This window comes from Streptomyces gobitricini, from assembly GCF_039532985.1.
Classification (GTDB): Bacteria; Actinomycetota; Actinomycetes; order Streptomycetales; family Streptomycetaceae; genus Streptomyces; species Streptomyces gobitricini.
Map to the genome: position 1 here is coordinate 1 of NZ_BAAASR010000041.1, position 57,671 is coordinate 57,671.

Below are 57,671 nucleotides of genomic sequence, written 5' to 3' on the forward strand. Positions count from 1 at the left end.
GCTTCGGCGGTGGGCTCGGTGGCCTTGCGGGTGCGGCGGCGGGGCTTGGTCTCCGCGACCGGCTCGGTCGTCTCGGCGACAGGGGCCGCGGCGGTGGCCGTCGCGGCCGCCGGGGCGCCCGCGCGGGTGCGGGTCCGGCGGCGACGCGGGGTGCGGGGCTCCGGGGCCTCGTCCGTCGCGGGGGTCACCGTCTCGACGGTCGCCGTCGCGTCCTCCGCCGCCAGCGGGGCGCCGCCCCGCGTACGACGGCGCTGACGCGGCGTACGCGTACGCGCCGGGCGCTCCTCCGAACGCTCCGAACGCTCCGAACGCTCAGGACGGTCCGAACGCCGGCCGCCGCGCGAACCCCGACCGCCGGTCTCGCCGAGGTCCTCGACATCTTCCGCGTCCAGGCCGGCACGGGTCCGCTCGGCACGCGGCAGGACGCCCTTCGTGCCCTCAGGGATGTCCATCTCCGCGTAGAGGTGCGGGGACGTCGAGTACGTCTCGACGGGGTCGTTGAAGTTCAGGCCCAGCGCCTTGTTGATCATCTGCCAGCGCGGGATGTCGTCCCAGTCGACCAGCGTGACGGCGATGCCCTTCTTGCCCGCGCGGCCCGTACGGCCCACGCGGTGGAGGAACGTCTTCTCGTCCTCGGGCGACTGGTAGTTGATCACGTGCGTCACGCCCTCGACGTCGATGCCGCGTGCCGCGACGTCGGTGCAGACGAGGACGTCCACCTTGCCGTTGCGGAAGGCGCGCAGCGCCTGCTCGCGGGCGCCCTGGCCGAGGTCGCCGTGGACCGCGCCGGAGGCGAAGCCGCGCCGCTCGAGCTGCTCGGCGATGTCGGCCGCCGTCCGCTTCGTACGGCAGAAGATCATCGCGAGCCCGCGGCCGTTGGCCTGCAGGATGCGCGAGACCATCTCGGGCTTGTCCATGGAGTGCGCGCGGTACACGTACTGCGCGATGTTCGCGACGGTCGCGCCCTCGTCGTCCGGCGCGGTGGCGCGGATGTGCGTGGGCTGCGACATGTAGCGGCGGGCCAGGCCGATGACCGCGCCCGGCATGGTCGCCGAGAACAGCATGGTCTGGCGCTTCGCCGGAAGCATGTTGATGATCTTCTCGACGTCGGGCAGGAAGCCCAGGTCGAGCATCTCGTCGGCCTCGTCCAGGACGAGGGACTTGACCTTGGACAGGTCCAGCTTGCGCTGGCCGGCCAGGTCGAGCAGTCGGCCCGGGGTGCCGACGATCACGTCGACGCCCTTCTTCAGGGCCTCGACCTGCGGCTCGTACGCCCGGCCGCCGTAGATCGCGAGGACGCGGACGTTACGGACCTTGCCCGCGGTGAGCAGGTCGTTGGTGACCTGGGTGCACAGCTCCCGGGTCGGGACGACCACCAGCGCCTGCGGCGCCTCGGTCAGCTGCTCGGGCGTCGCCCGGCCCGCCTCGACGTCCGCGGGGACGGTGACGCGCTCCAGCAGCGGCAGGCCGAAACCGAGGGTCTTGCCCGTGCCGGTCTTGGCCTGGCCGATGACGTCGGTGCCGGAGAGGGCGACCGGGAGGGTCATCTCCTGGATGGGGAAGGGGGACGTGATGCCGACGGCTTCGAGGGCCTCGGCCGTCTCGGGAAGGATCCCGAGCTCTCGGAAAGTCGTAGTCAGGGTGCTGCCTCTTCTGTGAGACGCGGCATGAGGCGAACGCTGGGGGTCTTACCGTGCCGGTGACTCCGGCCGCAGTCCGACAAGAACAAAGCCGGGTGGCACGGGACCACTGCCGTCGCTCGAGCGTCATACCGCTGAGGGGCCCCTCATGTGCGGCTCATGCGCACGGAGGGCTGTCGGGTCGGAGCCGATCGGGCCACCGACCGGGCATCCTCATTCATGAGATGGCCCACCGAGTACATACGGACATGACTCAATACTCAGCAGGCGCAATACCACTGTACCCCGGATCCGCGCAGGTGTGTTGGGCCAATTCATAAGGAGGGGGAGGTCACAGTGGATGACCAGGGCCTTCGGGCGCGCGGCGGGCGGGCTATTGTGCGCTCCATGGAGACGCCTGACACCGCCGCTGCTTCCACCGCCGCCGACGAACCGACCGGAATCGCCGCCCTGGACTGGGCCGGTGCCTCCGCCGAGCCCCAGTACCGCGCCGCCGTCGTGGACCTGCTGGGCGCGCTCGCGTACGGGGAGCTGGCGGCCTTCGAGCGGCTGGCGGAGGACGCGAAGCTGGCGCCGACGCTCGCCGACAAGGCGGAGCTGGCGAAGATGGCGTCGGCCGAGTTCCACCATTTCGAGCGGCTGCGGGACCGGCTGGCGGCGATCGACACCGAGCCGACGGCCGCCATGGAGCCGTTCGCCAAGGCGCTGGACGACTTCCACCGCCAGACCGCACCGTCCGACTGGCTGGAAGGCCTGGTCAAGGCCTATGTGGGCGACTCGATCGCCAGTGACTTCTACCGCGAGGTAGCCGTCCGGCTGGATTCCGACACCCGCGCGCTGGTGCTGGCGGTGCTGGACGACACGGGCCACGGGAACTTCGCCGTCGAGAAGGTGCGCGCCGCGATCGAGGCGGACCCCAGGGTGGGCGGCCGACTCGCGCTGTGGGCGCGCCGGCTGATGGGTGAGGCTCTGTCGCAGGCCCAGCGCGTGGTCGCCGAGCGGGACGCGCTGTCGACGATGCTCGTGGGCGGCGTCGCGGACGGGTTCGACCTCGCGGCGGTGGGGGAGATGTTCTCCCGCATCACGAAGGCGCACACCAAGCGCATGGCCGCCCTGGGGCTGGCCGCCTGACGGGCCGCTGCCCGTCACCCGGCCCGTCACGTGCCCGCCCGGGCGGGCGTCCGGGGCGGGTCGCCGGCCCGCGGTGCGCCGGATGAAGCCGGGCATCCGTGGGCGGGGCGCGGTGTCCCCGGTGTGGCGTCAGGTGGCCGCGGAGCGGCGCAGACGGCTGGCCGGGCGCAGGAGCAGCGAGAGGACGACCGCTGCGACCGCGACCGCGCCCAGCAGGGTGCCCAGCGCGTGGCCCGGGCCGAGCGCCGCGTGGGTGATCAGCGCGCCGAAGAGCGCGCCGAGCGCTCCCGTGCCGAGGACCACACGTCGCGACGGGAGCCGGTCGGCGAGTCGGTGGGCGGCCGCCCAGGACAGTGCGAATCCGAGCACGACAGCGCCGACAGCTTCCCAGAACACACGGATCACCTCGCGGACGGCGGGGCGGGCAAAACGGTCACATGCCGTACTACCCGATGCGCGAGCAACGCAATCCTGCCCGTGGGGCACGGGAAAGCGCGCGTGAGCCACGGGAAAGCGCGAGTGAAGCAGGGGAAAGCGTGCCCGGGCAGGGTGCAGCGCTCGTGGGGCACGGGAAAGGCCCGGCGGGGCAACCCGCCGGGCCTTCACACGCACGTCCCGTACTGCTCAGATCGCGCCGAAGCCCACGCGGGGCTTCGCCGGCTCGCCGATCTCCACGTAGGCGATGCGGTCGGTCGGCACCAGGACCTTGCGGCCCTTGTCGTCCGTCAGGCTGAGCAGCTGCGTCTTGCCGGACAGCGCGTCGTTGACGGCGCGCTCCACCTCCTCGGCGGACTGCCCGCTCTCCAGAGCGATCTCCCGGGGCGCGTGCTGCACGCCGATCTTGACCTCCACGGCTATGTCCCTCCGAACGGTCAGCGTTGCGCGGTCAGCCGCGCCGTACGCTGCACACATTAGCCCGGAGAGCCGACACCGATCATCAGTGGGATTCGGAGCCGTGCAGCGGGAAGCCGGCGATGCCCCGCCACGCCAGCGACGTCAGCAGCTGGACGGCCTTGTCGCGCGGGATCGCCGACTCGCTGGAAAGCCAGTACCGCGCCACCACCTGGGAGACTCCTCCGAGACCCACGGCCAGCAGCATCGACTCGTCCTTGGACAGTCCCGTGTCCTCGGCGATGACGTCCGAGATCGCCTCGGCGCACTGGAGCGAGACCCGCTCGACGCGCTCGCGCACCGCCGGCTCGTTGGTCAGGTCCGACTCGAACACGAGCCGGAAGGCACCGCCCTCGTCCTCCACGTACGCGAAGTAGGCGTCCATGGTGGCCGCCACCCGCAGCTTGTTCTCCGTGGTGGAGGCGAGCGCGGTCCGCACCGCCTGGAGCAGCGACTCGCAGTGCTGGTCCAGCAGGGCCAGGTACAGCTCCAGCTTCCCGGGGAAGTGCTGGTAGAGCACGGGCTTGCTGACACCCGCGCGCTCCGCGATGTCGTCCATCGCGGCCGCGTGGTACCCCTGTGCGACAAACACTTCCTGGGCGGCGCCCAGGAGCTGGTTGCGTCGGGCTCGGCGCGGCAGGCGCGTGCCTCGCGGGCGCGCCGCCTCTGTCTGCTCGATGGCTGTCACGCCGCCTCCCAAAATCGATCCTTGCGCGCTCTGCGCCGCGCCCGCCATCGTACTTTTGGGTAACCCGGCTGTGCGCGGTGCGAGCGCAGAATTTCACGTACCGGACGGCCGGGGTAGCTGGATATTCAACGTTAAACAGCCCAAATCAGCGGTAGTCGTCCTCGTCCAGCGTCACGACACGGGTCTGTTCGGCCGCGTCGGCCTCGTTCGCGACGGCCGGATCGACGCGGGTGAGCGGTTCGTCGGTGCGCTCCTGCAGGTCCCTGTTCTGCTCGGCGGCGTCGGCCTCGGGTGTCTCCGCGTCCAGCGGGGCGGTCCCCTCGCCGTTCTCGTGGGCGTCGAAGGTGTCCGGGTCGGTCGGGTCGACGGTCATGGGCTCCCTTTCACTGGGCGGTTCCACATCGGCGCGCGGGGGCCTGGGCGAAATGCCCTCACGTACGAGCCTAGGAGGTACCCCCTTCCGGCGCTATGCGACCTGTGACGGCGAACACACCGGAGCCCGCGTGATCATCTCGTAACATTGCCGCATGTCTTCGACCGAGCTGCCGGAATCCGTCGCCGCCACCGCGGCGGGGCCACGGGTGAGCACCGTGCGGGTCGCGGAGGGGGAGCGGCTGCGCCCCGTGACGCTGCCCGGACTGACGCTGAACGTGCGCTACCGGCCGTCGGGCCGCACCGGACTGCCGCCCGCTCTGTACGTGCACGGCCTGGGGGGCTCCTCCCAGAACTGGTCCGCCCTGATGCCGCTGCTCGAGGACATCGTGGACGGCGAGGCGGTCGACCTCCCCGGCTTCGGCGACTCCCCGCCGCCCGAGGACGGCAACTACTCCCTGACCGCGCACGCCCGCGCGGTCATCCGCCTGCTCGACGCCGGTGAGCGCGGGCCCGTCCACCTGATCGGGAACTCGCTGGGCGGGGCGGTCGCCACCCGTGTCGCGGCGGTCCGGCCCGACCTGGTCCGGACGCTGACGCTGGTCTCGCCCGCGCTGCCGGAGCTGCGGGCCCAGCGGGGCGCCTGGCCGACGGCTCTGCTCGCGCTGCCCGGTGTCGCCTCCCTCTTCACCCGCCTCACCCGGGACTGGACGGCGGAGCAGCGGGTGCGCGGCGTGCTCGGGCTCTGTTACGGCGATCCCGGCCGGGTCACCGACGAGGGCTTCCGCAACGCGGTGGAGGAGATGGAGCGGCGCCTGAGGCTGCCGTACTTCTGGGACGCCACGGCCCGCTCGGCGCGCGGCATCGTCGACGCCTACACCCTGGGCGGCCAGCACGGGCTGTGGCGGCAGGCCGAGCGGGTGCTCGCGCCTACGCTGCTGGTGTACGGGGGGCGGGACCAGCTCGTCTCGTTCCGTATGGCGCGCAGGGCGGCGGCGGCCTTCCGCGACTCGCGGCTGCTGGCGCTTCCGGACGCGGGGCACGTCGCGATGATGGAGTACCCGGAGACGGTCGCCCAGGCCGTGCGGGAGCTGATCGGCGGCGGTGGCGGCCGAGGCGCCGTCGACGTGGCCGGCGGCGAGGGCGTCGACGGCATGGTCGGCGTGGACGGCATCGACGACAACGACGGGAGCTGATCCGGGGCGTGGGACGACACAGCCGCAAAGGCCCCGCACCTCAGGGCTCCGAACAGGCCGCCCAGGCCGCCGGCGCGGTGCGCGAAGGGGAGCGTCCCGGTACCGGGCGCCGGCGCAGGACCGCCGCGGCGCCTCCCGAGCCGCAACCCGCCCACCACCGTCACCCGGGCCCGCCGCCGCCCGCGGCGGCTCAGCAGCAGCATGTGCGCGGTGGCCACCCCGAGCAGCCCGAACCGGGCGACGGCCGGGGCGGGACCGGCCGCCACGGCGTACCGACCGCACCGTACCGGCCCGCGGGTCCACCGGGTCCTGGCCTCGCGGGTCCACCGGGTCCGGGCCCCGGGGCCCTCTCGGGTTCGTGGCGTCCCCCGGGCCCGGCGGGGTCCTCGGGTCCGCCGACCGGGGTGGGCGCGGGCGCCCGCATACCCGGCCCGCGGCGCGAGTTCGTGGAGGCGTTCGACGGCGCCTCGCGGGGGAAGCCGCCCGAGGAGCCCGAGCGGCTTCCGTTCGACGAGGGCGCTCCGAAGGACCCGCCGGGCGGCGGGGGCAGGGGGCGTACGTTCACCGGCATCGCCGCCGCCGCCGTCACCACCGTCCTCGCCGTCGTCGTGGCCGGTCAGGTCAGCGGCGCGGCGCCGGGCGGCTCCGCCTCCCGCCCGCCGGGCGAAACCGTCGGCCACGGCCAGGCCGGCGCCGACTCCCGCTTCGACCGGTCGGGCCGTTCCGACGAGCGTGCCGCCCCGCCGCCGCCTCCCCGGCGGGCCGCCCCGTTGACGGACGCGCAGCTGCTGGCGAAGCCGTTCCCGCTCGACCCGGAGCTCAAGGGGTCCGGCGAGTTCGAGGCCGTACCGGGCACCGACCGGGCGCCCGGGAAGGGGCGCAAGGTGCGCTACCGGATCGACGTCGAGAAGGGGCTCGGGCTGGACTCCGGGCTGTTCGCTCGGGCGGTCCAGCAGACCTTGAACGACGACCGCAGCTGGGCGCACGGAGGTGCCATGACCTTCGAGCGGGTCTCCAGCGGCGAGGCCGAGTTCGTGGTCACGCTGGCGAGCCCGGTGACCACCGGGGTCTGGTGCGCGAAGTCCGGCCTGGACACCACCGTCGACAACGTCTCGTGCGACTCCGCCGCCACCGAGCGCGTGATGATCAACGCCTACCGCTGGGCACAGGGCGCCGAGACGTACGGGCCCGGGGCGATGCACATGTACCGGCAGATGCTGATCAACCACGAGGTGGGGCACCGGCTCGGACACAACCATGTGAACTGCCGGACCCCGGGCGCCCTCGCGCCGGTGATGCAGCAGCAGACCAAGTCGCTGGAGGTCGAGGGCATCAAGTGCCGCCCCAACCCCTGGGTCTTCCCGAGCGGCTGACCGGCGGAACCCGCCAATAGCGCGTTGAAACGCGACGAGTGCGGGAAAGTTACGAGCATTCACCCCTTCCGGTGGCGCGACGGACAACCGTCCATCGCGCCACCGGCATATCCGCTTACGTTTCCCGCTGTGAGCCGCCGGACCAACGGTGGCCACGCACAAGGGAGATCGGGGGTGTACTCGTGCGGATCGGACTGCTCACCGAGGGTGGATACCCGTATACGTCGGGTGAGTCCAGGGTCTGGTGCGACCGGTTGGTGCGCGGGCTCGCGCGGCACGACTTCGACGTCTACGCCCTGAGCCGCAGTGCCCGGCAGGAGGACGCCGGCTGGATTCCGCTCCCGCCCCAGGTGCGGCGCGTGCGCACGGCCCCGCTCTGGGGGCCGCAGGACCTCAGCGGGTGCGGCCGGCGTGGTGGGCGTGGTGGGCGTGCTTACGGCCGGCGTGAGCGCCGGCGCTTCATCACCTGCTTCGCGGAGCTCGCCGCCGCGGTCTGCGGAACGCCGGACGCCGGCGCCGGGCGGGACCCCGGCACCGAGCCCGGTGCCGGGCCGGACGCCGGCGCCGGATCCGGCGCAGGATTCGCCGAAGGGCTGTACGGGCTCGCCGACCTCGCCCGGGAGCACGGGGGGCTCGCCGCCGCCCTCCGTTCGGAAACCGCCGTCCGGGTCCTGGAGTCCGCCTGTCGCGCCGGTGGTGTGCGCCGGGGCGTGCACGGCGCCACCGTCCCCGACCACCTGGCTTTCGCCGGCCAGGTGGAGCGCGCCCTGCGCCCCCTCTCCCTCGACTGGTACGGCGAGGACGGCCTGGGTGCCGTCGACCTGTGCCATGCGGCGTCCGGTGGGACCGCGGCCCTGCCCGGACTGTTGGCCAAACGCTTCTTCGGTGTCCCGCTGCTGGTCACCGAGTACGGCGTACGACTGCGCACGCACTACCTCACGGTCGCCGACACACCGTTGAGCGCGCCCGTGCGCACCCTGCTCGCCGCGTTCCAGAGGTGCCTGACCACCGAGGTGTACCGGCAGGCGGACGTCATCACGCCGGGCAACACCCACGCCCGCCGCTGGCAGGAGAAGTGCGGTGCCGAGCGTGCCAAACTGCGGACCGTCCACCCGGGCGTGGAGGCCGGCCGGTTCGCGGCCGTGGGGGAGAGCGGCGACAGCGGCGATCCCCGCACACTGGTGTGGGTGGGGCGGATCGAGCCCGCGAAGGACCTCGTCGGCCTGCTGCACGCTTTCGCCGAGGTGCGGCGGGAAGAGCCGGAAGCCCGGCTCAGGATCGTCTCCGCGCCGGTCCGCGACGCCGAATCCGCCACCTACCGTGCGCACTGCGAGGCCGTGGCCGCCCAGCTCTTCCCCGACGAGGCCGTGGACGCGCACGCCGTGGGCGACAACCCCGTCTCCTTCGAGGACCTCGGCGGCCCGTACGCGCCCGACGTCACCGACGCGTACGCCGGGGCCGGCGTGGTCGTCCTCTCCAGCGTGGTCGAGGGCTTTCCGGCCGGCCTGGTCGAGGCCATGCTCTGCGGGCGCGCCACCGTCTCGACGGACGTCGGCGCGGTCGTCGAGATCATCGGTGGCACAGGGCTGGTCGTGCCCCCGCGCAATCCGCGGGCGCTCGCCGACGCGTGCCTCGCGCTGGTGCGCGACCGGGCGCGCCGTGAACGGCTGGGCGCCGCCGCACGCGCCCGCGCACTCGAACTGTTCACGGTCGAGCAGAACCTCGCGGCCTTCCGCGGGATCTACCTGGAGCTCATCTCCCGCGCGCCCGTCCGCCGCGACGCGGACGGCATCGGAGCGGACGGCGAACCCCTGCCGTTCGCGCATCCCGCCGAGGCGTACGTGCCCGGGCACTGGACGGGACGCGGCTCGGGCGGCGCCACGACACCGGCATGGGCCGCCGCCCCGCGCCCGGCAGGCGCGTACGCCACCCCGGCCAGGGCGGGCGCCCAGGCACCGGTGCGGGCGGAGGTTCCGGTGGCCCAGGCGCCGGTGGCCGAGGTTGCGGTGGCCCAGGCTCCGGTGGTGGCGAACGGTCGCGCGGAGAGCCCGGTGGTGGCGAACGGTCCGGCGGGAGTGCCGGGGCAGGTCGTGGCCTCACTGCCGGTCGCGGCCTCCTTCCCGGTCGCCAGGAGGGTGGACGGCCATGTCTGACCGCAGCGCACCCGGCCCGGGCGGCCAGGCCCGAGGCGTCCACCCGGCCCTCGCGGCCGCCGCCTGGGACAGCCGCGCCGAGGCCCTCCTGTCGGAGCCCGCGCTCGGGACACCCGGCGCGCGGGACGTCACCGGCGGCCGGGCGGCGGCTGACCGGACGGCGGCTGACCGGACGGCGAACGACCGGGCGGCGGGTGACCGGGCGGCGGGGCGTGGCGAGCGCCTGGCGGGGCACGCGCGCGCGGCCGTCACCCGGCGTGGATCCGCCGACCCGGTGAAGGCGTTGCTGCACCGGCACCGCGAGCTGTGCGAGCGGGCGGTCGACCCGCTGGAGATCGCCGCCGGGCTGGAGGCCCACGGGGTCACCGACCGGACCGCCGCCCGGTTCCGGCACCGGGACGTGTTCTCGCTCGCCGAGGAGCTGTACGCGCGCGTGCCGCAGGGTGACGCCGCCACCCGGCACGGTTCTCCCCCCGCTCGTACACGCGGCACGGCCGCCTCGTGGAGCGCCAGGGCCCTCCTCCTGGCGCTGCTGCCGGGTGCCATGGGCCTGCTCACCGTCGCGGGTCTCACCGTGACGGACGGGCCGCTGCGGACGGCCGTCGGTGTGGCCGGCGCCCTCGGGCTCGCCGTCGCCCTCACCGCGGACGCGGGCCACGCCACGGACGCCGGCCGCGCCGCACCGTCCACGCGCGCGTGGACCGGGTGCCTGCTCATCTACGCCCTGGTCGGTGACGGGCTCCTCGACCAGCTCCTGGCCGGCGGACCCGACGGGCCCTGGCCGCTCGTCGTCACGCCGCTGCTGGGGCTCGCCCTCGCCGCCGCCCCCGCGGCCTGGTGTGCCCGGTTCTTCGCCGCCCGGGCCCGGCGCAGGCTCGCCGGCAGCCGTGGTCTGGCGGACTTCGCCGCCGGGGCCCGCCCCCTGCTCCTGGGGACGGTCGTGCTGTACGCGGCCGTCATGACCGCCCTGCTCGCGCTCGTGGGAACCGTCCTCGACGAGGGTCCCCCCGGCGGCGGCGCCGTAGCGCTCGGCGTCCTCCTCTTCCTGACCCGGCTGCTCACCGTCCACGGCTTCCCCGGGGCAGCCGTCGCGGGACTCGTCGCCGCCTGCGTCACGCAGGCCCTCGCGCTCGCGTCGGTACTCGCCGGCCGCCTCCCCGGCTGGGATCCGCTCGCCATCCCCGTCGAGGCGGCCGTCGTCGCCGGGGGAGCCGCCACCGTCCCCACGCTCGCGTGCGGCGCCGCCGCCCTCGCCCTGCTGGGGTACGCCACCGCCGTACTCGGCCGGGCCTCCTCCCACGCGGGTGCCACCGCGACCTGAGACCCGATCGGTACCCGCGTACACCCCTTTCACCTGTACACACCCTCAAGGAGAGAACAGACATGACCCCCCAGACCCCCGCAACGGCCACTCGGCGCGAAGGGGGCGCGCGATGAGGGTGCTGCTGCTCGGTGCCAATGGTTTCATCGGCCGCTACGTCGCCGACCGGCTCCTCGCCGACCCGGCCGTCCACCTGACCGCTCTCGGACGCGGTGACGACGCCGACGTGCGCTTCGACCTCGCGGGTGGCAGCCCCGGCGCGCTCACCCGCTTCCTGGACGCCGTCCACCCCGGTGTCGTGATCAACTGCGCCGGGACCACCCGGGGCGGCGCCCGGGAGCTGACGCGCCACAACACCGTCGCCGTCGCCACCGTCTGCGAGGCCCTGCGCCGCAGCGGCTGCGGGGCACGCATGGTCCAGGTCGGCTGTGCCTCGGAGTACGGGCCCTCGCAGCCCGGGGCGTCCACCGCCGAGGACGCGGTACCGCGCCCCGGCGGGCCCTACGGCGTGTCGAAGCTGGCCGCCACCGAGCTGGTCCTCGGCTCCGGACTGGACGCGGTCGTGCTGCGGGTCTTCTCGCCCGTCGGCCCCGGGACCCCCTCCGGATCGCCGCTCGGCCGGCTCGCGGAGGCCATGCGGCGCGCCATGCAGACCGGGGACGGTGAGCTGAAACTCGGCGGCCTCGGTGTGCAGCGCGACTTCGTCGACGTACGCGACGTGGCGCGCGCCGTGCACGCCGCCTCCCTCTCCGCGGCGCAGGGCATCGTCAACATCGGCACCGGCCGCGCCGTACGACTCCGCGACGCGGCCGCCGTCCTGGCCAGGGTCGCCGGCTTCGCGGGGTCGCTGCACGAACTGGACGGGCCCCCGGGCCGGCCGGCCCTGTCGTCGGTGGGCGGCATGGCGTCCATCGGCGCCCAGCGCGGCGAGCACGCCCCGGACCACCTGGTGCCCGCGGCCCCCCACCCGTACCCCGACGGCTGCGGCAGCTGGCAGCAGGCCGATGTACGCACCGCCCGCGACCGGCTCGGCTGGCGGCCCCGCATCAACCTGGAGGAGTCGCTGGCCGACATCTGGATGGAGGCGGCGTGCCGCATCTGACCCGTACGGACACGGGACTCTCCGCGACCGGCGCCGAACGGCTCGGGTTCGGCGTCCCCGGCTACGCCCACCCCCTGCTCGCCCCCGTCGAGTGGGCGGAACTGACCCGCCCCGGTACGCCCCTGCACTGGGCCGTCCTCAATGTGGCGGACGGCCCCGGAGCCCGGCCCGACCCCCACTGCCTGGAGGCGGCCGGAAAGCTGCGCAACGCCGGCGTACGCGTCCTGGGCCATCTCGACCTGCGCCACGGGTCCCGCCCGTTCGCCGAGATCGTCTCCGACGCGCAGCGCTTCCTCGACTGGTACAAGGTGGACGGCTACCTGCTGGACCGCTGTCCCACGGACCGGGCGGACCTGGCCGCCGTGCGGCGCACCACGGCCACGCTGGAGGTGATCCTCGAGCACTCCGACGGCGGGCACATGGTTCTGGGCCACGGCTCCCACCCCTACCCCGGGTACGCCGAGATCGCCGACCAGCTGGTGACCTTCTCCGGGCCGTGGGCGCAATACCGCTGGTCACAGGTGGCACAGTGGACGGCCGACCATCCGCCGGAGCGGTTCGTCCACCTCGTCCACGGCGTCCCGCGCACTCACCTCGACGAGGCCGTGCGGATCGCCCGCTGGCAGGGCGCCGGGACGATCTTCTTCACCGACCGCACGGACGGCACCGGACAAACCAACCCATTCGCAGCTCTGCCCGGCTACTGGGACGAAATCGTCTCGCAGATCGGACCGGGTGTCTCGGAATGAGGAGGGGCGTGGCAGTGTTACGGAAGAACAACCGTACTGACTACCGACCAGCTGTATTGATGAGGTCTCCGTGTCGCTGCCACCCCTGGTCGAGCCGGCTGCCGAGCTCACCGTAGACGAGGTTCGCAGGTACTCCCGCCACCTGATCATCCCGGATGTCGGGATGGACGGGCAGAAGCGGCTCAAGAACGCCAAGGTGCTCTGTGTGGGCGCCGGTGGCCTCGGCTCGCCGGCCCTGATGTACCTGGCCGCGGCCGGTGTGGGCACGCTCGGCATCGTCGAGTTCGACGAGGTCGACGAGTCGAACCTGCAGCGCCAGATCATCCACAGCCAGTCCGACATCGGCCGCTCCAAGGCCGAGTCCGCGCGGGACAGCGTGCTCGGCATCAACCCGTACGTGAACGTGATCCTTCACCAGGAGCGGCTCGAGGCCGACAACGTGATGGACATCTTCAGCCAGTACGACCTGATCGTCGACGGCACGGACAACTTCGCCACGCGTTACCTCGTCAACGACGCCTGCGTGCTGCTGAACAAGCCGTACGTATGGGGCTCGATCTACCGCTTCGACGGCCAGGCCTCGGTCTTCTGGTCCGAGTACGGCCCCTGCTACCGCTGCCTCTACCCGGAGCCGCCGCCGCCGGGCATGGTCCCGTCCTGCGCCGAGGGCGGCGTGCTGGGTGTGCTGTGCGCGTCCATCGGCTCCATCCAGGTCACCGAGGCGATCAAGGTGCTGGCCGGCGTGGGCGACCCGCTGGTCGGCCGCCTGATGATCTATGACGCCCTGGAGATGCAGTACCGCCAGGTCAAGGTCCGCAAGGACCCGGACTGCGCGGTCTGCGGCAAGAACCCGACCGTCACCGAGCTCATCGACTACGAGGCCTTCTGCGGTGTCGTGTCGGAGGAGGCCCAGGAGGCGGCGCTCGGCTCGACGATCACTCCCAAGCAGCTCAAGGAGTGGATCGACGAGGGCGAGAACATCGACATCATCGACGTGCGTGAGCAGAACGAGTACGAGATCGTCTCGATTCCCGGCGCCCGTCTGGTCCCGAAGAACGAGTTCCTGATGGGCAGCGCGCTCCAGGACCTCCCGCAGAACAAGAAGATCGTCTTGCATTGCAAGACGGGTGTCCGCAGTGCGGAAGTCCTCGCGGTGCTGAAGTCCGCGGGCTTCGCGGACGCGGTACACGTCGGTGGCGGCGTCATCGGCTGGGTCAACCAGATCGAGCCGGAGAAGCCGGTCTACTAGGCCACGCTCGCGGTGAGGGCCGGACCCGTGCTCGGGTCCGGCCCTCACCGTTGCCGGCCCTCAACCACCGCCGGCTCACCCCGCTGCCGGCTCTCCCCGTCACCGACCTCACCGCTGCCGGTGTGCGCCCGGCGCGGTGTACCGGGCGCGGGAGGCCCCGCGCGGGGGTGTCGGCGCGCTCAGGTGCAGGTCTTGCCGTTCGCGGGGACCTTGCCGTCCAGCAGGTAGGCGTTGACCGTGTCCCGCACGCATGCGTTGTCGCCGGTGTACGCGCCGTGCCCCTCGCCCTTGAACGTGAGGAGGACGCCGACACCCGCCCCGAGCTCGTCCGCCATCTTCTTGGCGCCCTCGTAGGGCGTGGCGGAGTCGCCCGTCGTGCCCACCACCAGGATCGGCCCCGCGCCCGGGGCACTCGCCTCCGGTGTGGCGCTCTCGCCCTCGACCGGCCAGTCGGCGCACCAGCCGGCCGTGTCCCAGGCCATGAACTCGGCGAAGACCGGCGAGATCCTCCGGAACTCCGGCAGCAGCGCCCTGGCCTCGGCGGCCGTCGGTCGGCTGCTGCTGTCGGCGCACGATATGGCCCGCTGCGCGTGCGCCTGGGTGCCGTAGGCCCCGTCCTCGCCCCGGTCGTTGTACATGTCGGCGAGCTGGAGCAGGGTGTCGCCCTTGCCCGCTTCCGCCTCCTTGAGCCCCTCGGTGAGGTAGGACCACATCTGCTGCGAGTACAGGGTCTGCGCGATGCCGGTGAGCGCGAGGCTCTGGGTCAGCTCCCGGTCGCCGTCGGTGGGCAGCGGTTCGCGGTCGAGCCGCTTCAGCAGCGCGGTCACGCGCGCGTTGCCCGCCGCCGCGCCCTCGCCGGTGGACGCGAAGTAGTTGTTCAGCGCCCGCTGGAAGCCGATGGCCTGGTTGCGGGCGTGACCGGTCGCGTCCGCGGTCGGATCGACGACCGCGTCGAGGACGGCCCGTCCGACGTTGCGCGGGAAGAGGTGGGCGTAGGTCCCGCCCAGCTGGGTGCCGTAGGAGAAGCCCATGTAGTTGAGCTTCCTGTCGCCCAGCACATGCCGGACGAGATCCAGGTCCCGTGCGGTGTTGCTCGTGGTGACGTGCGCGATGACTTTGCCGGACCGCTTGGCGCAGCCGGCGCCGAAGTCGGCCCCGTCCTTCAGGAAGGCGGCCTCCTCGGCGGGTGTGTCGGGGGTGAGGTCGATCCGGGCCAGGGAGGCGGCCTGCTCCTCGCTGTCGCGGCACACCACCCCGGAGCTCCGGCCCACACCGCGCGGGTCGAACCCGACGAGGTCGTAGCGGGCCCCCAGCTCCTCGAACCCCCCGGCGGCCTGCGGCATGGCGCTCACCCCGGAGGCGCCCGGGCCGCCGAAGTTGAACAGCAGGGAGCCGATCCGCCGGTCCTGGTGGCTGGCCTCCTTGCGGATCAGCGCGATGGGGAGGGTCGCGCCGTCCGGCTCGGTGTAGTCGAGCGGCACCTTCACGCTCGCGCAGCGCCACCCCGGCCCCGGCTTCTCGCCGCCGTCGGGGGTCTCGCAATCGCGCCAGTCCGGTTTCTGGCCGGTGAGCGCGGCGGGCAGGGAGGCCATCGCGCCCTCGGACGTGGCGCCGGCGCCTCCCGCCCCGCCCGTACCGCTGCCGGGGCCCGTGCCGCCGCTGTCGCAGCCGGTGGCCAGCCCCGCCACCAGCGCCGCCGCGACCGCCGTACCCGCGACCCGTACCCGCATGGACATATGTCCCCCCAACTCCTGTACCGGACAGCCATCCTAGGCCGGGCCGCCGACAGCGCTACGGGCACACGGTTCCCGACTCCGGGACCGTGCCGTCGAGGAGGTAGGCGTCCACCGTGCGCTTCACGCACGCGTCCCCGCTGTTGTACGCGCCGTGCCCCTCGCCCTTGTACGTCAGCTCCACGCCGACGCCCTTGCCCAGCGCGGCCGCCATCGCCCTGGCCCCGGCGTACGGGGTGGCCGGGTCGCCGGTGTTGCCGATGACGAGGATGGGCGCCGAGCCGGGGGCGCTGACGTCGGGGTGCTTCCAGGTGCCGGGGACGGGCCACTGGGAGCAGCTGATCAGACCCCAGCCGAGGAAGGGGCCGAAGACGGGGGACGCCTCGCGGAACTCGGGGAGCTTCGCCCTGGCTTCCTCCACGGAGAACCGTTCCTTGTCGTCGACGCAGTTGATGGCGGCGTTCGCCGCCTGGAGGTTGCTGTAGTCGCCGTTCTGGTCCCGGCCGTTCATGGAGTCCGACAGGGCGAGCAGCAGACCTCCGTCGCCGCCGTCCGCCTCGTCGAGACCCTGTTCCAGGTAGGGCCAGTACTCCTTGGAGTACAGCGCCTGGGCGATGCCGTTGGTGGCCTGGGACTGGGTGAGTTCGCGGTCCCCGATGCCGGGGATGGGCTTCTTGTCGAGCTTGGCCAGCAGATCGGTGATGAAGTCCTCGATCTCCTTGGCGTTGCTGCCCGGAAGGTCGCAGGCGTCACCGCGCCGCACGCAGTCCTCGGCGAAGTTGTCCAGCGCCAGCTGGAAGCCCTTGGCCTGGCCCAGCGCGCCCTGCTCGGTGCCGCTGGTGGGGTCGACGACGGCGTCGAAGACGGCACGGCCGACGGTCTTGGGGAACAGGTGGGCGTGGACGCCGCCCAGTTCGGTGCCGTAGGAGATGCCGAAGTAGTGCAGCTTGTCGTCGCCGAGGACCTGGCGCATCAGGTCCATGTCGCGGGCGGCGTCGAGGGTGCCCACGTGCGGGAGTACGTCGCCGGAGTTCTCCTCGCAGGCGGTGGCGAACTCCTTCAGCCCCTCCTTGTAGGCGGCCACCTCGCCCGCGTCGTCGGGAGTTGAGTCGAGTGCGAAGAACGCGTCCAGCCGCTCGTCGTCCATGCACTCCACACCCGCGCTGCGGCCGACGCCGCGCGGGTCGAAGCTGACCAGGTCGTAGCGGGTGCGCAGGGACTCGTAGTCCTTGGCGAAGGAGGGCAGGGCGGTGAGTCCGGAGCCGCCGGGGCCGCCGAAGTTGAAGACGAGGGAGCCGATACGTTTCGCCGGATCGGACGCCTTCGCCCGGATGAGCGCCAGTTCGATGGTGTCGCCGTCGGGATCCGCGTAGTCGAGCGGGGCCTGCATGAAGGAGCATTCCCACTTGGCGCCGCCGGGCAGGGGGGACGGGGCGGTGCCGGTGCCCTCCTGGAGGGAGGGGGCCGGGCAGGCCTCCCAGGTCAGCTTCTGGGTGGCCAGTTCCTTGGGCCGGTCCGGGTTCTGTCCGCCCTTGTCCCCGTTGTCGGAGCAGCCGGCCGCCATCAGGACGGTGGCGGTCGCGGCGGCGAGCACGGCGGCCGGCCGGGTGGCGTGCCTGGAGGCGCGCACGGCGGGCCGTGCACTGCGGAGGGCTGCGGACCGGGCGGCGCGGTGGGTCATGGATCCATGGTGCGCCCGGCTCCGGCCGGGCGCCCGCGACGAGGTCCATGCGGGTGGCCGGACGCCCGTCGCGGAAGGGTGCTAGAGGGCGCCCTTCCGGGTGAGGAAGTTGAACGAGAACCAGCCCGGCAGTACCGGCAGCCACAGCGTCATCAGCCGGTAGAGCAGCACGGCGGGCGTCGCCACCTCCAGTGGCATACCGCCCACACCCACCAGGCCGGCGATCAGCGCACCCTCCACCGCGCCCACGCCGCCCGGCGTGGGCGCCGCCGACCCCAGGGCGTTGCCGGCGAGGAAGACCACGGCGAGGCTGGCGTACGTCAGCGGCTGCGCACCGTGCGAGAACGCCCGGATCGACGCGTCCAGGCACAGCACGAACGCGCCCGTCAGCAGCAGCATGCCGCCGATGCCCGTGAGCAGCTTCACCGGCCGCTGGAGCACGTCCAGCATGCGCGGCACCACGCCCGCGAAGAGCGACCGCAGCCGGGTGGAGACGAACTTGCGCAGGCCGGGGACCGCCGTGACCACCAGCACCAGCACCGCGACGGTGAGCAGGCCCGCGATGACCGTCCTGGAGGGGGTGAAGTCCTGGGTCTTCTCCGTACCCGTCAGGTAGCCGAAGGACAGCAGCAGCAGGATGTGCGAGCCCAGCCCGAACAACTGCGACGCGCCGACACTGGCCACCGCCAGTCCGGGCCGGACCCCCGAGCGCTGGAGGAAGCGGGTGTTGAGGGCCACGCCGCCGACCGCCGCCGGAGCGACGATCTTGACGAACGACCCGGCCACCTGGGCGATCACCGTGCGCCCGAACGGCACCCGCTCGGGGACGAAGCCCAGCAGGCTCATCGCGGCCGCCACGTAACTGAGCGCGGAGAAGAGCAGGGCCGCCGAGATCCAGGTCCAGTCGGCCTCGGCGATCGTCGACAGCGACAGCGGCGCCTCGGCGATCTGGGAGAGCAGGAAGTACACGGCGATGGCGCCGGCGATCAGGCTGATGAGCGTCCGCGGCCGGATCCGCTCCAGCCGTACGGGTTCCACCGGGGCCTGCGGCCGGATCCGCAGCACCTGCTGCCGGATCTGGGCCAGCAGGTCCTCCTCGCGGACCTCGTCCATCGCCTCGTCCAGGGCCCGCTTCTCGGCCTGCTTGTGCGCCCGTACGGCCTTGCGGTCGGCGCGCCTCTCCTGTTCGGACTTCTCGGCGTGGCCCTCCAGCCGCGCCTGCTTGGCCGCCTCCGACGCGGCCAGGACCGCCTCCCTCTCCCGCTGTGAGCGCTCCCGCGCCAGTCTGCGCAGAGTGGCGCGGGTGGAGCGGCTCAGCGCGATCGGCTGGAGCAGCGGCAGGCAGTCGGCGACCCTGTCACCGCCGAGCACCTCGACCGCGGCGGCCACCGCCCGCTTCGCCCCCACCCGCAGGCCCAGCGTGGTGAGCAGCTGCGCGGTGTCCATGCGCAGGACGAGGTCCCCGGCGGCGATCTCACCACCCCGGAGATCCGTGACGATCACTTTGCCGGAACGATCCACCAGCAGGGCGTCGCCCGTCAGCCTGCGGTGCGCGATGCGCCGGGACTGGAGCGCCTTCACCTGCTGCCAGGCGCCGCACACGACCTCGTCGGTGATCTCCTCGTCGTCCAGCGAGTCCAGCGACCGGCCGCCGAGGTGCTCGTACACCAGCATCACGGCGTCCGGGCCGAGCTCGGCGGTGGCGATCAGCTTCGGCGCGTTGGCGCCCGCGGCGATCGCCGCGTACGCCAGCAGGGCCTCCTGCTCCAGAGCCTGGCGCAGGGACTGGAGGGAGCGGCGGGTGGTGATGCCGCGCAGGGTCACCCTGCGCCAGACCCGGTAGAAGAACCCCTGGGCCTGCTGTTCGCGGTCGACGACCGTGACGTCGAGCGGAGGGCCCTCCTCCAGCGTGACCAGGTAGCGGCGGCCCCGGTCGCCCTGTTCCGCGGAGTCGGTGACGTCCTCGGCGCGCATCGCCGTGACCGGGCGGAAGCCGACGTGGCGCAGGCCGGCCAGCAGGGTCTGGCCGGTGGGCCGGACGTTGGGGGACCCGACCGCGTACAGGGTGCCGTACGCGACGGTCCAGCCGATCAGCACGGTCAGGATGATCGAGAACGGGGTGGTGTAGTCGGCGACCAGCATCGCGAACGCGTCGAGCAGCAGCACCACCCAGAGCGACACCCGCCAGCGCGGCCTGCGGGCCATGCCCACGGCCGTCATATAGGCGATGACGGGAGCGAGGTATCCATGGACCGGGTCGGTCAGCCCGCCGCCCGCCTGGGGCTGCGTCAGCGCCTCCTGGATGGTGCCCGGCGCCGCCCTGGCGACCCACAGGTCGGTGGCGAGGGTGACGCCGTGCGCCAGTACGGCGGCGAGGACGCCGTCCGCGATGCGCAGCCCGTCCCGCTTGATCAGCCGCTCGATCGCGAAGGCCACCGGGACGAGCAGGACGGCGATGCTGGAGACGAGACCGGCGACCTTGACGAAGACGTCGGGAGCCTGACCGGTGCCCTTGCTGATGTCCTCCTCCAGGCCGGTGGTGGTGGCGTGGGCGAAGGCGGCGATGGCGATGACGACGCCGATCGCGAGGATGCCGACGAGCAGGCGCAGCAGGTCGGACGGCCGGTGCACGCGGGCGGCGAGAAGCGGCTCGTCACCGGAGACGCCGTCGATGTGCCTCTCCGCGTTCACGCATACCGTCCCCTTCGTCTGATTCTTCTCCATCGTCTCAGGAGGCCCCGAAGTGGCTGTTACTTCGGGAGGCCGCACATCCTGCCCCTTCGCCGTATCCGTGTCTTGTTGGTCTCGTATCACCGGTCACCGCCCGGAAGATGGTGGCATGACCGGGGGGCGCGGGCGGGCATCAGGGTGCACCGCCCCCGTTGTCGGTGGTGTGGTGCAGGATGGACCGGGTGAGTGCTGAGGAGCTTCCGCAGTACGCGGAACGGGTGCTGGAGGTCGCCGAGCTGATCCCGGCCGGCCGGGTGATGACGTACGGGGACGTCGCCGAGTGGCTCGGAGAGGGCGGCCCGCGCCAGGTCGGCCGCGTCATGGCGCTCTATGGCGGCGCGGTCCCCTGGTGGCGGGTGGTGCGAGCCGACGGACAGCTCCTGCCGGGCCACGAGCTGCGAGCCCTCGGCCACTACCGCGAGGAGGGCACCCCACTGCGCGAGGCCGCGCGTACGGCGGAGGGCCATCTGCCGCGGCTCGACATGCGGCGGGCACGCTGGGACGGCGGAGACGGCTCCGGCGGAGGCGGTTGCGGCGGCGGAGCGGGTGTGATGGCTCACAGGTGACAGCTTCGGCCATGCGGCGGCGCGGCGGGCAGGGTGGGCACCGCGGGCACGACCGTACGGAGTACGCGTAACGTCGTCGCGCATGGCGTGCTCCCCGCACTCCCTTCCCAGCATCCTCAGCACCAGCACACCCACCAGGACCGGCGATCCACGTGAGCTCCTCCTCGACTACCACCGGGCGTACGCCGTCTCGCGGGCGCACCCCGGGCGCGTACCGACTGGTCCGTACCCCGCCGGCTCCGGTGGCTCCCCCTCTTCTGGACGCATCGCAGCGCGCCGTGGTTGACCACTCCGGCGGGCCGCTCCTGGTCCTCGCCGGTCCGGGGACCGGCAAGACGACGACGCTGGTGGAGGCGGTCGCCGCCCGGATCGCCAAGGGCGTCGACCCGGACCGGATCCTGGTCCTCACCTTCAGCCGCAAGGCGGCCGTGGAACTGCGCGACCGCATGGCGGCGAGGATCGGCGGGGTGCGCGCCCCCCAGGCCACCACGTTCCACTCCTTCTGTTACGCCCTCGTCCGCGCCCACCAGGACGCGGCCCTCTTCTCGGAGCCCCTGCGCCTGATGTCGGGCCCGGAACAGGACCTGGCCGTGCGTGAGCTGCTGGCCGGCCAGCTCGGCCTGGAGCAGGAGGGCCTCGCCCGTATCCAGTGGCCCGACGAGCTGCGCGCCTGCCTGACCACGCGGGGTTTCGCCGACGAGGTGCGGGCCGTCCTCGCCCGCTCCCGTGAGCTGGGCCTCGGCCCCCGCGCCCTGGCGGACTTCGCGGCGCGCACCGGGCGGCGGGACTGGTCGGCGGCGGCGGCGTTCCTCGCCGAGTACCTGGACGTGCTCGACATGCAGGGCGTGCTGGACTACGCGGAACTGGTCCACCGGGCGGTGCTGCTGGCGGAAGAGGCGACGCTGCCCGACTACGACGCCGTGTTCGTCGACGAGTACCAGGACACCGACCCGGCGCAGGTCCGGCTGCTGCGGGCGCTGGCGGGCGGCGGGCGGACGCTCTACGCGTTCGGCGACCCGGACCAGTCGATCTACGCGTTCCGGGGCGCGGACGTCAACGGGATCCTGGACTTCCCCGGCACGTTCCGCCGCGCAGACGGCGCCCCGTCGCCGGTCGCCGTCCTCACCACCTCGCGCCGCTCGGGCGCCGCGCTGCTGTCCGCCACCCGGCTGCTGACGACCCGGATGCCCCTGCCGCGCCTGCCCGCGGACAAGGCGCGCGCGCACCGGGACCTGGCGGCGCCGCGGGGCGGCGGCCGGGTCGAGACGTATACCTTCCCGACCCCCTCCACGGAGGTCGACAACATCGCGGACATCCTGCGGCGCGCCCACCTGGAGGAGGGCGTCCGCTGGAACGACATGGCGGTCCTGGTCCGCGCGGGCGGCCGCACCATCCCCACCCTCCGCCGCGCGCTCACCTCGGCGGGCGTGCCGGTCGAGGTCGACGGCAACGACGTCCCGCTGCGCCACGAACCGGCGGTCGCCCCCCTGCTGGCCGCCTTGCGGGCGGCGGCGACGCAGGAAGGCCTCACCCCGCCCGTGCGGGGGGGCTCCCCGGCGCCGTCCGAGGAGCCGGCGGTGGCCCGGCCCGAGCGTCCGAGGGGCGCGTTTGGGGGGCCGGTGGGGGCGGCCGAAGGGTCGGTGGGAGCGGCCGAGGAGCCGGTGCGGGCGGCCGAGGAGCCGGTTGTCCCGGCCGGCGAACCGTCGGCCTTGTCCGGGGAGCCGGCGGAGCCCTCCGGGGAGCCCGTGGCCTTCAGGGGCCCTGCGGCCTCCGAGGCGCCCGCGGTCTCCGGGGGCCCCGCGGCCCCGTTCGCCGAGCAGGCCGAGCCGGGCCCTGAGGCGGAGCCGGGGGCCATGGAGGCGGACCCGCCGGGCCCGGAGACGGACGCGGGGATCATGGAGGCGTACCCGCCCGGTGCGGATGCGGGCCCGGGGGCCCCGGATGCGGGCCCCGAGGCCACGGGGGCGGGCCCGGGGGCCACGGGGGCGAGCCCCGAGGCTACGGCGGCGGGCCCGGGGGCCACGGGGGCGGACTTGCCGAGCGCCCGGGCGGCTGGGCCGGGCACCGGGCCCGACGTGCCCGGCGCCGCATCCGCGGAGCGGGACGCCGCTCCGGCGGAGAACCGGCCGTGGCTCGACACCGAGACGGCGATCAGCCTGCTCGCCTCGCCCCTCGGCGGCATGGACGCCGCCGACCTGCGCCGCCTGGGACGGGCCCTGCGGGACGAGGAGCGGGCCGGCGGCAACAAGGTCCCGCCGCCCTCCGACGCCCTGCTCGCCCGCGCGCTCGCCGAGCCCGAGCGACTCGTCGCACACGACCCCTCCTACGCCCGCGGCGCCCAGCGGCTCGGCGACCTGCTGCGCCGCACCCGCGCGCTCCTCGCGGGCGGCGGCACCGCCGAGGAGGCCCTCTGGCTCCTGTGGGACGGCACCCCGTGGCCCGCCCGTCTGCAGCGCGCCGCGCTCAGGGGCGGCCCGGCCGGCCGCAACGCCGACCGCGACCTCGACGCCGTGTGTGCCCTCTTCGACACCGCCGCCCGCGCCGAGGAGCGCACCGGCGGCCGCGGAGCCCTGAACTTCCTGGAGGAGCTCGACGCCCAGGACATCGCCGCCGACACCCTCTCCAAGCGGCCCGTACGCCCCGACGCCGTACGCCTGATGACCGCCCACCGCGCCAAGGGGCTCGAATGGGGCCTGGTCGTCGTGGCCGGAGTACAGGAGGGACTCTGGCCCGACCTGCGCCGCCGCGGTTCCCTCCTGGAGGCCGACCGCATCGGCCGGGACGGCATCGCCGAGCCCCTCACCCCCGGCGCCCTCCTCGCCGAGGAGCGACGGCTCTTCTACGTGGCCGCCACCCGCGCCCGCGACCGGCTCGTCGTCACCGCCGTCAAGGCACCCGCCGACGACGGCGACCAGCCCTCCCGGTTCCTCACCGAACTCGGCGTCGAGCCGAAGGACGTGACCGGCCGCCCCCGCCGCCCCCTCGCCGTGGCCGCCCTCGTCGCCGAACTGCGCGCCACCACCGTCGACCCCGACGCGTCCCCCGCCCTGCGTGACGCCGCCGCCCGGCGTCTCGCCCGGCTCGCCGCGCTCACCGACGACGAGGGGCAGCCACTCGTACCCGCCGCCCACCCCTACCGCTGGTGGGGCCTGTACGAGCCGACCCACACCGCCGTCCCCCTCCGGGACCGGGACCACCCCGTCGCGCTCTCCGGCAGCGCCCTCGACCAGCTCGCGAACACCTGCGCCCTCCAGTGGTTCCTGGGGCGCGAGGTCAAGGCGGACGCCCCCGCCACCGCCGCGCAGGGGTTCGGCAACGTCGTCCACGTCCTCGCCGACGAGGTGGCCTCCGGCCGCACCCCCGCCGACCTGGCCGTCCTCATGGAGCGGCTCGACTCCGTCTGGGACGCGCTCGCCTTCGACGCCCCCTGGAAGTCCGCCCAGGAGAAGGAGCACGCGCGCGTGGCGCTGGAGAGGTTCCTGCGCTGGCACGTCATGGACCGCGCGGGCCGCACCCCCGCCGCCACCGAGCACGATTTCGACGTCACCCTGGAAGCGGGGGAGTACGAGGTACGGATCCGAGGCTCCATGGACCGCGTCGAGGCCGACGAGCACGGCCGGGCCTACGTCGTCGACTTCAAGACCGGCAAGTCCGCCCCCACCAGGGACGAGGTCGCCCGCCACCCGCAGCTCGCCGTGTACCAGCTCGCCGTCCGCGAGGGCGCCGTCGACGAGGTCTTCGGCGGCCGCCGGCCCGAGCCCGGCGGCGCCGAGCTCGTCCAGCTGCGCCAGGCCGCGCCGAAGAAGGAGGGCGGGGAGCGGCTGCCCAAGGTGCAGGCGCAGGAGCCGCTCAGCGGGGAGTGGGCCGGCGAACTGCTCGCGACCGCCGCCGGCCGCGTACTGGACGAACGTTTCACCCCCTCCACCGGCAAGCACTGCGACCACTGCGCGTTCCGGGCCTCGTGCAGCGCCCGGCCCGAGGGCCGCCACATCGTGGAATGAGAACTGTCAGTGGGGCCGGTTAGCCTCGTTGACCGTGACCCCTCGCCTGACCGACCCCGAGCAACTCAAGGAGCTCCTCGGCATCCCGTTCACCCCGGAGCAGACGGCCTGCATCACCGCGCCGCCCGCCCCGCAGGTCATCGTGGCCGGCGCCGGTTCCGGCAAGACCACGGTGATGGCCGCCCGGGTGGTCTGGCTGGTCGGCACGGGCCAGGTCGCCCCCGAGCAGGTCCTCGGCCTGACGTTCACCAACAAGGCCGCCGGCGAGCTGGCCGAGCGCGTCCGCAGGGCACTCGTCCGGGCCGGGGTGACCGACCCGGACGTCATCGACCCGGACAATCCGCCCGGCGAACCGCGCATCTCCACGTACCACGCCTTCGCCGGGCAGCTCCTCACCGACCACGGCCTGCGCATCGGTCTGGAGCCCACCGCCCGCCTCCTCGCCGACGCCACCCGCTACCAGCTCGCCGCCCGGGTGCTGCGCGAGGCGCCCGGACCGTACCCCGCCCTGACCAAGTCCTTCCCCACCCTCGTCAGCGACCTGCTCGCCCTCGACGCCGAGCTCGCCGAGCACCTCGTACGCCCCGCCGACCTCCTCCGCCACGACGCGGAACTGCTCGCCGCCCTCGCGGGCGCCCGCCTCACCAACGCCGACCTCCGCAAGGTCCCGGAGGCCGCCGCCGCCCGCCGCGAGCTCACCGACCTCGTGATTCGGTACCGCGCGGCCAAGCGCGAGCGCGACCTGCTCGACTTCGGCGACCAGATCGCGCTCTCCGCCGAGCTGGCCCTCACCCGGCCCGAGGCGGGCGCGATCCTGCGGGACGAGTTCCGGGTCGTGCTCCTGGACGAGTACCAGGACACGTCCGTCGCACAGCGGCTCCTGCTGTCCGGACTGTTCGGCGGAGGCACCGGACACCCGGTCACCGCCGTGGGCGACCCTTGCCAGGCGATCTACGGGTGGCGCGGCGCGTCCGTGGCGAACCTGGACGACTTCCCCGAGCACTTCCCGTACGCGGACGGGGCCCCCGCCGGCCGCTTCTCGCTCAGCGAGAACCGCCGCAGCGGCGGCCGTCTCCTGGACCTCGCCAACGGGCTCGCCGAGCCGTTGCGCGCCATGCACGCGGGCGTGGAGGCACTGCGACCGGCGCCCGGAGCGGAGCGCGACGGCACCGTCCGGATCGCCCTGCTGCCCACCCAGGCGGAGGAGCTGGCCTGGCTGGCCGACTCCATCGCCCACCTCGTACGCACGGGCAAGGAACCCGGGGACATCGCCGTCCTGTGCCGCACCGCGACCGACTTCCCCGAGATCCAGGCCGCCCTGGTCGCGAGGGACGTACCCGTCGAGGTCGTGGGCCTGTCCGGACTGCTGCACCTGCCGGAGGTCGCCGACCTGGTGGCGGTCTGCGACGTCCTCCAGGACCCGGGCGCCAACGCCTCGCTCGTACGGCTGCTCACCGGGCCCCGCTGGCGGATCGGCGCCCGCGACCTGGCCCTGCTCGGCCGCCGCGCCCGGCTCCTGGTGCACCGTTCCCGGGACGACGGGGCCACGGATTCCGACGAGCGCCTGGCGGCGGCGGTCGAAGGCGTGGACCCGGCCGAGGTGGTGTCGCTCGCCGACGCCCTGGACACCTTCCTCGAACCGGCCGGGGCGGACGACGGCCTGCCGTTCTCCGCCGAGGCGCGGGTACGGTTCGCCCGGCTCGCCACCGAGCTGCGCGACCTGCGGCGCTCCCTGGCCGACCCCCTGATGGACGTCCTGCACCGGATCCTGGGCGCGACCGGCCTGGAGGTCGAGCTGTCCGCCTCCCCGCACGCCCTGGCGGCCCGCCGCCGGGAGACGCTCTCGAACTTCCTCGACATAGCGGCCGGTTTCGCCTCGCTGGACGGCGAGGCGACCCTGCTGGCCTTTCTGGGCTTCCTGCGCACGGCCGCCCAGTACGAGAAGGGACTGGACAACGCCCTGCCGGGTGGCGAGAACACCGTCAAGGTGCTGACCGCCCACAAGTCCAAGGGCCTGGAGTGGGACGTCGTCGCCGTCCCGGGCCTGGTGGCCTCCCAGTTCCCCAGCGCCAGGTCCCGCGAGTCGTGGACCTCCCAGCCGCAGGTCCTCCCGCACGCGCTGCGCGGTGACTCCCCGACCCTCCCGGCGGTCGACGACTGGGACGCCCCGTCGCTGAAGGCGTTCAAGGAGGCGATGAAGGACCATCAGCACACCGAGGAGCTGCGCCTGGGGTACGTGACCTTCACCCGTCCCCGTTCCCTCCTGCTGGGCTCGGCCCACTGGTGGGGCCCCTCGCAGAAGCGGCCGCGGGGCCCGTCCCCGTTCCTGCACGCGCTGTACGATCACTGCGCGGCGGGCTCCGGTGAGATCGAGGCCTGGGCGGACGAACCGGACGAGGACGCCGAGAACCCTATGCTCCAGGAGGCCACGGCCGACCACGCCTGGCCGCTGCCTCTGGACCCCGCCTCACTGACCCGGCGCCGCGCGGCCGCCGACAAGGTCATGGAGTACCTGGACTCCCTGCCGGAGCCCTCACAGGCCGACGCCCCGGCCGTCGAGTTCGCCGACCCGGACGTCCCGGGCCGCGACCACCAGGACGCGGACCACCTCGGCCACTCCGGGCATCCGGGTCGCCCCGGCGTGCCCGACCACGAGTATCCCGGCCACCCCGACCCCGACGAGGCGTGGCCCGACGACCTCGCCGACCTGGCCGACCTCGCCGACTGGGACGCCTGGTCCGCCGAGTCGCCCGGCGGCCCCCTGCCCGCCGCCGGGGGCGGAGAGGGCACCGGTCCCGAGGGCACCGGCACCGCCCACCAGCCGTACGTCCCCGCCCCCCGCCCCGCCGCGTCCGACGCCCCGGGGGACGCCGGAGGCGCGTTCCACCCGCGCCCGCTCGAGGAGGAGCGCCGCACGACCGGGGAGCCCCTCATGCCCGGGGAGCGCCTCACGCCCGGGGAGTCCCGCACGACCGGGGAGCGCCTCACGCCCGAGGAGGCCCGCGCCATCGCCTCCTGGGACCGCGACCTCGACGCCCTCACCGGGGAGCTCCTCCGCGCCCGCGCCACCACCCGTGACGTCCTCCTCCCGGCGTCCCTGTCCGCCTCCCAGCTGCTGCGCCTGGCCGCCGACCCGGACGGCTTCGCGCAGGAGCTGGCCCGCCCCATGCCGCGCCCCCCTCAGCCCGCCGCCCGGCGCGGGACACGGTTCCACGCCTGGGTGGAGGCCCGGTTCGAGGAGCTGCCACTGCCGATGCTGGGCCCCGACGAACTGCCCGGCGGGGAGGTGTACGCCGATGAGCCGGAGATCGCCGACGAGCGGGACCTGGCCGCGCTGAAGGAGGCGTTCGAGAACACCGTCTACGCCCACCGCACACCCCATCGCGTGGAGGCGCCGTTCCAGCTCGCCCTCGCCGGCCGGGTCGTCCGCGGCCGTATCGACGCCGTCTACCGCGACGTCGACCCGGACACCGGCGCCGTGACGTACGAGATCGTCGACTGGAAGACCAACCGCTCCCGTACCGCGGACCCCCTCCAGCTCGCGGTGTACCGGCTCGCCTGGGCCGAGCAGCACGGGCTGCCGCTCGAGGCGGTGACGGCAGCCTTCGTCTACGTACGCACGGGAGAAGTCGTCCGCCCGGACGACCTCCCCGGACGCGACGCGATCGAGCGCGTCCTGCTCCGTGGGACGGCCGGCGGGACGCCCCCCGGTGCCGGATAGGCTCGGGGCATGAGCGACACCCCGGACAGCGCCGTCCAGACCGTACGTGCATACATAGAGCAGCACCGCGCCGCCTTCCTCGACGACCTCGTCGAGTGGCTGCGCATCCCGTCCGTGTCGGCGCAGCCCGTGCACGCCCCGGACGTACGGCGCAGCGCCGAGTGGCTCGTGGGGAAGCTCGGGGAGACCGGTTTCCCGGTCGCCGAGGTGTGGGAGACGGACGGTGCCCCGGCGGTCTACGCCGAGTGGCCCTCCGGCGAGGAGGACGCTCCCACCGTCCTGGTCTACGGCCATCACGACGTCCAGCCGGCCGCCCGCGAGGACGGCTGGGACACCGACCCCTTCGAGCCGGTGATCCGCGGGAACCGGCTCCACGCGCGCGGTGCCGCCGACGACAAGGGCCAGGTGTTCTTCCACACCCTGGGTGTGCGCGCGCATCTCGCGCTGACCGGTCGTACCGCCCCCGCCGTCAACCTCAAGCTGCTGGTGGAGGGTGAGGAGGAGTCCGGCTCCCCGAACTTCCGGGCGCTGGTCGAGCGTCACCGCGACCGTCTCGCCGCGGACGCCGTGGTCGTCTCGGACACGGGCATGTGGTCGGAGACGACGCCCACCGTGTGCACCGGCATGCGCGGCCTGGCGGACTGCGAGATCGAGCTGTACGGACCGGACCAGGACATCCACTCCGGATCCTTCGGCGGCGCCGTGCCGAACCCGGCCACAGTGGCCGCCCGTATCGTCGCCGCGCTCCACGACGAGCACGAGCAGGTCACGATCCCCGGCTTCTACGACGGCGTCGCGGCGCTCACCGGCGCCGAGCGAGAACTGATCGCGGAGTTGCCCTTCGACGAGGACGCCTGGCTGACGACCGCCAAGTCGTACGGGACGCTGGGCGAGGCGGGCTACTCCACCCTGGAGCGGGTGTGGGCCCGCCCGACCGCCGAGGTCAACGGCATCGGCGGCGGCTACCAGGGCCCCGGCGGCAAGACGATCATCCCCTCGTCCGCACGACTGAAGCTGTCGTTCCGCCTGGTCTCCGGCCAGGACCCCTCCGCGATCGAGGTGGCCGTACGCGCATGGGTGGGCGCCCGCGTCCCGGCCGGCGTCCGCCACAAGATCACCTTCGGTGCGCCGACCCGACCGTGCCTGACGCCCCTCGACCACCCGGCCCTCCAGTCGGTCGTACGGTCGATGAGCCGGGCCTTCGACGGCGCGAAGATCCGCTTCACCCGCGAGGGCGGTTCGGGCCCCGCCGCTGACCTCCAGGACGTACTGGACGCGCCGGTGCTGTTCCTGGGCATCTCCGTGCCGTCCGACGGCTGGCACGCGCCGAACGAGAAGGTGGAGCTGGACCTGCTGCTCAAGGGCGTGGAGACAGCCGCCCACCTGTGGGGCGACCTGTCCGATGCCCTCCGCTGAGCCGCACCCGCCCAACGGCACCCAGCTGAACAGACACCCAGGAGAACCCATCCACCGGGGGAGTTGGAAGCACAGTGACCACCATCAGTAACGAGGCCCTGTACCGTCCGATCGGCCTCACCGCCCCGAGCGGCATCGACCGCGCGGCCCACCACCGTCTCGACGAGGCGTGGCTGGCCGCGGCGTGGAGCCACCCGACGACCCGGGTCTTCGTGGTGTCCGGCGGCCAGACCCTGATCGACGACACCCCCGACGGCCGCACCGAACTGGTCATGACCCCCGCCTTCGAGGCGCCCGTCACCGAGACCCACCGGTACTTCCTGGGCACGGACGAGGAGGGCGTCAGCTACTTCGCGCTGCAGAAGGACTCCCTGCCCGGCCGCATGGACCAGTCAGCGCGGCCGGCCGGTCTGCGCGAGGCCGGGCTGCTGCTGTCCCCGCGTGACGCGGGGCTCATGGTGCACGCGGTGGCGCTGGAGAACTGGCAGCGCCTGCACCGCTTCTGCTCGCGCTGCGGCCAGCGCACGGTGATCGCGGCAGCCGGTCACATCCGCCGCTGCCCGGCCTGCGGCGCCGAGCACTACCCGCGTACCGACCCGGCGGTGATCATGCTGGTGACGGACGAGGAGGACCGGGCGCTGCTGGGCCGGCAGGTCCACTGGCCGGAGGGCCGCTTCTCGACGCTGGCGGGCTTCGTCGAGCCGGGCGAGTCGATCGAGCAGTCGGTGGCCCGGGAGGTCTTCGAGGAGGCCGGTGTGACGGTCGGCGAGGTGGAGTACGTCGCCAGCCAGCCGTGGCCGTTCCCCTCCAGCCTGATGCTGGGCTTCATGGCGCGGGCGACATCGTCCGAGATCGACGTGGACGGCGACGAGATCGAGGAGGCCCGCTGGTTCTCCCGGGAAGAGCTGCGGGCCGCGTTCGAGTCCGGCGAGGTGCTTCCCCCCTACGGAATCTCGATCGCGGCCCGTCTGATCGAGCTCTGGTACGGCAAGCCGCTGCCGAAGCCCGGGAACGTGGTGTAGCGGCGGTCGCCGATCAGGCGCCGATCTTCTGCTTCACCTGGGCAAGCGAGGGGTTCGTCAGCGTCGTCCCGTCCGCGAAGAGCACGGTCGGGACGGTCTGGTTGCCCCCGTTGGCCTTCTCCACGAACGCGGCCGACTCCGGGTCCTGCTCGATGTTGACCTCGGTGTACGCGATGCCTTCACGGTCCATCTGGCTCTTCAGCCGCCGGCAGTAACCGCACCACGTCGTGCTGTACATCGTCAGGCTGCCCTGCATCGTCTGCGCTCCTCGGTGTCGCTGGGGGTGGGTGCCTCGGGGCACCAGGAAGCAGAACGTACATCTCGGCGCCACCATTCCCGCACGAACCGGCCCCACCATTCCCGGATTAGTACGACCGCGGTGCCGGCCCTGTGGACAACCGTCCCGTCCGCCTCGGGCGACCTGGCAGCATGGCAGGGTGACAGCAGCAACGCACTCCACTCTCTTCCCGCAGGTACCGGGCCCGAGCCAGTTCATGGCGCCGCCCCGGGATGCCGACGCGGTGCTCGACGGGCTGGACCCCGAGCAGCGCGAGGTGGCGACCGCCCTGCACGGTCCGGTGTGCGTCCTGGCGGGCGCCGGCACGGGCAAGACCCGCGCGATCACCCACCGCATCGCGTACGGCGTCCGTGCGGGCATACTCCAGCCGAGCAGTGTGCTGGCCGTCACCTTCACCAACCGCGCCGCCGGCGAGATGCGCGGCCGGCTGCGGCAGCTCGGCGCCGGTGGCGTCCAGGCGCGTACGTTCCACTCGGCCGCCCTCCGGCAGCTCCAGTACTTCTGGCCGAAAGCCGTCGGTGGCGAACTGCCCAGGCTGCTGGAGCGGAAAGTCCAGCTGGTCGCGGAGGCGGGCGCCCGGTGCCGCATCCGGCTCGACCGCAATGAGCTGCGGGACGTCACGAGCGAGATCGAGTGGGCCAAGGTCACCCAGACCGTCCCGGCCGACTACCCGGCGGCGGTCGCCAAGGCACAGCGGGACGCCCCGCGAGACCCCGCCGAGATCGGCCAGATCTATGCCATGTACGAGCAGCTGAAGCGGGACCGCTCGGCCATCGACTTCGAGGACGTCCTGCTGCTGACCGTCGGCATCCTCCAGGACCGGCACGACATCGCCGACCGGATCCGCAGCCAGTACCAGCACTTCGTGGTGGACGAGTACCAGGACGTGTCACCGCTCCAGCAGCGCCTGCTCGACCTGTGGCTCGGAGACCGCGACAACCTGTGCGTCGTGGGCGACGCCAGCCAGACGATCTACTCCTTCACCGGCGCCACCCCCGACCACCTGCTGAACTTCCGCACCCGGCACCCCAACGCCACCGTGGTCAAGCTGGTCCGCGACTACCGCTCGACACCCCAGGTCGTCCACTTGGCCAACGGGCTGCTCGCCCAGGCCCGCGGCCGTGCCGCCGAGCACCGCCTGGAGCTGATCTCCCAGCGGGACCCTGGTCCCGAACCCGTCTACGCCGAGTACGCCGACGAACCGGCCGAGGCCGAGGGCACCGCCCGCCGCGTCCGCGACCTGATCGCCGCCGGCGTCCCGGCGGGCGAGATCGCCGTTCTCTACCGGATCAACGCCCAGTCGGAGGTCTACGAGCAGGCCCTCGCCGACGCGGGCGTGCCCTACCAGCTGCGCGGCGCCGAGCGCTTCTTCGAGCGCGCCGAGGTACGGGAAGCGGGCGTCGCCCTGCGCGGCGCCGCCCGGGCCGGGGGTAACGACTCCCTGCTGGACGACGTCGAGGATCTGCCCTCGCAGGTGCGGGCCGTACTGTCCACCAAGGGCTGGACCAGCGAGCCGCCGACCGGCTCGGGTGCGGTCCGTGACCGCTGGGAGTCCCTGTCGGCGCTGGTCCGGCTCGCCGAGGACTTCGCGCGCGCCCGGCCCGGGGCGACCCTCGGCGACCTGGTCGCGGAGCTCGACGAGCGGGCCGCCGCCCAGCACGCGCCCACGGTGCAGGGCGTCACCCTCGCCTCGCTGCACTCCGCCAAGGGCCTGGAATGGGACGCCGTGTTCCTCGTCGGCCTCACCGAGGGCATGGTGCCGATCACCTACGCCAAGACCGACGAGCAGGTCGAGGAGGAGCGGCGCCTGCTGTACGTGGGCGTCACCCGCGCCCGGCTCCACCTCTCGCTCTCCTGGGCGCTCGCCCGTACCCCGGGTGGCCGCGCCTCGCGTCGTCCGACCCGGTTCCTGACCGGGCTGCGCCCCGGCTCCGCCGCACCGGGGGCCCGTACCGCGGGGGGAGGTGCCGGTGTCGAGCGGGGCGGCGGTGCGGTGGCGGTCACGCGGCGCGGGCGCCGTGGGCCGGTGCGGTGCCGGGTGTGCGGCGCGACGCTCACCGACGCGGGCGAGATGAAGCTGACGCGCTGCGAGGACTGCCCGTCCGACATGGACGAGGGCCTGTACGAGCGGCTGCGGGAGTGGCGCTCGGGGCAGGCGAAGCAGCTCGGCCAGCCCCCGTACTGCGTCTTCACCGACAAGACGCTGATGGCGATCGCCGAGACCGTCCCCGCCACGGACGGCGAGCTGGCTCGCATCTCCGGTGTCGGTGTCCGCAAGCTCGACCGCTTCGGCGCCGATGTTCTCGCCATCTGCGCAGGTCAGGAGCGTGATCAGGATGGCGAGGAGGACTGATCCAAACTCGGCGGAAAAATAGTTTGCGCCCGCCCCGTCAAGCCCCATAGGTTCTTAACCACGGAAACAGCGGCTTCTCCGAAGCCCTCGCTTCGTGCTGTACTTATCCGAATACGTGCGGGACCGGTTCCGACCGATCCCCTCCCGAGACGCCGAGAGGAGGCGATTCCAGTGATCAGCATCAACAGCAGCTCCGTCAGCACCACCGCCAAAATGACCGATCGCGCGGTCGTCTCCGTCTGCCCGCTCGGCCTCTCCGGTTCGGCGCTCATCAGCACCGGTCTGCCCGGCTTCGCAGCCGTGCGTCCTGCCACCCTCCTGGCGGCTCTCCCCGTCCGGGAGCGCAGTGAGCGACCGACCAAGGCACTGGAAGCAGGAGTAGCAGCAGGCAGGGCCCAGGCCTATGCCTTTGCGGCGACCGGTGCCGAAACCAAGACGCAGACGCAGCAGCACCACACGATGTGGGCCTTCCGTGGGCTCGAACCCTGGAGTGATCCAGCCTGATCCAGGATCAGGCCGGCGCCTTCAGGGCCGCGGAACCCCACCCGGGATCCGCGGCCCTTCTGTTTTGCCCGAACGGGCGAAGTGGAGCGAAGGAGCCTCGGGACGACGCAGTACCCGGTACCAGCCCACCGGCCAACAGGCCGGACCGACCAGACGAGGAAAACGAAACCGTGCAACTCGAAGCGCACGCCCCGTCCGTACCGCCTTCCGAAACGATCACCCCGCCCGGTCTCACGGAGGACCCCGCCTTGACTCCCCTCACCGCGCTCACCGCGCTCGACGACGCCATCGAGAACCTCGGCGTACCCGTCCCCTGCCGTTCCTACGACCCGGAGGTCTTCTTCGCCGAGTCGCCGGCCGACGTCGAGTACGCCAAGTCGCTGTGCCGTACGTGCCCGCTTGTGGAGGCCTGCCTCGCCGGCGCCAAGGAGCGGCGCGAGCCGTGGGGCGTCTGGGGCGGTGAGCTCTTCGTCCAGGGTGTGGTCGTCGCCCGGAAGCGGCCCCGTGGCCGCCCGCGCAAGAACCCGGTCATGGCATGAACGTCCGAGCCGGAACCATCGACCGCCCCCACACGCACGATCCCCAGAAGCAGGCCCCGATGACCTCTTCCACCAGCGAGCCGTCCGGCTCCGCGACCCCAGTCTTCAGCACCGTCGGCGCGACCGCCTCGCGTCAGAACAGGAACCGTGAAATGCAACTCCTCCAAGAAGCCTTGGCTCGTGCCCATATGCATCAGCGCATGGCGGAAGCCGACGCGGAACGCCAGGCCCTGCGCCTGGTCGCCGCCCGGCGCATGCAGCGCCGCGCCGAGCGCGTGTCCCTGCGTGCCCGCCGCGCGCTGGCCATGGCCGTCATGAACTAGTGCCGACGCGGCACTGATCCCCATGTGGGGGCCGGTCCTGACGGGCCGGCCCCCGCGGTGCGTTGCGCGCGGCCCGGGCCGCCCGGCGGTTATCGTCCCGTGGTGAACGAGCGGATCTCTCCCCCCTCACAGCCGGGTGTGCGTGACGTGGTGTGCTCCCGCTGCGGCGCGGCCGCCGACAGCCTTCCGGTGACCTGGACCTGTTCCGTCGAGAACGGCGGCCGCCTGTACTTCTGCGACGACTGCGCCCGGACCCACCTGAGAGCCATCGAGAGCAGACTCGACTCCTCCTGGTGGGGACCCCCACCGCGGCCGACCACCGGGTGGCCGGCCGCAGGCGGGCGGGCTTGTCCCGCGGCGAGGCACGGTCAGGCGTGCGCCTCCACCGGGGCCGGATCCGCATCGTCCTCGGGCAGGAAGCCGGGCAACCACGACTCCAGCTCTTCGCGCATCCGGACCGTCGCGTTCAGCTGGCACAGCACCCCGATGGTGCTCAACGTCACCCGGTGGATCAGCAGGTACGACGGCGGCAGGTTGAGCCGCTTGCCCAACTGGTGCGCGGGAGAGCGCATATCGGCGAGCCGGGCGGCCTGGCCGCGTATCCAGTCGCGGGTGAAGGTGAACGCGTCGGCCTCCGCCGGCTTGATGATCGGCAGGAGGTACTCCAGGACGGCGTCCGGGTCGAGATCGATGGTCTCCTTGACGAACCCCTCCTCCCGGAGCAGTTCATACACACCCTCCGAGTCGCCCTCCAGGGCCATCCGCAGGGAGGCCCCGATGGTTTCCGGCAGACCGCCGGGCAGCCGGTCCACGGTGCCGAAGTCCAGCACACCGAGCCGCCAGCCCGCGACGTCCTCCTCGTCGGCCTCGTCCGGCAGCAGCCGGAAGTTCCCCGGATGCGGGTCCGCGTGCAGCAGGCCGGTCCGCGCCGGGCCGGAGAAGAGGAACCGCGCGAGCAACTGTCCGGCCCTGTCGCGCTGTTCCGGCGTGCCGTCCGCGATGACCTCGGCCAGTGGTATCCCGTCGATCCACTCGGTCACCAGCACCTGATCGGAATGGTGCACCACACCCGGCACCACCACATCCGGATCGTCCACGAACACTTCGGCGTGCTCCCGCTGGGCCGCCGCCTCCAGACCGTAGTCCAGCTCCTCGGCCACCCGGTCCCGCAGCTCCGCGATCAGCGGCTTGATGTCCATGCCCGGCACCAGCGGCCCCAGCATCCGGGCGAACCGGCTCAGCTGCGTGAGGTCCGACAGCAGTGCCTCGCCCGCGCCCGGGTACTGCACCTTCACCGCCACCCGGCGCCCGTCGTGCCACACCGCCCGGTGCACCTGGCCGATCGAAGCGGCCGCCGACGGCTTGTCCTCGAACTCCAGGAACAGCTCGCGCCACTCGCCGCCCAGCCGCTCCCGCAGTACCGAGTGGACCGTGCGGGTCGGCATGGGCGGAGCCGCCTCCTGGAGCTTGGTCAGCGCCGCCCGGTAGGGACCGGCCATCTCCTCGGGCAGCGCCGCCTCGAACACGGACAGCGCCTGACCGAGCTTCATCGCACCGCCCTTCAGCTCCCCAAGTACACGGAACAGCTGGTCCGCCGTGCGCTGTTGCAGCTCACGGGCCACCATCTCCGCGGGCTTGCCGCCGATCCGCTTGCCCAGCCCCCATGTGGCCCGGCCGGCGAAGCCCAGGGGCAACGCGGCCAACTTGACGGTACGGGTTACCGCCTTCCGGGGTAGATCAGACATACGCCCCTCCAAATCCCAGACTGCCGTGCCGCGTTTGCCGTACGCGTCGCTTCGCCGACCGCGGTTACCCGGCCATTGTGTCCTGCTCGCTCGCGGGCACGGAGGCGCGCATCCCCTCCGGTCTCCGGCCAGCCCCGCAGGGACAGCCCGCATGAGGCGACATCCGCTCCGCGCGCCACTCCAGCAACGGCAGCGACGCCTCCCAGCGGGCGCCCGTGCTCGCCGGGAGCTCCCCGTCCAGAAAGGACACCGCATGCGCCGCCGCGAGCCCCGCCACCGAAGCGGCCAGGCCCTGGTCGCACGCCGGGACTCTGCTCCGGCGCCCCGAACGCCACTGCGCCAGCATCCGCGGCCACGCCGGGTCCCGGTCGGACCGCTCCAGCTCCACGCAGCCCGCGCAGGCGGTGCCGCCGGGCAGCACCAGCGGGCCCACCACACCCGTCGCCTCGATCACCCCGGCGTACAGGTGAGGAGTGCCGGTGGCCACCCAGTCGTCGGCGGGCACCGGGTCGGGGGCGTACGCCGCCAGGCCGTCCCGCGGAGCGACCACGACCAGTGACAGCCCGGGCTCCGACCCCGCCGCCCCGCCGTCCCGCGCCGCGCGGCCACCCGGGGCCGACCGCCCCACCAGCCGCCGGGCAGCCGCGTCGCGTCGCTCACCCACCGCTTCCGCGGGCAGCCCACCGGGCGTCACGTCCCACGGTTCGACGCACCCACCGTCCCGTACCTCCACCCGGCCCACCCCCGAGGCCGACAGCAGAGCGGCGATGCTCGCGCCCACCCGCCCGGCGCCCCTCACCTGCACCCGCATGCCCCGCCGCGCCGCCAGGCGCCGCGCGGCACCGCCCGGCTCGCGGTGGACGACGGACAGTGACCCCAGATCGGCGCGCAGCCGGTCGAATGCGCCGCCCTCCTTCCGCAACGCGTCGGCCGCGGGGCCGCCGGACGCCGCGTCGTCCAGCAGCCCCGCCTCCGCCAGCCGGTCCAGCAGTGCTTCCAGCCGCCCGTCCGGCAACCCCAGGGCCCGCGCCTCCTCGCGCAGCAGCGGCAGCCCCCGCGTCCCGTCGAAGAGCGTGAGCAGACTGCCCGTGGTCGTGTCCACCGGACCGACCACCACCGCGTGCGCCGGCGCCGCCCCGAACTGCACGAACTGCAGATTCCGCCAAGCGCGTCGCAACGCCGGCTTCAGCATCGGATGCATATCCGCCCCCCGTGATCCTCATCGACCGTCGGCGATCTCTGGCGAACTCCGGCGATCTTCGTTGATCTCCCGGCGTCAGAATGCCCCGGCGCCGGCCGCCGCCGCGGAAAGTTGTCCACAGGCCGGAGCATTAGTCGTTCAAATGGTGCAGGCTGTGGATGGATCAGACGCGAACCGTTCGGGAGGCGGGACTTCCCCCGCTGACAGCGGGTAACGTCGGGGCGTGCCCGCCGACCCTCAGCGCAGTCCGACAAACGGCCCGCCCCGCAGCGCGGGGACGAGTGCGGTCGAGGTCCGCAGGAGCTCCCGTCGCAACCGGACCGTGTCCGCCTACCGTGAGGGCGACCGGACCATCGTGCTCATCCCCGCCCGGATGTCGGAGGCGGAGGAGCGGCGCTGGGTGAACGTGATGCTCGACAAGCTCGCCGCCCAGGAGAGCAAGCGCGTCCTCGGCGACACGGAGCTGACCGAGCGGGCGGAGCGCCTGTCCGCCCAGTACTTCGACGGCAGGGCGAGACCGACGTCCGTGCGGTGGGTGACCAATCAGAACACCCGGTGGGGCTCCTGCACCCCGGCGGAGGGCAGCATCCGCCTGTCGCACCGGCTGCAGGGCATGCCGGAGTACGTCGTCGACTACGTACTCGTCCACGAGCTGGCCCATCTGCTGGTCCCCGGGCACGGGCCGCGGTTCTGGCGGCTGCTCGAGGCGTACCCCCGCACCGAGCGGGCCCGCGGTTACCTCGAGGGAGTCGTCGCGGCGGCCCGGCTGCCGCACCGCCCGAACGCTCACGGAGAGTGACGTTCGTCGATCCTGTACCGAAACAGTCCCGGCTTGGCTCATTGTCGTCGCCAGCCGTTAGCCTGGCGCGACGTGTTCAGCATCGGGATGGGGGACGGTCGTTACGCATGGCCAGGGAATTCCAACGGGGCCACAAGGCCAGGATCAGCGATCTCACACCCGGAACCGACCTGTACGTGGGCGTGCAGATCGCCGGTCCAGGTCTGACCTTCGACATCAGCTGCTTCGGCCTGGATGCCGATGACCAGCTCTCGGACGACCGGTATTTCGTCTTCTTCAACCAGCCGAAGTCGCCCGAGGGGTCCATTCAGCTGCTCGGCGCGCAGGCCGGTGACACCGAGTCCTTCCGTGTCACGCTCGACCGCGTCCCGCCGCACGTCCACAGGCTGTCCTTCACCGCGACGATCGACGGTGCCGGGCAGATGTCGCAGGTGGGACCCGGTTACCTCCGTATTGTCGCGGGCGGCGAGGAGGTCGCCCGGTACGCGTTCGACGGCTCGGAGTTCAGCACCGAGCGCGCGGTGATGCTCGGGGACTTCTACCTCAAGGACGTATGGCGGTTCGCCGCCGTGGGGCAGGGCTTCGACGGGGGGCTGGAGGCGCTGCTGAGGAACTTCGGCGGTGAGGTCGCCGAGGAGGAGCCCGCCGTTCCGCAGCAGCCGGCGCAGGCCGCGGCGCCGTCCTTCGCACCCCCGCCGTTCGCCGCGCCCGCCGCCCCGGTCGCGCCGCAGGCGCCGCAGCCCGCGCCGTCGTTCGGCGTCCCCGCCGCCCCGGCCCCCGCCCCCGCCCCCGCCCCCGCGCCGACCCCCGCGCAGCCCGTGCACACCGCGCCGACGCTCGCCGCTCCGATGGCGCCGGCCGCGCCGACCCCGCCGCCCGGCGCCCCGTCGGCGTACGGCCAGCCGCCCCAGCAGCCGGCCGCGCCCCAGCAGCCGCAGTACGGCCAGGTCCCGGGCCAGCCGCCGCCGCACGGAGCCCCGCCCTACGGCCAGCCCGCGCCCGCGCCTTACGGCCAGCAGTACGCCCAGCCCTACGGCCACCAGCCGCACATGGGCACGTCTCCCGGCGGGATGCCGCCCGGTATGCCCCAGGGCGTTCCCCAGGGCGCCCCGCAGACCGGTGCCGGACTGGAGGCCGCGCTCCAGAAGTACCGCGAGACCGCCACCGGCCAGCGCTGGACTCCGCAGAACCAGCAGCTCATGCGGGTCGACCTCGCCATGGGCGGCACGCCCGTCCTGGCCCGCCAGGGCAGCATGGTCATGTACCAGGGCAAGGTCGACTTCGGCTACAAGGGCGCCGGTTTCTCCAGCCGTATCGTCGGCAACGCCACGGGCCAGGAGATGCAGCTGATGCGCTGCACCGGACGAGGCCAGGTGTTCCTCGCCGAGAACGGCGCCCAGCTGCACCCCATCGAGCTCCAGGGCGACGGCATCTGCGTCTCCGCCGAGAACGTTCTCGCCTTCGACGAGTCGCTGCAGTACGAGGTCCGGCGCATCGAGGGCCACGGCATCCCCGGCGGGGCGCTGTTCACCATGCACTTCCAGGGCACCGGCACGGTCGTCGTGAAGACCCACGGCGTCCCGGTCGTCCTGCCGGTCACCCCGACCACCTTCGCGGACTGCAACGCGGTCGTCGCCTGGTCGGCCGCCTCCCAGGTGATCCTCTCCAGCCAGGTCCGGCTGCGCCGGAACGCCTACCCGGGCCACAGCGGGGAGACCGTCAACCTCCAGTTCCGGGGCGCCCCCGGCAACTTCATCGTCGTCCAGCCCTACGAGGTCTGAAGGAGCCCGAACAATGAACCAGCAACTCGCGGGCTTCGCCCCGACCCCTGTCGTGGCCCGGATGGAGAACCACGGCAGCCACATGCTCAAGGTCGCCATGGCCTCCGGCCAGGACCTGTACGCACGCACCGGCTCCGTCGTCGCCTACGAGGGCTTCGTCCAGTACGAGCCGAACCCGCCCGCCGTCCGCCAGATCGCCTCCCAGTGGGTGACCGGCGAGGGCGCACCGGTCATGAAGTGCTCCGGCGACGGTCTGCTCTACCTGGCCGACTACGGCGCCGACGTCGTCGTCATCAACCTCGACAACGACGGGCTCTCCGTCAACGGAACCAATGTGCTGGCTTTCGACGCCCACCTCCAGTGGGGCGCCGAAAGGGTCAAGGGCATGGCCAAGTTCGCCGGGCAGGGCCTGTGGAACGTCCGGTTCGCCGGCACCGGCTGGGTCGCCCTGACGTCGCGGGGCACCCCTGTCGTGGTCGACTGCGGCCGCGGCGAGGACGAGACGTACGTCGACCCCGACGCGCTCGTGGCGTGGTCGCCGACGCTGAAGGTCAAGGGCAAGCGCAGCTTCAAGGCCTCCTCCCTGATCGGGCGGGGCAGCGGAGAGGCGTACCAGATGGCCTTCTCGGGGCAGGGCATCGTCGTCGTACAGCCGAGCGAGGACAGCACCGACCGCCTGCGGATCCGGGGCTGAGGGGGAGCGAGAACTACCATGCAAAGCCCGCTTTTCAGCAACACCGAACAGCAGAGCCAGGAGCGGTACGTCGTGCAGAACCCGCAGCTCCTGCGGGTCTCCCTCACCGGCCACGACGACGTCCTCGCCCGCAAGGGCGCCATGGTCGCCTACCAGGGGCTGATCGACTTCGATGGCGAGCACCAGAACAACAACCAGCGCCGCGCCCGCGCCCACACCGGTGAGGGCCTGGACCTGATGCGCTGCTCGGGGCAGGGCACCGTCTACTTCGCCAACCTGGCCCAGTACATCCACGTCGTGGACGTGGACCAGGAGGGCCTCACCGTGGACAGCGCCTATGTGCTGGCGCTGGACTCCACACTGCACACCGAAGTGATCGCCGTGGACAGCCAGTACGGCATCTCCGGCTCCGGCAAGTACCAGCTGAACATCTCCGGCCGGGGCAAGGTCGCCCTGATGACCTCCGGGCAGCCGCTGATGATGCACGTCACGCCGGACAAGTACGTCAACGCCGACGCCGACGCGATCGTCGCCTGGTCGTCGTCGCTGCGCGTACAGATGCAGGCGCAGACCCACTCCTCCCAGGTGCGCCGCCGCCGGGGTACCACCGGGGAGGGCTGGGAGCTGAGCTTCCTGGGCCAGGGCTTCGCGCTCGTCCAGCCCAGTGAGGTCATGCCGCCGCAGAACGCCGGGATCGGGCAGGGCCTCGGCGCCCAGTTCGGGGTCGGTCAGCACGGTGCCCACGCCCAGAACCAGAACAACGCCTGGAACTGACCGGCCCGCATGGGTAAGGGGCGTTCCCCACAGGGACCGCCCCTTACCGATGTCCTGGATGGACCATGTCCTACAGCGCCGCTCGGGCCGCCTCGACCAGCCGGACGACGGACGTGTCGGCCACGGCCGCTACCTCTTCGTAACCGAACCAGCGCAGGTCCAGCGACTCCTCGCTGATCGCCTCCACGGCGTCCGGGGGAGCGATCGCCAGGTACTGCACATCGAGGTGCCAATGGCAGGGCGCCGGAATCGCGTGCCGGTCCAGCCGCACCGGCCCGCCCGGCAGCAGCGCCAGGCCGGGGACACCGGACTCCTCGGTGGCCTCCCGCAGCGCCGCCCCGGCGACCGTCCCGTCGCCCGGCTCGCAGTGGCCGCCCATCTGGAGCCACATGCCCAGCTTCTTGTGCAGGGTCAGCAGCACCCGGTCGCGCTCCGGGTCCACCACGAGCGCGCTGGCCGTCACGTGCCCGGCCTCGCACGCCTTCCACATCCCGTCCGGGTGGGCGGCGAGGTGGTCCAGGTAGACCTGGCGCAGATCCGGCTGGTCCTCGTACCCCTTCAGTACGAGGACGGCGTCGTCGTGCAGGCTCACTTGTCGGAGTCGTCCTCACCCTGGTCGCGCTCGTCCCGCCCGGCGGCCTCGCCGAGCATCTTGTCGAGCTCCGTGAAGTCCAGGTGCTCGCGGTGGACGAAGCCGTCCGGGTCGTCGAGGTCGGACGCCGTCGGCAGCATGTCCGGGTGCGCCCACAGACCGTCCCGGCCGTCGACACCGCGCGCGTCCGTGAGCGACGCCCACAGCCGCGAGGCGTCCCGCAGCCGGCGCGGCCTCAGCTCCAGCCCGATGAGCGTGGCGAAGGTCTGCTCGGCAGGGCCGCCCGAGGCGCGGCGGCGGCGCAGCGTCTCGCGCAGCGCGCCCGCCGACGTCAGCCGGGTCTTGGCGGCCTCGTGCACCACCGCGTCCACCCAGCCCTCGACCAGCGCGAGCGCCGTCTCCAGGCGCGCCAGCGCGGCCTTCTGCTCCGGGGTGTCCTCCGGCTGGAACATGCCCTGCTGGAGGGCTTCCTGCAACTGCTCCGGGTTGGACGGGTCGAGCCCGCCGACCGCGTCCTCGAGCTTGCTGGTGTCGACCTTGATCCCGCCGGCGTACCCCTCGACCGCGCCGAACAGGTGCGAGCGCAGCCACGGCACGTGCGCGAAGAGCCGCTGGTGAGCGGCCTCGCGCAGCGCCAGGTACAGGCGCACCTCGTCCTGGGGCACCCCCAGGTCCCTGCCGAACGCCGCCACGTTCAGCGGCAGCAGCGCGGCCTTGCCGGCCGGCCCCAGGGGCAGCCCGACATCGGTGGAACCGACCACCTCACCGGCGAGGACACCCACGGCCTGGCCGATCTGCTGGCCGAACATGGCGCCGCCCATGGAGCGCATCATGCCGATCAGCGGGCCCGCCATGGCCTGCATCTCCTCCGGCAGCACGTTCCCCATGGCCGCCCCGACCTGCTCGGCGACCGGGTCCACCAGCTGCTGCCAGGCGGGCAGCGTCGCCTCGACCCACTCCGCGCGGCTCCACGCCACGGCGGTGCTCGCCCCCGACGGCAGGGACGTCACGCCGTCCAGCCACAGGTCGGCCAGGCGTACGGCCTCCTCGACGGCCGCCCGCTCGGCCGGGCCGACGCTGGCGTCCTTGGTGCCGTCGGGCGTGCCCTGGGAGACCGTCTGGCGGGCGATCTGCTTGGCCATGTCCCAGTTGACGGGACCGCCCTCATAGCTCAGCATCTGGCCGAGCTGCTGGAAGGCCGCCCCCAGGTCCGTGGGGTTCAGCGAGCCGAACATCGCGGCGAAAGGATTGTCCCCGCCGCCCGGCATGCCGCCGAACCCCCCGAAGGGGTTGCCACCGGCACCCTGGCCACCTTCGGCGGGTCCCTTCTTCTTGCCTTCGTCGCCGTCCTCCGGCTCCTCCGGCGGAAGGCCGAATCCGAATGGGGTGTCACTCACGGGGTTCCTCGGCTCGTAGGGCCGCCGGCTTCCTGCCGACGGCGGCTGCCCGACAACACCACCAGCGTAGACATCCGAGCCGGATGTGGGCTCGGGTGCTCCGCCGGCTCATGGCCTGGGGCAGGATGGACGCCACCTGGTACGTACGCGTCATACACGTACGTACTGAAGACAACCGCTGGAGACGCCCGGTGAGTTCCCCAGATCCGCAGGTTCGCGCAGCGCGAAACCACTCAACCCAGTCCGCCGGCCGAGGCCCCGTCGTCGCGGTCACCGGCGCCGCCTCCGGCCTCGGTGACCTGCTCACCCGGCGCCTCGCCGCGTCCGAGGAGGTCAAGCAGGTCATCGCCATCGACGAGCGCCGCGGCGAGGTCTCCGAGGCGCAGTGGCAGATCCTCGACGTGCGGGATCCGGCGATCGCCGAGAAGCTGCGCGGCGCCGACGTCGTGGTGCATCTGGCGCTCGACCTCGACCTGGAGACCGACGCCGCCGCCCGTACGGCGTACAACGTGCGCGGCACCCAGACCGTGCTGACCGCCGCGGCGGCCGCGGGTGTCCACCGGGTCGTGCTGTGCACCTCCGCCATGGTGTACGGGGCCCTGCCCGACAACGACATCCCGCTCTCCGAGGACGCCGAGCTCCGGGCCACCGCCGAGGCCACCGGTGTGGGTGACCTGCTGGAGATCGAGCGCCTGGCCCGCCGGGCGCCCCGCGCCCACCCGGGCCTGAACGTCACGGTCGTCCGCCCTGCCGTCCTGGTGGGCGGTACCGACACGGCGCTGACCCGGTACTTCGAGTCGCCCCGGCTGCTGGTGGTCGCCGGATCGCGGCCGGCCTGGCAGTTCTGCCACGTCGAGGACCTGGTCAGCGCGCTGGAGTACGCGGCGCTGGAGAAGGTGGAGGGCGAGTTCGTGGTCGGCTGCGACGGCTGGCTGGAGCAGGAGGAGGTCGAGGAGCTGAGCGGCATCCGCCGCATGGAGCTGCCCTCCGCGGTGGCTCTGGGCGCCGCGGCCCGGCTGCACAGGATCGGGCTCACCCCCTCGCCGGCCGGGGACCTGGCGTACACGATGCATCCGTGGGTGGTCAGCGTCGGGCGGCTGCACGACGCGGGCTGGCGGCCGCGGTGGACCAACGAGGAGGTCCTCGCCGCGCTCCTGGAGGAGGTCGAGGGCCGCCATACGGTCGCGGGCCGCCGCCTCGGCCGCAAGGACGCCACGGCGGCGGGTGCCGCCGGCGCGACGGTCGCCCTGCTGGGCACCGCCGCCCTGGTACGCCGGGTCCGCAAGCGGCGGGGTCTGTAGCGGCACCGGAGCGACGCCCTGTAGGAGGCTCCAAGGCGCGCGTGACCGGGCAGGTCGAAAACGCTATTCCGCGATGTCAGTGCCGTGCGGCACGATGGTCCGCATGGCACCCACGTACGACCACCCCGGCGAGCGCGCGGCGGCGGATCCCATCCGGCTGCTGGCGATCCGCGACACCCCGCTCTCCCTCGACGAGGTCTTCCGTGCCGTCGGCGACGACGCGGCCGGCGGAACGGCCCTCTTCGTGGGCACGGTGCGCAACCACGACGGTGGCGCCGACGTCGACGCCCTCGGGTACTCCAGCCATCCCACCGCCGAGGCGGAGCTGCGCCGGGTCGCGGAGAAGGTCGTCGCGGACCATCCGGTGCGTGCCCTCGCGGCCGTCCACCGGGTGGGCGACCTGGCGGTCGGCGACCTGGCCGTGGTCGTCGCGGTGTCGTGCCCGCACCGGGCGGAGGCCTTCGCGGCGTGCCGCAAGCTGATCGACGACCTCAAGCACGAGGTGCCGATCTGGAAGCACCAGCGCTTCTCCGACGGCACCGAGGAGTGGGTCGGTTCCTGCTGACCCGATCCGGACGGTGAGCAAGCGCCCGATTTGCGTAACCCGACCCCGGGCATGAGCGTTGAACACACGGATGGTTAATCTGCTGATCAGTCAGTGCGTTGTGCTCATTGGGGACGGGAGGTCGCGATGGCAGTCCTCGCCTGGTTGATGATTCCGCTGTTCGCTGTCATCGGTGCCGCGATATGGGGGAGCTGGGCCTCACGGGACCGGACCACGGGTGACGTGGCCGAACTGGCGGGTTACGCGCGCTTCCGCGAGGTGATGGAGAAGTCCCACTCGGGCAGCGGCACGGCCTGACCCGCCCCCGCCCGCCCCTCCCCCCGGACGGACCGGCCCCAGGGGTGCACGGACACACGCGTCCCGTACTGTCGTTCCATGCCACGCCGCACCGCGACGATGCTCGCCTCCACCCTCGTCCTCATCGCGCTGCTCTGCGCGGGTGTGTTCTTTCCGGTGCCCTACTCGGAAATGAGCCCGGGGCCGACGGTCAACACTCTTGGCGAGGCCGATGGCGAGCCGGTGCTGCAGATCTCCGGCCACAAGACCTACCCCACGTCCGGGCACCTCAATATGACGACCGTCAGGGTCACCGGTGCGGACTACAGGATGAACCTGGTCGAGGCGGTCTACGGCTGGCTGGCCCACGACAGCGTCGTGGTGCCGCACGACACCCTCTATCCGAACGGCAAGACCGAGGAGCAGTCGACCCAGGAGAACGCCGAGGAGTTCAGCCAGTCCCAGGAGAGCGCCAAGGTCGCCGCGCTCGGGCAGCTGGGCATTCCCGTGACGTCCCGGGTCGTCGTCTCCTCGGTGCAGAAGAACAGCCCCGCCGAGGGAACGCTGCACGCGGGTGACCTGATCAAGGCCGTGGACGGTACGCCGGTCAAGGAGCCCCAGGACGTGGCGAAGCTCGTCACCAAGCACAAGCCCAAGGATGCGGTGGTCTTCACCATCGTCCCGGCGAAGGACGCGGCGGCGGCGGAGAAGGCGGGCCGGGAGCCCACCACCACCCAGCAGGTCACCATCACCACCAAGAAGTCCGACGAAGGCGACCGGGCCATCGTCGGCATCCAGGCCGGGACGGACCACACCTTCCCGTTCACCGTGGACATCAAGCTCGCCGACGTGGGCGGCCCGAGCGCGGGCCTGATGTTCTCGCTCGGGATCGTCGACAAGCTGACCCCGGGCGATCTCACGGGCGGCAAGTTCGTCGCGGGCACCGGGACCATCGACGACGCGGGCAAGGTCGGCCCGATCGGGGGTATCGAGATGAAGCTGGTCGGTGCGCGCAACGCGGGCGCCAGGTACTTCCTGACGCCGGCGGACAACTGCGCGGCCGCGGCCTCCGACACGCCTGACGGACTCACCCTGATCAAGGTGAATACGATCAAGGACGCGATGACGTCCCTGGAGAAGGTCCGCAAGGGCGTCACCACCGGCCTTCCCGGCTGTTCGCCCAGCTGACGGCTTCGTCCCCCGTCCCTCGCGCGCGGGCCGCGCCCGGTTCCCCGGCGCTCCCGGCACGTCCAGTCCCTCGTGTCGGCACAGCCCCCCGGCCGGACCCTCCCCGGCCCCGGCACGGCCGAGCTCCCGCCTCGCACCGGTGGTGTTCCCCGGGCCGGAGGCGGCCAAGGGGAGCCGCGGCGGTCCTTCCGGCTCGGGGGAGGCGTCTGCCGGCAGCCGCCACCCCCATCCGCCGGGCCCCTACCCGTCGGGCCCCCGGCCCGCCGCGCCGCCCGCAGGCACACCTTGTGGCTCCCGCCCCAGCCGCGCCGCCCACAGGCCACCGCGCCCCCGCGTCAGGCCCACCGCGGCCCCGCGTCAGGTCCTCCCAAGGCCACCGGCCTCCGGACATGCCAGCCCCGCGCACCGGCCCGGGGTGGCCACTGGCCGGTACGCGGGGCCACCGGCCCGGCTCCCACGGGCGGTCCTTCGCGGCCGGTGCCGCCTCCGGACCGGCCCCCCGCTGGACCGGCCCCGCCGAGCCGCTCCCATCAAGGCCCCGGCCCGGCCGAGCCGCCCCCACCGGGAAGGTCCCGGCCTCCGGACCCTCCCCGTCCGACGGGCTCGTCCCGGGCGGGGACGGTCCGCGGGGCGCGGCGGCGGGACGTCAGCCTTCGAACGTGGCGGCCAGGGCTTCGGCCAGGCCCGGGACGAGGTCGGCGCCGGTGAGGACCTCGGTGGGGGAGTCCTTCTCCCGCAGCCGGAGGGCAGACTCCCGGGCGCCGTCGCGGAGGACCGCCACCGTCATGCGGACCTCCTGGCGGTCCGGGTGGGCGGCGACCCACGTGGCGAGGCCCGCCTCGTCAAGACCGTCCGGGACGGAGGCCTCGGCGGACGGCGGGAGCATCAGCCGCTCCACCGTCATCGCGCAGCCGGCCACGGCGTCGGGCCAGGCGACGGTGCCGAGGAACTCGTCGAGCGGCCGGTCGGCCGGGATCTCGTCCTGCTCGATCGGGGTGAGCGGGGCGGCGGCCTCGTCGGTACCGAGGCCGAGCTGGGCGGCCAGCCCCGGCTCCTGGGAGCGCAGCTGCGCGGTGTCGACGAGGGCGAAGAGCCGGGCCGGCTGGTCCCAGCCGAGGCCGGACGCGTACTCGTCGATCTCGAGCACCGCGCGGGTCAGCGGGCTGGCGGCCATCGGGGGCCCTGAGGGGGAAACGTTGGACATGGTCAATATCCTGCCTCCTTTCGACCCGGGGACGGGAACTAGGTAAAGCTTCAGTAAGTTGCATGAGTGGGCTCTACGATCGCTGGGCCCGCTTCACCACACGACCGCTAACTCGAGGGGCGCACGTTGGCTTTCCAGATGCCGGACCGCGGCGGAGGCCCGACCGGGCCACGGATCAGAGTCGGCCGGCCGTCCCGGCGGGCCCGCACCCTGCTCATGACACTGGGCGTACTGGCCGTGCTGGCCATGCTCTTCGTCATGTTCGCCGGGTTCTGGACGGACTGGCTGTGGTACAGGTCCGTCAATTACTCGTCCGTCTTCACCACCACCCTGTGGACCAAGATCGGCCTGTTCGCCGTCTTCGGGCTGCTGATGGCCGTGGCGGTCGGACTGAACATCTGGCTCGCGCACCGGCTGCGCCCGCCGCTGAGCGCGATGTCGCTGGAGCAGCAGAGCCTCGACCGGTACCGCATGGGAGTGGCCCCGTACAAGAAGTGGGTGCTCCTGGCGATCACCGCCCTGGTCGGGCTGATCGCGGGTGCCTCCGCCTCCGGGCAGTGGCGCACGTGGCTGATGTGGGTCAACGGTGTGCCCTTCGGCCAGAAGGACCCCCAGTTCGGGCTGGACGTGTCGTTCTTCGCGTTCGACCTGCCCTGGTACCGGTTCCTGCTCGGCTTCGGCTTCGCCGCGACCGTGCTGTCGCTGATCGCCGCGGCCCTGACGCACTACCTGTACGGCGGGCTGCGCATCACCAGCCCCGGCGCCCGCGCGACCGCCGCGGCGACCGGTCACCTCTCCGTCCTGCTGGGCGTCTTCGTCTCGCTGAAGGCGATCGCGTACTGGCTGGACCGGTACGGCCTGGCCGTGAAGTCCAGCGACTTCAAGGCGACCGGCAACTGGACGGGTCTGCGGTACGTCGACGCCAACGCCTACCTCCCGGCGAAGACCATCCTCTTCTGCATCGCGGCCATCTGCGCCGTGCTGTTCTTCGCCACGCTCTGGCGCCGCACCTGGCAGCTGCCGATGATCGGCTTCGGGCTCATGGTCCTGTCGGCGATCCTGATCGGCGGTCTCTACCCGGCGATCGTGCAGAAGTTCCAGGTCCAGCCGAACGAGCAGGCCAAGGAAGCGCCGTACATCGAGAAGAACATCGACGCGACCCGCAAGGCGTACGACATCGACCAGACGAAGCCGGAGAACTACTCCGGTAAGTCCACGGTCAAGGCCAAGGACAAGCTGCGGGCCGACGCCGACGCGGCCGCCAGCTACCGGCTGGTCGACCCGAACATCGTGTCGCCGACCTTCCAGCAGCTGGAGCAGCGGAGGAAGTACTACCAGTTCCCCACCACGCTCGACGTCGACCGGTACCAGGGCAAGGACACGGTCATCGGTCTGCGTGAGCTCAACATCAAGGGCATTCCCAAGCGGAACTGGATCAACGACCACTTCACGTACACCCACGGCTATGGCGCGATCATGGCCACGGGTACGGCGACGGACGCCAACGGCTCCCCGGTCTTCACCGAGTCCGGCCTGCCGACCAAGGGCCAGCTCCCGAAGTACGAGCAGCGGATCTACTACGGCGAGAAGACCGAGCAGTACTCGATCGTCGGTGGTCCGCAGAAGGAGCTCGACTACGAGGAGAACGGCGAGAAGACCACCAGCTACAGGGGCAAGGGCGGCATCAGCCTCGCCAACGCCTTCAACCGGGCCACCTACGCCGTGGCCTTCAGCGAGCCGCAGATCCTCTACTCGGGAGCCATCGGCGACGGTTCGCAGATCCTGTACAACCGCACGCCCAAGCAGCGCGTGGAGGCGGTCGCCCCCTGGCTGACCATCGACGGCGACGCGTACCCGGCGGTGATCGACGGCCGCATCCAGTGGATCGTCGACGCTTACACCACCACGAACGGCTACCCCTACGCGTCCCGGACGACGCTGGGAGACACCACCACGGACTCCCTCACCGCCGGCAACCAGACGCGCGCGGTCGTCGCCCAGCAGAACCAGGTCAACTACATCCGCAACTCCGTGAAGGCCACTGTCGACGCCTACGACGGCACGGTGAAGCTGTACCAGTGGGACACCAAGGACCCGGTCCTCAAGACCTGGATGAAGGCGTTCCCCGACACCGTGGAGCCGAAGAGCGCCATCAAGGACAGCCTCCGGGAGCACCTGCGCTACCCGCAGGACATGTTCAAGGTCCAGCGCGAGCTGCTGACCCGCTACCACGTCCAGAACGCCGCCCAGTTCTACAGCGGCAGTGACGCCTGGCAGGTGCCGAACGACCCGACCAACAAGGACGGCAACGCCGTTCCGCCGTACTACCTGAGCCTGAAGATGCCCGGGGACACGGCGCAGCGGTTCTCGCTGACGACGACCTTCACGCCGAACGGCCGCCCCAACCTGGGTGGCTTCATGGCGGTCGACGCGGACGCCACCAGCAAGGAGTACGGCCGGATAAGGCTGCTCAGGGTCACCCAGGACGTCCCCGGTCCGGCGCAGGTCCAGAACAAGCTCAACAGCCTGCCCTCCGTGGCCCAGTTCGTCCGTGACCTCAAGGGCGCCGACTCCGACATCCAGTACGGCAACCTGCTGACGGTGCCGCTCGACGGTGGCTTCCTGTACGTGGAGCCGATCTACGCGCAGGGCCGCAACGCCGCGTATCCGCTGATGCGGAAGGTGGCGGTGTCGTACGTCGACGCCGACCAGCCGGCGGGCGACACGACCAAGGACACCACGGTGTTCGAGGACAACCTCGCCAAGGCGCTGAACGCGGTCTTCGGGGTCGAGGGCGAGACGCCCACCACGCCGCCGCCGCCGAGTGACCCGACCAAGCCGCCGGCCACCGGCGAGGCCGCGCTCGCGCAGGCGATCGCGGACGCGCAGAAGGCGTTCGCCGACAGCGAGGCGGCGCTGAAGGAGGGCGACTGGACGGCGTACGGCAAGGCGCAGGACGCGCTGGCCGAGGCGTTGCAGAAGGTCGCCGCGGCCGACGCCCAGCGCAAGGCGGACGCCGGCAAGAACGCCGACGACAAGCCCGCGACCGGTGCGGCCAAGCCCGCGGCCGGCGCCGGTACGGCCGGGGCGGCCAAGCCCGCCTCGGGCGGCTGAACCACGGCGGCACCCCCTGCCCGTCCCTCGGGGCGGGCAGGGGGCCCTTCCGGCCGTGATACGGTAGTGACACAACGACGCGGGGTGGAGCAGCTCGGTAGCTCGCTGGGCTCATAACCCAGAGGTCGCAGGTTCAAATCCTGTCCCCGCTACTGAAAGCAAGGGCCCGGATCCTTCCAGGATCCGGGCCCTTGTCGTGTTTCGTGGGCGCCGACGCTCATGTGAAGAACGGCCCTGACGGGGGCAGTTGGGGCGAGACGTGTTTGACTTGTCTCCCTGTGGGCATGTCGACAAAACGCTGAAGTGACCTCACTGGCTGCGGTATACCAGGTGTACGCGGGTAGCAGGTGGTGCGACGATGGGAATTATGGGGGACAGGGCAACTCTGTTGGAGACAGGGCGGTTTGTGCAGCGGCACGCCGAAAGCGCCGCAGATGTGATGAGCGACGCTGCCATGGAGACCACCACCATGGACAGCGCTGAGAGCGGCGACCCCGTCGAGATCGAGGAGCGTCACCGCCGCGCCGCCGAGAACGGCGACACCGCCGCCATGAGCGTCGTCGGGGCCCTGCTCCTCCGGCGCGGCGACCTGGACGCGGCCGAGCCCTACCTGCGTGCCGCCACCGCCGACGGCGACCGCGCCGCCGCCAACAACCTGGGAGTCCTCCTCCACCAGCGCGGGTACGCCGACGAGGCGGCCGGCTGGTGGCGTATCGCCGCCGTGGCCGGCTCGGCCGCGGCCGCCCACGCCCTCGGCCGCCACCACCGTGAACGCGGCGACGAGCCGGCGGCCGAGTACTGGCTGCGCCAGTCCGCCGAGCAGGGTCACGCCCTCGGCGCGTACGCCCTCGCCGACCTGCTGGAGCACCGCAGCGACGTGGGCGCCGAGCGGTGGCTGCGTGCCGCCGCCGAGCAGGGCCACCGGGAGGCCGCCTACCGCCTCGCCCGCACCCTGGAGCGCCAGGCGCAGGCGCGGGCCGCCGACGACACCGCGCCCACCACCGGTACGGAAACCGCCGAGCAGTGGTACCGGCAGGCCGCTGCCCGGGGCCACCGCCGCGCCGCCCTGCACCTGGGGGCCATCCTCGAACGGCGGGGCGAGCTCAAGGAGGCCGGCCGCTGGTACCTGACGTCCGCCAAGGACGGCGAGCCCCGGGCCGCCTGCGCGCTGGGGTTCCTGCTCCGTGACGCGGGCGACGAGGAGAGCGCCGCCGTCTGGTGGCTGCGCGCCGCCCAGGACGGCGACGGCAACGCGGCCAACGCGCTGGGCGCCCTGCACGCCGCCCGGGGCGAACACCAGACCGCCGAGCGCTGGTACCGCGCGGCCACCGACGCGGGCGACGTGAACGGCGCGTACAACCTCGGGCTGCTGTTCGCCGCGCAGAACCGCGTCGCCCAGGCCGAGCAGTGGTACCGCCGCGCCGCCTACGCCGGTCACCGCGAGGCCGCCAACGCCCTGGCCATCCTGCTCCTCCAGAGCGGCGACCCGAACGGCGCCGAGCCGTGGTTCTCCAAGGCCGCCGAGGCCGGCAGCGTCGACGCCGCGTTCAACCTGGGCATCCTCTACGCGGGTCGGGACGACGACGAGACGGCGCTGTGCTGGTACGAGCGGGCCGCCGCGGCCGGCCACACCGAGGCCGCGCTCCAGGTCGGCATCGCCCGTCTCCGGGACGGCGACGAGCAGGAGGCCGAACGCCATCTGCGGTGCGCGGCCGGCGGCGGCAGCGCCGAGGCCGCGTTCCGTCTCGCCACGGTGCTCGACGCCCGCCAGGCGCCCTCCGGGACGCCCGCGCTCGGCGAGCCGCAGGCACCCAAGAGCGAGTGCGAGGAGTGGTACGAGCGCGCCGCCGAGCAGGGCCACCGCCGCGCCCAGGTACGGGTCGGCATGCTGGCCGCCGCCCGCGGGGACATCGCGGAGGCGGCCCGCTGGTACCGGGAGGCCGCCGACGCGGGCAGCCGCAACGGCGCCTTCAACCTGGGGCTGCTGCTCGCCCGGGACGGGAACGAGCGGGAGGCGTCGCTCTGGTGGACCCGCGCGGCACGCGCGGGCCACGGCCGGGCCGCCCTGCGTCTGGCGCTGCTCGCGGCCCGCCGGGGCGAGCTGACGGAGGGCCGCCGCTGGTGCGCCCGCGCCGTCGAGCTGGGTCCCGCCGAGGTCGCCGAACGGGCGGCGCGGCTCAGTGAGGCGCTGCACCAGGAACTCACCGCCTAGCGCGCACACGGGCCGCCGCCCAGGGGCTCGCGCGTGGATTTGCGCTGGTCGAGGCGGTCCCGTAAGGTTGTGTTCACCGACGCGGGGTGGAGCAGCTCGGTAGCTCGCTGGGCTCATAACCCAGAGGTCGCAGGTTCAAATCCTGTCCCCGCTACTGAAACCGAAGGCCCGGATCCATCAGGATCCGGGCCTTCGGCGTATCCCGGCACGAGCGCCCGCGGCCCCAGGGCCCCCGCCCCCCCAGCGCGCCGGCCCTCCAGAGGCTCCCCAGCCCCCAGGTTCCCGGCTCTCCAGAGCCCCCGCCCCCCGTGCCCCAGCCCTCACGGCGAAGCCCCCGGCGCGGATGGCGTCCGGGGGCTTCGGTGTCGCGTGGTGTCAGGCGGAGGCGCAGTTCGGGCAGACGCCGCGGTACGTGACCTCGACGTCCGAGATCGTGAAACCGAAGCGCTCGGTGGCCGGCAGGTCCGCCAGCGGGTCGCCCGAGGGGTGTACGTCGCGGATGGCGCCGCACTGCGCGCAGACCAGGTGGTGGTGCGGGCGGTGGGCGTTCGGGTCGTACCGCTTGGCGCGGCGGTCCGTGGACACCTCCAGGACCTCGCCCAGCGTCACCAGCTCACCCAGCGTGTTGTACACCGTCGCGCGGGAGATCTCGGGAAGCCGCTCCACCGCGCGGGCGTGCACCTCGTCGGCCGTCAGGTGGACGTGGTCCCCGTCGAGGACCTCGGCCACGACACGCCGCTGGGCGGTCATACGCCAGCCGCGTCCGCGCAGTCGTTCCAACAGGTCACTCATGAAAACCAGCCTAACAGCAGGGGACCCAAGTCCCGAATCGGTGTGGCTTTGGATGTGGGCTTGACTTAGACAATGTCCATTGTAGGATCGGGGCCGGCATTAGCCAAGGGACAGGACTTGCAGACATTGCAGGACATACGCAGGAGGCGCACGTGACGCAGGGACCGCTCACCACGGAGGCCGGCGCGCCGGTCGCCGACAACCAGAACAGCGAGACCGCGGGCGTCGGTGGTCCGGTTCTGATCCAGGACCAGCTGCTCATGGAGAAGCTCGCGCACTTCAACCGCGAGCGCATTCCGGAGCGCGTGGTCCACGCACGTGGCGCCGGCGCGTACGGCACCTTCACGGTGACCGCGGACGTCACCCGGTACACCCGGGCGAAGTTCCTCTCCGAGGTCGGCAAGCAAACGGAGACCTTCCTGCGCTTCTCGACCGTGGCGGGCAACCTCGGTGCGGCCGACGCCGTCCGTGACCCGCGCGGCTTCGCGCTGAAGTTCTACACCGAAGAGGGCAACTACGACCTCGTCGGCAACAACACCCCGGTGTTCTTCATCAAGGACGCCATCAAGTTCCCCGACTTCATCCACACCCAGAAGCGCGACCCGTACACCGGCTCCCAGGAGGCGGACAACGTATGGGACTTCTGGGGCCTGTCGCCCGAGTCGACGCACCAGGTGACCTGGCTGTTCGGTGACCGCGGCATCCCGGCGAGCTACCGCCACATGGACGGCTTCGGTTCCCACACCTTCCAGTGGAACAACGAGGCCGGTGAGGTCTTCTGGGTCAAGTACCACTTCAAGACCGACCAGGGCATCAAGTGCCTCACCCAGGACGAGGCCAACAAGCTCGCGGGTGAGGACCCCGACTCCCACCAGCGAGACCTGCGCGAGGCCATCGAGCGCGGCGACTACCCGACCTGGACGGTCGGCGTGCAGGTCATGCCCGCCGCCGACGCCGCGACGTACCGCTTCAACCCGTTCGACCTCACCAAGGTGTGGCCGCACGCGGACTACCCGGTCATCGAGATCGGCAAGCTGGAGCTCAACCGCAACCCGCAGAACGTCTTCGCCGAGGTCGAGCAGTCGATCTTCTCGCCGGCGCACTTCGTGCCCGGCATCGGTCCCTCGCCCGACAAGATGCTCCAGGGACGTCTCTTCGCGTACGGCGACGCCCACCGCTACCGCGTCGGCATCAACGCCGACCACCTGCCGGTGAACCGCCCGCACGCCGCCGAGGCGCGCACGCACAGCCGTGACGGCTTCCTGTACGACGGCCGCCACGCCGGTGCGAAGAACTACGAGCCCAACAGCTTCGGCGGTCCCAACCAGACCGGCCGCCCGCTGTGGCAGCCGGTCCCGGTCACCGGTGTGACCGGCGACCAGGAGGCGCCCGTCCACGCCGAGGACAACGACTTCGTCCAGGCGGGCAACCTCTACCGACTGATGTCGGAGGAGGAGAAGGAGCGCCTGATCGCGAACCTGTCGGGCTTCATCGCCAAGGTGTCGCGCGACGACATCGCCGAGCGCGCGATCAACAACTTCCGCCAGGCGGACGAGGACTACGGCAAGCGGCTGGAGGCCGCGGTCCAGGCCCTGCGCGGCTGAACAGCACTGGATCGCTTGTCGTAAGCAGAGGGCCGGCTCCCGTACGTGGGGGCCGGCCCTCTCGCGTGTCCGCTAGCCCGCCGTCAGTGTGGCCTCACGGAGCCGCACGGGTGCCCAGCAGCGGATGATGTCGCGTACCGAGACGACACCGACCGGCCCGTCGCCGTCCAGTACGACCAGGTGCCGGAAGCCGCCGTGGATCATGGCCTGGGCGGCTTCCGCCAGGGTCCAGTCCGGTGCCGCGAAGACGACGTCGGTGGTGGTGTGCGCGCCGGCCGTCTCCAGGTCCGGGTCCTGGCCGGATCCTACGGAGACCAGGATGTCTCGCTCGGTGAGGATGCCGAGGCCGCTGGTGTCGTGGTCCAGGACGACGGCCGCGCCGACGCGGCGCGCCGCCATCAGCGCGGCCGCCTGGCGGAGGGTGTGTGCGGGGCCGATGGTGAGGACCACCGTGCTCATGGCGTCACGGACGAGCATGGACGGAGCCACCTCCTTGAGGAACCCCATGAGAAAGGGTTCACAAGTTCACAAGCGGGGGGACTCTTAGAGTGGCAGCCCGCGCGGCTCGCAACAAGGGGCGTGCACCACCTGGCGCGCACAAGCCATCACCGCCTGTGCGCGCCGGGGCCGGTCAGGGCCGCTGGTTCAGACGGCCCAGCAGTTCCTCGTGCAGGAGGCCGTTCGACGCCGCCGCGTTACCGCTGTGCGGTCCCGGCTTCCCGTCGAGGCCGGTGTACATGCCGCCGGCCTCCTGCACCACGATCGCCGGTGCCGCCATGTCCCACAGGGACAGCTCCGGTTCGGCGCAGATGTCCACCGAGCCCTCGGCGACCATCATGTAGGACCAGAAGTCGCCGTAGCCACGCGTCCGCCAGCACGCGCGCGTGAGGTCCAGGAACCCGTCCAGGCGCCCCTGTTCCTCCCAGCCGCCCAGCGAGGAGTACGCGAACGACGCGTCCGACAGCTCCGCCACCTTCGACACCCGCAGGCGCGTCGCCGACGAAAGGCTGCGCCCGGTGTACGCGCCCGAACCCTTCGCCGCCCACCAGCGGCGGCCCAGGGCGGGCGCCGACACCAGGCCCACGACGGGCTGGTAGCCGCCCGGCCCCGCCTCCGTCAGCGCGATCAGCGTCGCCCACACGGGTACTCCGCGCACGTAGTTCTTGGTGCCGTCGATCGGGTCGATCACCCAGCGGCGCGGGCCCGTCCCCTCCACGCCGTACTCCTCGCCCAGGATGGCGTCCCGTGGGCGCGCCCGCTGCAGGTGGCCGCGGATCAGCTCCTCGGCCGCCTTGTCCGCCTCACTCACCGGTGTCATGTCCGGCTTGGTCTCGACCTTCAGGTCCAGGGCCCGGAACCGCTCCATGGTGGTGGCGTCGGCGGCATCCGCGAGGACGTGGGCGAGACGCAGATCATCGTGGTAATCGGCCATGGGCCGACTCTATCCCGGTGGATCGGGTGCTTGAGCGGGGCCTATTGACAGTGCGTGGCCGCCCGTCAACTCTGACCGCAGAGCCCTGCGACGGTCTGGGAGGCGACGATGCCCACCGCGCGAGAAGCGCTGCTGAACGCCGCCCTGGCGGCGCTGGGCGGACTGCCCTGGTCCGCGGTCCGGATGGTCGACGTGGCGTCCGCCGCCGGGGTGTCCCGGCAGACCCTCTACAACGAGTTCGGCAGCAA

General features: G+C 72.6%; 46 protein-coding genes, 2 tRNA genes and 1 pseudogene (1 of these 49 running past the window's edge). 32 read left to right on the forward strand and 17 right to left on the reverse strand.

Annotated elements, in window-relative coordinates; all coding sequences use genetic code 11:
- The coding region (locus ABD347_RS27640) for a DEAD/DEAH box helicase (RefSeq protein WP_344366307.1) at positions 1–1,547 on the reverse strand (1,547 nt) is incomplete at its 3' end.
- 480 nt (positions 1,548–2,027) lie between these two features.
- Between ABD347_RS27640 and ABD347_RS27645 the strand changes: the two genes are divergently transcribed.
- On the forward strand, positions 2,028–2,771 hold the full coding sequence (locus tag ABD347_RS27645) for a ferritin-like fold-containing protein (protein WP_344366308.1): 744 nt from the start codon (positions 2,028–2,030) through the stop codon (positions 2,769–2,771).
- A gap of 129 nt (positions 2,772–2,900) precedes the next feature.
- Here the strand turns inward: ABD347_RS27645 and ABD347_RS27650 are convergent, their stop codons facing one another.
- From ABD347_RS27650 to ABD347_RS27665, 4 genes are all read right to left on the reverse strand, one after another.
- Positions 2,901–3,167 (reverse strand): hypothetical protein, encoded by a 267-nt coding sequence (locus ABD347_RS27650; protein ID WP_344366309.1) that lies wholly within the window; start codon positions 3,165–3,167, stop codon positions 2,901–2,903.
- 228 nt (positions 3,168–3,395) lie between these two features.
- The gene (locus ABD347_RS27655; protein WP_344366311.1) at positions 3,396–3,623 is read right to left on the reverse strand and encodes a DUF3107 domain-containing protein; all 228 of its coding nucleotides are present in this window, start codon (positions 3,621–3,623) and stop codon (positions 3,396–3,398) included.
- Between the two features lie 85 nt (positions 3,624–3,708).
- Positions 3,709–4,350, reverse strand: a complete 642-nt coding sequence (locus tag ABD347_RS27660) for a TetR/AcrR family transcriptional regulator (RefSeq protein ID WP_344366313.1) — start codon at positions 4,348–4,350, stop codon at positions 3,709–3,711.
- 145 nt (positions 4,351–4,495) lie between these two features.
- The gene (locus ABD347_RS27665; RefSeq protein WP_344366316.1) at positions 4,496–4,723 is read right to left on the reverse strand and encodes a hypothetical protein; all 228 of its coding nucleotides are present in this window, start codon (positions 4,721–4,723) and stop codon (positions 4,496–4,498) included.
- A gap of 154 nt (positions 4,724–4,877) precedes the next feature.
- Here ABD347_RS27665 and ABD347_RS27670 point away from each other — a divergent pair, with 154 nt between their 5' ends.
- The 7 genes from ABD347_RS27670 (at position 4,878) to moeZ (ending at position 13,865) form a co-directional block, all read left to right on the forward strand.
- Positions 4,878–5,918: an alpha/beta fold hydrolase gene (locus ABD347_RS27670; RefSeq protein WP_344366317.1), complete on the forward strand. Its 1,041-nt coding sequence runs from the start codon at positions 4,878–4,880 to the stop codon at positions 5,916–5,918.
- 8 nt (positions 5,919–5,926) lie between these two features.
- Positions 5,927–7,291 carry a DUF3152 domain-containing protein gene (locus tag ABD347_RS27675; protein ID WP_344366320.1) on the forward strand — a complete coding sequence of 455 codons (1,365 nt, stop codon included), beginning with the start codon at positions 5,927–5,929 and terminating at the stop codon, positions 7,289–7,291.
- Positions 7,292–7,473: 182 nt separating this feature from the next.
- Positions 7,474–9,444, forward strand: coding sequence for a DUF3492 domain-containing protein (locus tag ABD347_RS27680; protein ID WP_344366323.1), 1,971 nt, complete (start codon positions 7,474–7,476; stop codon positions 9,442–9,444).
- Positions 9,437–10,765 carry a hypothetical protein gene (locus ABD347_RS27685; protein ID WP_344366325.1) on the forward strand — a complete coding sequence of 443 codons (1,329 nt, stop codon included), beginning with the start codon at positions 9,437–9,439 and terminating at the stop codon, positions 10,763–10,765. Before ABD347_RS27680 ends, ABD347_RS27685 begins: the two co-directional genes overlap by 8 nt.
- Before the next feature lie 112 nt (positions 10,766–10,877).
- Positions 10,878–11,867, forward strand: coding sequence for an SDR family oxidoreductase (locus ABD347_RS27690; protein WP_344366326.1), 990 nt, complete (start codon positions 10,878–10,880; stop codon positions 11,865–11,867).
- Positions 11,855–12,616: a spherulation-specific family 4 protein gene (locus ABD347_RS27695; protein ID WP_344366328.1), complete on the forward strand. Its 762-nt coding sequence runs from the start codon at positions 11,855–11,857 to the stop codon at positions 12,614–12,616. The genes ABD347_RS27690 and ABD347_RS27695 overlap by 13 nt, the downstream gene beginning before the upstream one ends.
- A 70-nt stretch (positions 12,617–12,686) precedes the next feature.
- Positions 12,687–13,865 (forward strand): adenylyltransferase/sulfurtransferase MoeZ, encoded by a 1,179-nt coding sequence (moeZ, locus tag ABD347_RS27700; RefSeq protein ID WP_344366330.1) that lies wholly within the window; start codon positions 12,687–12,689, stop codon positions 13,863–13,865.
- A 179-nt stretch (positions 13,866–14,044) separates the two neighbouring features.
- On the opposite strand, the gene ABD347_RS27705 is transcribed toward moeZ, so the two are convergent.
- From ABD347_RS27705 to ABD347_RS27715, 3 genes are all read right to left on the reverse strand, one after another.
- Positions 14,045–15,601 carry an alpha/beta hydrolase gene (locus tag ABD347_RS27705; protein ID WP_344366333.1) on the reverse strand — a complete coding sequence of 519 codons (1,557 nt, stop codon included), beginning with the start codon at positions 15,599–15,601 and terminating at the stop codon, positions 14,045–14,047.
- A gap of 55 nt (positions 15,602–15,656) precedes the next feature.
- The gene (locus tag ABD347_RS27710; protein WP_425575784.1) at positions 15,657–17,279 is read right to left on the reverse strand and encodes an alpha/beta hydrolase; all 1,623 of its coding nucleotides are present in this window, start codon (positions 17,277–17,279) and stop codon (positions 15,657–15,659) included.
- An 81-nt stretch (positions 17,280–17,360) separates the two neighbouring features.
- Positions 17,361–20,003, reverse strand: a complete 2,643-nt coding sequence (locus ABD347_RS27715; protein ID WP_344366335.1) for a lysylphosphatidylglycerol synthase domain-containing protein — start codon at positions 20,001–20,003, stop codon at positions 17,361–17,363.
- A gap of 179 nt (positions 20,004–20,182) precedes the next feature.
- Between ABD347_RS27715 and ABD347_RS27720 the strand changes: the two genes are divergently transcribed.
- From ABD347_RS27720 to nudC, 5 genes are all read left to right on the forward strand, one after another.
- Positions 20,183–20,575, forward strand: coding sequence for an MGMT family protein (locus ABD347_RS27720; RefSeq protein ID WP_344366338.1), 393 nt, complete (start codon positions 20,183–20,185; stop codon positions 20,573–20,575).
- Between the two features lie 278 nt (positions 20,576–20,853).
- On the forward strand, positions 20,854–24,576 hold the full coding sequence (locus ABD347_RS27725) for a UvrD-helicase domain-containing protein (protein ID WP_425575785.1): 3,723 nt from the start codon (positions 20,854–20,856) through the stop codon (positions 24,574–24,576).
- Positions 24,577–24,610: 34 nt separating this feature from the next.
- A complete protein-coding gene (locus tag ABD347_RS27730) occupies positions 24,611–28,297 on the forward strand; it encodes an ATP-dependent helicase (protein ID WP_344366340.1) in 3,687 nt (1,228 codons plus the stop codon).
- Between the two features lie 9 nt (positions 28,298–28,306).
- Positions 28,307–29,713, forward strand: a complete 1,407-nt coding sequence (locus ABD347_RS27735) for a dipeptidase (RefSeq protein WP_344366341.1) — start codon at positions 28,307–28,309, stop codon at positions 29,711–29,713.
- Positions 29,714–29,787: 74 nt separating this feature from the next.
- Positions 29,788–30,735 carry an NAD(+) diphosphatase gene (gene nudC / locus ABD347_RS27740; protein WP_344366342.1) on the forward strand — a complete coding sequence of 316 codons (948 nt, stop codon included), beginning with the start codon at positions 29,788–29,790 and terminating at the stop codon, positions 30,733–30,735.
- Positions 30,736–30,748: 13 nt separating this feature from the next.
- On the opposite strand, the gene ABD347_RS27745 is transcribed toward nudC, so the two are convergent.
- Positions 30,749–30,991: a mycoredoxin gene (locus ABD347_RS27745; protein ID WP_064068479.1), complete on the reverse strand. Its 243-nt coding sequence runs from the start codon at positions 30,989–30,991 to the stop codon at positions 30,749–30,751.
- Positions 30,992–31,172: 181 nt separating this feature from the next.
- Here ABD347_RS27745 and ABD347_RS27750 point away from each other — a divergent pair, with 181 nt between their 5' ends.
- From ABD347_RS27750 to ABD347_RS27770, 5 genes and pseudogenes are all read left to right on the forward strand, one after another.
- Positions 31,173–33,386, forward strand: a complete 2,214-nt coding sequence (locus ABD347_RS27750; protein ID WP_344366344.1) for an ATP-dependent DNA helicase UvrD2 — start codon at positions 31,173–31,175, stop codon at positions 33,384–33,386.
- A 171-nt stretch (positions 33,387–33,557) separates the two neighbouring features.
- The gene (locus ABD347_RS27755; protein ID WP_344366346.1) at positions 33,558–33,890 is read left to right on the forward strand and encodes a hypothetical protein; all 333 of its coding nucleotides are present in this window, start codon (positions 33,558–33,560) and stop codon (positions 33,888–33,890) included.
- Between the two features lie 170 nt (positions 33,891–34,060).
- A complete protein-coding gene (locus ABD347_RS27760) occupies positions 34,061–34,429 on the forward strand; it encodes a WhiB family transcriptional regulator (protein ID WP_344366348.1) in 369 nt (122 codons plus the stop codon).
- Entirely contained in the window at positions 34,426–34,752 is a 327-nt protein-coding gene (locus tag ABD347_RS27765; protein ID WP_344366350.1) for a hypothetical protein, read from the forward strand. Before ABD347_RS27760 ends, ABD347_RS27765 begins: the two co-directional genes overlap by 4 nt.
- Positions 34,753–34,854: 102 nt before the next feature.
- A pseudogene (locus ABD347_RS27770) lies at positions 34,855–35,049 on the forward strand (hypothetical protein); the annotation flags it as partial.
- Positions 35,050–35,120: 71 nt separating this feature from the next.
- Here the strand turns inward: ABD347_RS27770 and ABD347_RS27775 are convergent.
- Positions 35,121–36,497, reverse strand: a complete 1,377-nt coding sequence (locus tag ABD347_RS27775) for an ABC1 kinase family protein (RefSeq protein ID WP_344366353.1) — start codon at positions 36,495–36,497, stop codon at positions 35,121–35,123.
- A 64-nt stretch (positions 36,498–36,561) separates the two neighbouring features.
- Positions 36,562–37,698, reverse strand: a complete 1,137-nt coding sequence (locus ABD347_RS27780; RefSeq protein WP_344366355.1) for a ThiF family adenylyltransferase — start codon at positions 37,696–37,698, stop codon at positions 36,562–36,564.
- Positions 37,699–37,921: 223 nt separating this feature from the next.
- Here ABD347_RS27780 and ABD347_RS27785 point away from each other — a divergent pair, with 223 nt between their 5' ends.
- From ABD347_RS27785 to ABD347_RS27800, 4 genes are all read left to right on the forward strand, one after another.
- Positions 37,922–38,497: a M48 metallopeptidase family protein gene (locus tag ABD347_RS27785; protein WP_344366356.1), complete on the forward strand. Its 576-nt coding sequence runs from the start codon at positions 37,922–37,924 to the stop codon at positions 38,495–38,497.
- 107 nt (positions 38,498–38,604) lie between these two features.
- The gene (locus ABD347_RS27790) at positions 38,605–40,278 is read left to right on the forward strand and encodes a TerD family protein (RefSeq protein ID WP_344366357.1); all 1,674 of its coding nucleotides are present in this window, start codon (positions 38,605–38,607) and stop codon (positions 40,276–40,278) included.
- A 13-nt stretch (positions 40,279–40,291) separates the two neighbouring features.
- On the forward strand, positions 40,292–40,972 hold the full coding sequence (locus ABD347_RS27795) for an AIM24 family protein (RefSeq protein ID WP_344366358.1): 681 nt from the start codon (positions 40,292–40,294) through the stop codon (positions 40,970–40,972).
- A gap of 18 nt (positions 40,973–40,990) precedes the next feature.
- Positions 40,991–41,746 (forward strand): AIM24 family protein, encoded by a 756-nt coding sequence (locus tag ABD347_RS27800; RefSeq protein ID WP_344366361.1) that lies wholly within the window; start codon positions 40,991–40,993, stop codon positions 41,744–41,746.
- 70 nt (positions 41,747–41,816) lie between these two features.
- On the opposite strand, the gene ABD347_RS27805 is transcribed toward ABD347_RS27800, so the two are convergent.
- Positions 41,817–42,338, reverse strand: coding sequence for an NUDIX hydrolase (locus ABD347_RS27805; protein WP_344366362.1), 522 nt, complete (start codon positions 42,336–42,338; stop codon positions 41,817–41,819).
- Positions 42,335–43,735, reverse strand: a complete 1,401-nt coding sequence (locus ABD347_RS27810) for a zinc-dependent metalloprotease (protein WP_344366363.1) — start codon at positions 43,733–43,735, stop codon at positions 42,335–42,337. The genes ABD347_RS27805 and ABD347_RS27810 overlap by 4 nt, the downstream gene beginning before the upstream one ends.
- A gap of 191 nt (positions 43,736–43,926) precedes the next feature.
- Between ABD347_RS27810 and ABD347_RS27815 the strand changes: the two genes are divergently transcribed.
- The 4 genes from ABD347_RS27815 to ABD347_RS27830 all read left to right on the forward strand — a co-directional run bounded on the left by ABD347_RS27815 (position 43,927) and on the right by ABD347_RS27830 (position 47,065).
- The gene (locus tag ABD347_RS27815) at positions 43,927–45,036 is read left to right on the forward strand and encodes an SDR family oxidoreductase (RefSeq protein ID WP_344366365.1); all 1,110 of its coding nucleotides are present in this window, start codon (positions 43,927–43,929) and stop codon (positions 45,034–45,036) included.
- A 103-nt stretch (positions 45,037–45,139) separates the two neighbouring features.
- Entirely contained in the window at positions 45,140–45,601 is a 462-nt protein-coding gene (locus ABD347_RS27820; protein WP_344366367.1) for a molybdenum cofactor biosynthesis protein MoaE, read from the forward strand.
- Between the two features lie 126 nt (positions 45,602–45,727).
- A complete protein-coding gene (locus ABD347_RS27825) occupies positions 45,728–45,898 on the forward strand; it encodes a hypothetical protein (protein WP_344366370.1) in 171 nt (56 codons plus the stop codon).
- 78 nt (positions 45,899–45,976) lie between these two features.
- On the forward strand, positions 45,977–47,065 hold the full coding sequence (locus ABD347_RS27830; protein WP_344366371.1) for a YlbL family protein: 1,089 nt from the start codon (positions 45,977–45,979) through the stop codon (positions 47,063–47,065).
- Between the two features lie 646 nt (positions 47,066–47,711).
- Here the strand turns inward: ABD347_RS27830 and ABD347_RS27835 are convergent.
- Entirely contained in the window at positions 47,712–48,269 is a 558-nt protein-coding gene (locus ABD347_RS27835) for a PPA1309 family protein (protein WP_344366373.1), read from the reverse strand.
- 138 nt (positions 48,270–48,407) lie between these two features.
- Between ABD347_RS27835 and ABD347_RS27840 the strand changes: the two genes are divergently transcribed.
- The 4 genes from ABD347_RS27840 to ABD347_RS27855 all read left to right on the forward strand — a co-directional run bounded on the left by ABD347_RS27840 (position 48,408) and on the right by ABD347_RS27855 (position 53,749).
- Entirely contained in the window at positions 48,408–51,383 is a 2,976-nt protein-coding gene (locus tag ABD347_RS27840) for a UPF0182 family membrane protein (RefSeq protein WP_344366407.1), read from the forward strand.
- A gap of 78 nt (positions 51,384–51,461) precedes the next feature.
- Positions 51,462–51,535, forward strand: a tRNA-Met gene (locus ABD347_RS27845).
- Positions 51,536–51,822: 287 nt separating this feature from the next.
- Complete coding sequence (locus ABD347_RS27850) at positions 51,823–53,595, forward strand: tetratricopeptide repeat protein (RefSeq protein WP_425575786.1); 1,773 nt, start codon at positions 51,823–51,825, stop codon at positions 53,593–53,595.
- A gap of 80 nt (positions 53,596–53,675) precedes the next feature.
- A tRNA-Met gene (locus tag ABD347_RS27855) sits at positions 53,676–53,749 on the forward strand.
- A 221-nt stretch (positions 53,750–53,970) separates the two neighbouring features.
- Here the strand turns inward: ABD347_RS27855 and ABD347_RS27860 are convergent.
- On the reverse strand, positions 53,971–54,387 hold the full coding sequence (locus tag ABD347_RS27860) for a Fur family transcriptional regulator (RefSeq protein WP_344366378.1): 417 nt from the start codon (positions 54,385–54,387) through the stop codon (positions 53,971–53,973).
- A 152-nt stretch (positions 54,388–54,539) separates the two neighbouring features.
- On the opposite strand from ABD347_RS27860, the gene ABD347_RS27865 reads away from it, so the two are divergent.
- Entirely contained in the window at positions 54,540–55,991 is a 1,452-nt protein-coding gene (locus ABD347_RS27865; RefSeq protein WP_344366381.1) for a catalase, read from the forward strand.
- A 72-nt stretch (positions 55,992–56,063) separates the two neighbouring features.
- On the opposite strand, the gene ABD347_RS27870 is transcribed toward ABD347_RS27865, so the two are convergent.
- On the reverse strand, positions 56,064–56,468 hold the full coding sequence (locus ABD347_RS27870) for a CBS domain-containing protein (protein WP_344366383.1): 405 nt from the start codon (positions 56,466–56,468) through the stop codon (positions 56,064–56,066).
- A gap of 154 nt (positions 56,469–56,622) precedes the next feature.
- On the reverse strand, positions 56,623–57,423 hold the full coding sequence (gene hisN / locus ABD347_RS27875) for a histidinol-phosphatase (protein ID WP_344366385.1): 801 nt from the start codon (positions 57,421–57,423) through the stop codon (positions 56,623–56,625).
- A 108-nt stretch (positions 57,424–57,531) separates the two neighbouring features.
- Between hisN and ABD347_RS27880 the strand changes: the two genes are divergently transcribed.
- A protein-coding gene (locus tag ABD347_RS27880; RefSeq protein ID WP_344366386.1) for a TetR/AcrR family transcriptional regulator crosses the window boundary here: on the forward strand, positions 57,532–57,671 show its start. The gene runs 469 nt beyond the window's last position; 140 of the gene's 609 nt are visible here — the first part of the coding sequence; it begins with the start codon at positions 57,532–57,534; the stop codon falls past the right edge of the window.

Bases quoted from the DNA above. Each gene is read 5' to 3' on its own strand.
- hisN (WP_344366385.1), bottom strand. From the start codon at position 57,423: ATGGCCGATTACCACGATGATCTGCGTCTCGCCCACGTCCTCGCGGAT.
- ABD347_RS27705 (WP_344366333.1), bottom strand. From the start codon at position 15,601: ATGTCCATGCGGGTACGGGTCGCGGGTACGGCGGTCGCGGCGGCGCTG.
- ABD347_RS27685 (WP_344366325.1), top strand. From the start codon at position 9,437: ATGTCTGACCGCAGCGCACCCGGCCCGGGCGGCCAGGCCCGAGGCGTC.
- ABD347_RS27870 (WP_344366383.1), bottom strand. From the start codon at position 56,468: ATGCTCGTCCGTGACGCCATGAGCACGGTGGTCCTCACCATCGGCCCC.
- ABD347_RS27715 (WP_344366335.1), bottom strand. From the start codon at position 20,003: ATGGAGAAGAATCAGACGAAGGGGACGGTATGCGTGAACGCGGAGAGG.
- ABD347_RS27850 (WP_425575786.1), top strand. From the start codon at position 51,823: ATGAGCGACGCTGCCATGGAGACCACCACCATGGACAGCGCTGAGAGC.
- ABD347_RS27745 (WP_064068479.1), bottom strand. From the start codon at position 30,991: ATGCAGGGCAGCCTGACGATGTACAGCACGACGTGGTGCGGTTACTGC.
- ABD347_RS27790 (WP_344366357.1), top strand. From the start codon at position 38,605: ATGGCCAGGGAATTCCAACGGGGCCACAAGGCCAGGATCAGCGATCTC.
- ABD347_RS27830 (WP_344366371.1), top strand. From the start codon at position 45,977: ATGCCACGCCGCACCGCGACGATGCTCGCCTCCACCCTCGTCCTCATC.
- ABD347_RS27690 (WP_344366326.1), top strand. From the start codon at position 10,878: ATGAGGGTGCTGCTGCTCGGTGCCAATGGTTTCATCGGCCGCTACGTC.
- ABD347_RS27665 (WP_344366316.1), bottom strand. From the start codon at position 4,723: ATGACCGTCGACCCGACCGACCCGGACACCTTCGACGCCCACGAGAAC.
- ABD347_RS27670 (WP_344366317.1), top strand. From the start codon at position 4,878: ATGTCTTCGACCGAGCTGCCGGAATCCGTCGCCGCCACCGCGGCGGGG.
- ABD347_RS27710 (WP_425575784.1), bottom strand. From the start codon at position 17,279: ATGACCCACCGCGCCGCCCGGTCCGCAGCCCTCCGCAGTGCACGGCCC.
- ABD347_RS27840 (WP_344366407.1), top strand. From the start codon at position 48,408: ATGCCGGACCGCGGCGGAGGCCCGACCGGGCCACGGATCAGAGTCGGC.
- ABD347_RS27645 (WP_344366308.1), top strand. From the start codon at position 2,028: ATGGAGACGCCTGACACCGCCGCTGCTTCCACCGCCGCCGACGAACCG.
- ABD347_RS27860 (WP_344366378.1), bottom strand. From the start codon at position 54,387: ATGAGTGACCTGTTGGAACGACTGCGCGGACGCGGCTGGCGTATGACC.
- ABD347_RS27795 (WP_344366358.1), top strand. From the start codon at position 40,292: ATGAACCAGCAACTCGCGGGCTTCGCCCCGACCCCTGTCGTGGCCCGG.
- ABD347_RS27820 (WP_344366367.1), top strand. From the start codon at position 45,140: ATGGCACCCACGTACGACCACCCCGGCGAGCGCGCGGCGGCGGATCCC.
- ABD347_RS27825 (WP_344366370.1), top strand. From the start codon at position 45,728: ATGGCAGTCCTCGCCTGGTTGATGATTCCGCTGTTCGCTGTCATCGGT.
- ABD347_RS27720 (WP_344366338.1), top strand. From the start codon at position 20,183: ATGGACCGGGTGAGTGCTGAGGAGCTTCCGCAGTACGCGGAACGGGTG.
- ABD347_RS27800 (WP_344366361.1), top strand. From the start codon at position 40,991: ATGCAAAGCCCGCTTTTCAGCAACACCGAACAGCAGAGCCAGGAGCGG.
- ABD347_RS27780 (WP_344366355.1), bottom strand. From the start codon at position 37,698: ATGCATCCGATGCTGAAGCCGGCGTTGCGACGCGCTTGGCGGAATCTG.
- ABD347_RS27775 (WP_344366353.1), bottom strand. From the start codon at position 36,497: ATGTCTGATCTACCCCGGAAGGCGGTAACCCGTACCGTCAAGTTGGCC.
- ABD347_RS27835 (WP_344366373.1), bottom strand. From the start codon at position 48,269: ATGTCCAACGTTTCCCCCTCAGGGCCCCCGATGGCCGCCAGCCCGCTG.
- ABD347_RS27765 (WP_344366350.1), top strand. From the start codon at position 34,426: ATGAACGTCCGAGCCGGAACCATCGACCGCCCCCACACGCACGATCCC.
- ABD347_RS27735 (WP_344366341.1), top strand. From the start codon at position 28,307: ATGAGCGACACCCCGGACAGCGCCGTCCAGACCGTACGTGCATACATA.